The sequence below is a fragment of the Pantoea sp. genome (assembly GCF_039594315.1).
Lineage (GTDB): Bacteria > Pseudomonadota > Gammaproteobacteria > Enterobacterales > Enterobacteriaceae > Pantoea.
In genome coordinates this window covers 1-57671 of sequence record NZ_JBCNNP010000008.1, presented here as the reverse complement: position 1 = coordinate 57671, position 57671 = coordinate 1, and the positions used below count along the sequence as shown (strand labels likewise).

Below are 57671 nucleotides of genomic sequence, written 5' to 3'. Positions count from 1 at the left end.
ATCACGCAAGGCGCGGTGAGCCGTAAAATTGCCACGCTGGAAAGCTGGCTGGGATTCGCGCTGTTTGTCCGCCATGCGCGCGGTCTGCATCTCACGGAACAAGGCGCCGCGCTGTTGCCGGAGTTACAACAAGGTTTTAATTTGCTGGTCAACGCCACCGAGAAAGCCAGTCGCAGTAACGCTTCGATTCGTTTGAAAGCGCCAACCTGCGCGATGCGCTGGCTAGTGCCACGTTTGGTCGCATTGGAACAACAGCGGCCAGAGATTCACGTGGCGCTGACCACCACGCTGGATCATGGCTCGCAGCTGGAGAATTTCGATGCGGCGATTGTTTTTGGTGCGTCACCTGCGGGTTCGATCTGCTTGTTCGAGGAGCGCTTAACGCCAGTGATGGCCAGCAGCGTCGCGCCGCCAACCGATATACAAGAACTGGCAAAATTCACCTTCCTGCATCCGACACCAGACACACGTGATTGGCAGTTATGGTTAGCGCAGCAAGCCGCTACGCTGCCGATGGCGCGCAATCAACATTTTGCCACCATGGATTTGGCTATTAGCGCGGCAATTCAGGGATTTGGCGTGACGGTGGCGGATGTCACCCTGGTGCAAAATGATTTGGCAAACGGTCGTTTGATTGCGCCGTTTAGCGCGGATGTGGCAACCGGCGCAACGTACAGCCTGTTACGCCGCGATGAGAAGGATGCGCCACCGTTCCTGCCGGAACTGGTGGCGTGGTTATCACAAGCTTAGAAAGAAACCCAATCGTCAGCGCTGGCGGCTTTCGGCTGACTCCCGGCGGCAACACTCGACAGTTGCGGACGGCGCAACACCGCAGTTGGCGCAGCGACTTTGCTCACTGGCGCACTATCCGATAAGCGGAATTTAGCCACCGACGCTTGCAGCTCTTGCGTTTGACGCTCCAGCGCGCTGGCTGCCGCAGACACTTCCTCAACCAGCGAGGCGTTTTGCTGCGTTACGCTGTCCATTTCAGTGACCGCAGTGCCAACCTGCGAAATGCCTTTGCTCTGTTCTTCCGAAGCGGCTGCGATGTGCTTCATAATTTCATTCACATCCTGCACCGACTTCAGAATATCGTGCATAGTGCTGCCAGCGCTGCTGACCAGTTCCGAGCCTTTTTCCACACGCTGCACCGAATCTTCGATCAAGCCCGCGATCTCTTTCGCCGCACCGGCGCTGCGCTGTGCCAGATTGCGTACTTCGCTGGCGACGACAGCAAATCCGCGACCCTGTTCACCGGCGCGCGCGGCTTCTACCGCGGCATTCAGCGCCAAAATATTGGTCTGGAAGGCGATGCTGTTGATCACGCTGGTGATCTCGGCGATCTTTTTCGAGCTGCCGGAGATCCCTTGCATGGTGGTTACCACTTCACCGACTAAACGTCCGCCTTGCTGCGCGGTACCGGTCGCCGTTTCGGCTAGCGTACTAGCCTGACGCGCGTTATCCGCATTGAACTTCACCGTGGCAGTTAGCTGCTCCATGCTGGCGGCAGTTTGCTCTAGCGCGGCGGCCTGCTCTTCGGTGCGCGATGAGAGATCGTTATTGCCAGAGGAAATTTCCGCTGCGCCGCGATAGATGTTTTCGGTGCCACTGCGAATCGCGCTGACCGCTTCACGCAGGCTGTCCTGCATGGCGCGTAACAGTGGCACCAATTTACCGACGCAGTTGCGACCAAACTCTTCCACCGGCTGGCTGAGATCACCCTGCGCAATAATTGAAAAATGGTTGCGAATGCGTTCCAGCGGCTTCACCAACATCGCCACCAGATAACGATCGGTAAACAGCAGAATGAACAAACCTGCTATCACCGCCGCGATAATGATGATCTTGGTGATGCGGGTGAGCTTATCGACGGTGACGCGGGTTTCATCAAGCTTGTCACCGGCGGCTTTATTAAAGGCTTCCGCACTGGCACCAAAGGCACGACTGAGTGCTGGCGTCACGTTATTGGCTTGCGCGCGAAACGCCTCAACCGTGCCTTGCTGCGCCAACGCCACTTGCGGCGCGATGCCTTCATCCAGCAGTTTTTGCCAGTTGCTAATCACGCTGTTGGCGGTGACCTCGTCCATTGGACCTGGCGCCATCGCTTTGAACTGTTCTAGCTGCTGTTTCATGCTGTCCAGTGCTTGCTGCGCCGGAGTAAAAGCATCGGCGCTCACCGCAGCACCGGCCGCACGCCCTTCCATTGCCCGTGACAGACGCGTTACCACACGAAAATATTGATCGTTCCCTTTGCTTAATACGGTCATCTGATTGACCAATTGACGGTCAATCTCGTTGCCCTCGCCGAGGGCGTTCAGTGAATGGACGCTAAACAAGCCAACGGCACACCACAGCAGGCAAAACAGCCCAAGAATGGTGAGCATAACGGCGCGGATGGTGAAATTTTTTAAGATACCCATACATAATCCCTTGGTGGAAACGCTAAGGAGGCCCGATAAAATCGGGCATATTGCGTTTATCGGCATCGCAAAGGGAAAATGTAACGCTTTAGTAAGCTAAAAAATTGCTCGCTGCGAGTAATGTCACAAAAATGCTATGAAAGGAAATCAGTAAGATAGGCGCAAATTTGGCTTAAAAAATCATTTGCGCAGTTACACCATTAGCAGGCTCATTAAAGTTTGACGTGGCTGCGCATCATTAGCCGGAACAAGCGTAACCGACCACGCATGAAACGCGCCTTGACGACCGCATGCGGCTTGCCTTGATCGCCCAGCGCCAAAGTCACATCCTCGCCGGGCCGCCAGACTGGCCAATCAACCTCGCCAGGTAAATGGGCGCTGAATTCGCTGGCTTCCCGCGCGAACGTCACCCAATACGCGCTGACTTGCGCGGCAAACGCCTGATCTTTATCGCTGTAGATGCGACCGGAAGGCATCAATACATCGAGGGTATTGAACACGTAAGGAATTTCGTTGCCGTGCCAGGTGCCGTGCGGATAGAGATCGCGCGCATTTTCCGAGACGTAATCAAACCAGTAGCGCCAGGTCGACATGCCGATATTGTGCTGCGCTTGCGCAATCATTAGCGGTAACACGGTAAAGGCCATATCGCGAGCCACCGCGCGCCCCAACAAGGCGTCATCGTGCAGATCGTAAAGCCATTTCATTAAGCGATAACTGAAGCGATTTTTGCTGCGCATCTGCTTTAATACCGCGGTGGCATCCACGCCAAAGAAATCCAGCACGCTGGCTTCGTCGCTGTTACTACCGATCAACAAGGGAACGCGATGCTGTTTACCGCTGAGAAAGGTATTTAACATCGGTTTGGGCAACACGGCATCGCCGCTGATTGGCACCGGCCCGAGAAACAACGAACGTTCCAATGACCAAAACTGATCGGCAGGCAGTTCACGCAGTTGCTCGGCGCTGGCCTCTGGCGGCAGATCAAAATGCGCCGCAACCTGCAAACCAATTTGCTGCGCCTTTTTCTGTGGCACATCCGGCAAGCTATAGGCACTTTGCACGATGCCTTTGTGGAACAGCCCTTCAGCCAGCGGGGAACAGCATAGCGATAACACGCTACGCGCGCCGGAAGATTCGCCAAACAAGGTGACGTTATGACGATCGCCGCCAAACGCTGGAATGTTGCGTTGTATCCACTGCAACGCGGCAATTTGATCGAGCAGCGCAAAGTTATTGATCACGCCGCCAGCAGGATATTGCGCATCCAGTGTGGGATGAGCGAAGAAACCGAAATGCCCCAAACGATAATTGATGCTGACCACCACCACACCTTGTGCCGCCAGCGCTTTGCCGCGATAAGGATCGAGATGGCTGGCGCCGATGGTAAAACCGCCGCCATGAATCCACACCATTACTGGTAGAGGGCGCGAAGGTTCAACATCGGGGGTCCAGATATTGAGATAGAGACAATCTTCGCTGAAATTGCCAGGATCGCCACCGCCCGCAGCCACGCAATACTCGCGGTTCTGCCAGCTCGCGGCGCCCCATTCGGTGGCGTCGCGCACCGTTTGCCACGGTTCTACCGGTTGCGGCGGTCGCCAGCGCAGCGCGCCAACGGGCGCGGCGGCGAAAGGTATTCCCTTGAAGACAAAAAGATCTTCATCCATCAGGCCTCTGAGTTCACCCTCTGCGGTCATGATCCTCAGACGTCGTTCGTTTTTCATCTCGGGTTCCCTGATAATGCATCGTTCCATTATTTGCAGGCCTTGCGTGAATGTCCATGTTCCGAAAGCATTTGCAGATTAAGCCGAAAGGTGACGCGTTTCTTTGAACAACTCAATCAAATATTTTGGTTAACCCTATTAATGCCATTTGTTTTAAGGTTACAAGTTAACCTGGCGCGACGGAGAAACGCGATGTTTGGTGGAATAAACCAGATGTTCAACCGCATGTGTGATCATCCTGACTTCGGCAAACTGCTGTTACGTCTCACTTTTGGCGGATTACTGCTGTTTCACGGTGAGTTCAAAGTCATTCATGGCGTCGGCTGGATTGCACAAATGCTGACCGTCAAAGGCATGCCAGGTTTCATCGCTTACGGTGCTTACATCGGGGAAATAGTGGCACCCATAATGGTGATTATCGGATTAATGACCCGCCCTGCGGCGTTTATTATTGCGGTTAACATGGTTGTCGCGACATTGCTGGTAAAAATGGGCGCTGTTTGGCATCGCACTGATGTCGGTGCCTGGTCACTGGAAACAGAGGCACTTTACCTGCTTGGCGCGCTCGTCATTATGTTTTTAGGTGCCGGAAAGTACACGCTGGTGCGTGATTCGCGCTTGCAATAATAACAAGTAAAACGGGCGGCCAACCGGCCGCCCTTACGCTTGCACTCCACAACGCTGCAAACTGCGCTGCTGCATCTGCTGATACAACGCCATTTCATCCTGCACTTTTGCCCCTAACGCCTGCTCAAAATCACTGCGGCTGGCATTACCGGCACTGCGCGCTTGCGCCACATCGCCTAAATTCGACTGGAAAATCCCCGCCGCGCTGACCGGCAAGAAATCCTCATAGACAATCGGTTCAGCGGCTAAACGCCCTTCTGCCAGCAACTGCGCCACGGTTTCACCGGCGCGTGGCGGCGAATGAATGCCCTGCTCGGTTAAACGATAGCGGAACCACGCCAGCTGCTGCTCGCGCAATGTATCTTCATCATCGGGGAAGTCACGGAACATCGCGCTGAGATGCTGCTGATGATGTTGGTTATCGCTGCCGGTGCCGGCTTCCGCCAACAGACGATCGTAGAGTTGTCGGCCTTTCGGCGTCAGTGCCGCGCCGCGCTGTTCGATCTCACCAAAGCGCGCAGTATGCGTTCCAGGCGTGTCATCGTTGAAATGCACCGCTTCTTCTAGCGCTTTGAAACTGGTTTGACGTAACAGAATCGGCACCTGACGCTGCGGCGGACCTTCAATCAAGGTTTTGGGATCGATACCACGCGATGGCATTAGCGCCTGCACGCGATCAATATCCAGCGTGCGCGGCGTTAAATGGTTGATGTGACAGCCACGGAAACACACCACATCAGCAATCAGTCGATGTTGCTGACTCAACACGCGATAAGTGGCGCTGTCGACCGTGGTATGCGCATGCCAGCGGAACGTTTCCAGCGCTTCCTGGACAAAACGCGCGGCATCTGCGGCGTTCAATCCGCCTTGCTGCTGATGTTGAGCAATCAACGTGCGGCAGCCCGGCGTGAAGATATCGCGCGCCGCAAGGATAGCAGCGGCCTTAGCGCGCAATGCTTCATCCTCGATCAATTCGAGGCGCAGTAAGGAAGTGAACACGCGGAAAGGATTGTGGCGCAGCGCGCGGTCGCTGATTGGGCGAAACGCGGTGGAATGCACCGGCACGCCAGCCTGTGACAAATCGTAATAGCCTACTGCTTCCATGCCCATCACCGCGAACATCTGGCGCAAGGTGCTGAGTTCTTCTGCGGTTCCCACGCGAATGGCGCCGTGACGCTCAACGCTAAGGCGACTCAGTTCATCGGCGGCGGAAAGACGATTTTTTAACGCCGGATTGGCTTCCAACGTGCGATCATTAACGGCGGTGACCAACTGCGTCAGCGTGCCGTATTGCGGCACTTCTTGCTGATACATTGCTGACATGGCTTGAGAAAACAGCGTGCGAATGGCATCGCTGCTGAGGAAGTTTGGCATCATCATCACCTTGAGCTAAAGGGTTGTTGCTAATGTAGATCAACCCTTTAACCTTAGGTGAGAATTTCATGGAACTGTGATCGTCTTGTCACTCAGCGCGGTTTGTCTGGTCACCAAAGCGGCATTTTAGTACCAGCATCAGGGTGGTGAGCACGGCCGGAATCGCTAACAACAAGAAAATTTGGCTGAAGGACCAACCGAGCGTTAATAGCTCAGCGCCAACAAATGCGCTGAGAATCGCCCCGACGCGACCCACACCGTGCATCCAGCTCGATCCTGTCGCTCGCGCATGGGTGGGATAGTAGCTGGCGGAAAGTGCATTCATGCCGGTATTGGCACCGTTAAAGCAAAAACCGCTGAAGAAGGCGATGGCACTCATTAAACCGACCTGCGCCGGTGAAAAGCCCAACGCCACAATGGCAATACCGCCACAAAAATAGATCACCGCCAGCGCCAAATTGGCATTGATGCGGTCCATCAACCATCCGGCAAACAGTGAACCGATGGTGCCGCCCGCCTGATACATGGCGGTGACAATCGCCGCTTCCGTCACTGACATGCCCAAAGTGCTGATCAACGATGGCATCCAGCTGCCAATCAAATAGACCAGGAACAGCCCCATAAAGTAGCCGCCCCACAACATCAAACTGCCGAACAAGTAGCGACGCGACACCACCGTGGCCACCGAGCCTTTGCGTGCCGTGGGCAACTCAGTGCTTTGATAGTGGCTGTCGGGCTGAACTGCGCCAGGCAGCATACGTTCGAGGATGGCGTGGATACGGGCGGCTGGCGCCCGACGGCTAATCAGAAATCGGACCGATTCCGGTAAACCACGCACCAGAAATGGCAGCACGATCAGTGGCAATACGCCGCCCATCAGCATCACTGAATGCCAGTCATAGCGCGGCAGCAGCCAGGATGCGGCAAATCCGCCGGATGCGGCACCAAAGGTGAATCCGCAAAACACCACGGTGATAATGAATGAGCGGCGACGCTCGGGTGCATATTCCGCCACCAACGTACCGACATTGGGCATCGCTGCGCCGAGCCCCAAACCGGTGAGGAAACGGAACAGCATCATCTGCTCAATGTTTTGCGCCATCGCCGTCGCTAAGGTCCAAAGGCCAAAGAACAGCACGCTGGTGAGGATCATCACGCGGCGGCCGTAACGATCGGCCAGCGGTCCGGCAACCATCGCGCCTAACGCTAAGCCAATCAACGCCGCGCTGATCACCATGCCAAGTTGATGATTGGTGACGCCCCAACTGGCTTTGAGCGTTGGCGCGATAAAGCCCATTAGCGCGATGTCCATGCCGTCCAGCGCGACCACCACGAAGCACAGCGCAATTAAGCGCTTTTGCCAGCCACTTAGCGCGCTCTTATTGATGAGCTGGCGAACATCTACTGCTTCAACGCTGGTCACGTAAAGACTCCTGCACTTTTATCCGTTTAGGGCATCAGTTTTAGTAAAAAAAACGGCGCTTATCATAGCCCATCGTTAACAATAACTGGCAGAATTTTTGAGTGTAATTGAGAATTATTCAACTTTTTCGCCGTTAAGCGTTTGATTATGCGACGCATGGCGGGAGCGAAGAATGTGACATATTTTTTAAGATCAGAAAATACAACAGGTTAATCTTGCCCCGCGCATTGCAGCGATTTTGTTAATATAATTTTGCAGGCAAGTTAACATAATTTCAGTTTCCCCATTGCCGCCCTGTGACAGAACTCTTTATGTTGAGCGTATGGACAAAAATATCCTTTTCAATCAGCGCATTCGCTTGCGCCATTTACACACCTTTGTTGCGGTTGCGCAGCAAGGCACGCTGGGCCGCGCGGCAGAAACCCTGAATCTGAGCCAACCCGCCCTGTCAAAAACGCTCAACGAACTGGAAGAATTAGCCGGCGCACGACTGTTTGAACGCGGCCGCTTGGGTGCGCAACTCACGACGCTGGGTGAGCAGTTTCTGATTCATGCAGTAAAAGTGCTGGATGCACTCAATCATGCAGGACAGAGTTTCAATTCACCGCAGCCGGGACGTCCGGTGGTGATTCGCCTCGGTGCACTCACCACCGCCGCGATGGGCATGTTGCCACAAATTCTTGATCGTTTTCATGAGCAGCAACCGAATACCACGGTTCAGGTCGCCACCTTACACAACAACGTGTTGTTAGCAGGCTTGCGCGCCGGCGAGTTTGATGTCGGGATTGGTCGCATGGCTGACAGTGAAATGATGGCCGGATTGACCTATGAATTGCTGTTCCTCGAATCATTAAAATTGGTGGTGCGCCCCGATCATCCATTATTAAGTGACAACGTCATGCTTTCACGCGCAATGCAGTGGCCGGTGGTGATTTCACCGGAAGGCACTGCCCCGCGCCGTATTGCTCAACATATGCTGAATGAGCAAGGTTGTACTTTGCCAGCCAACTGCGTGGAAACATCGTCGACTTCGCTGGCGCGTCAGTTAGCGCTGCGTTATGACTACGTTTGGTTTGTCCCTTCTGGCGCAATTAAGGAAGATTTAAATCACGATGCGTTATGCGCCTTGCCGATCGCCTCGCCAGGACCGGGCGAACCCGTTGGCATTATCACCCGCAGCGGCAGTCCACTGAGCCTTAGCGCCGAAGTATTGATCGCCACCATCCGTAAATTTCACAGTTAACGACTGCGTTTAGCGTGACGCTCGCGATTATCCAGGCGGGCTTTATCCGTTTTGCGTAATCCCACATACAATGCGCCCGCTCCACCATGTTGCGGCTGTGCGCTGCAATAGGTTTGTACGTCGTCAAATTCCTTTAACCAACGCGCGACGTAACTGCGCACGATGTTGGCATGCGACTCATCATCGCGGCCTTTACCGTGAATAATCAGTAAATTTCGCAGACCTTGCTTACGCGCTTGCAGCATAAAACTGAACAAAGATTGGCGGCAGGTTTCCACCGGTTGGCGTAGCAAATTGAGGCTGGCATCCAGCGGATATTTGCCGTGGCGCAGCTTATCCAGCACGCCCTGCTGAATCCCTTCCACTTTATATTCCAGCGGCGTATTCAGTGGAATGATGTCGAGATAACCACGCGTGAGGAAATTTTCCTGCTCCTCGCTTTCTTGCTCTATGCGTGGCGCTTTAGGTGAAGGAGCGCGCAACCATTGGGTGTTGGCGCAATTTTTTAACGGTGTCACATCACCCATGGCGTCGCGGAAAAGGTCTTCATCATCAAGGTTCATGGTGTTTCCTCTCGCCTGGTGTTTTGCAATGCGCCCATTTCGACGCTAAAGCAAAAGAGTAGCAAAGGATTTTGTGCAAAACATCTGTCACTTTTTGCGCTGCAACAAGCTCACTTTAGCTGTAAAGCTGGCAACAAAACGTTCCAGATCAATAATTGCCGTTCCTGGAGTTCAAGACAAAGCCCGAAATACCTGACATTAGTGGGGATTAAGGACTTTTACTGCTCGGATGAGTTCCCTTCGCCGGGAAAAATGTTAAAATTGACCGCAGTCAATCATCATCGAGCGAAACTATATGATCCCGGAAAAACGCAGCATACGACGTATTCAGTCTGGCGGTTGTGCCATCCATTGCCAGGATTGCAGCATCAGCCAATTGTGTATTCCTTTCACGCTGAACGAGCACGAACTGGATCAGCTGGATAATATTATCGAACGCAAAAAGCCAATCCAGAAAGGTCAAACGCTGTTCAAAGCCGGTGATGAACTGAAATCCCTCTACGCTATCCGCTCCGGCACCATCAAAAGCTACACCATCACTGAACAAGGCGACGAGCAAATTACTGGCTTCCATTTGGCCGGTGATTTGGTAGGTTTTGACGCCATTGTTGGCGCTAAGCATCCGAGTTTTGCGCAAGCGTTAGAAACCGCCATGGTATGCGAAATTCCTTTCGAAACTCTCGACGATCTTTCCGGCAAAATGCCTGCGCTGCGTCAGCAGATGATGCGTTTGATGAGCGGAGAGATTAAAGGCGATCAGGATATGATCCTGTTGCTGTCGAAGAAGAATGCTGAAGAGCGTCTGGCGGCGTTTGTCTGGAACCTGTCGCGCCGTTTCGGCCAGCGTGGTTTCTCACAGCGCGAATTCCGTCTGACCATGACGCGTGGCGACATTGGTAACTATCTGGGACTAACCGTAGAAACTATCAGTCGCCTGCTTGGTCGCTTCCAGAAAAGTGGCATGCTGGCGGTGAAAGGCAAATATATCACCATTGAGAACCACGCGCTGCTGGCAGAATTAGCCGGTCAGACTGAACAAGCCGCGTGATTCCGGGCCGGGTCAGTAAAAGTTATTTTATTGATCCGGCAACAACTTTTCCGCTTCTGCCCCACGCAAACTTAGGCTATCTTTAATCCAACTTGCTTTGGTTTTAGGAGATCGGCTTATGTCCCGCTACCAAAATATTCTGGTCGCTATTGATGCTCAACAAGATGACCAGCCCGCGTTACGTCGTGCGGTTTATCTCAACCAACGTATCGGCGGAAAAATCAAAGCTTTCCTGCCTATCTACGATTTCTCTTACGAAATGACCACTTTGCTGTCGCCAGATGAGCGTTCCAACATGCGTAAAGGCGTGATTAGCCAGCGTACTGAATGGATTCGCCAACAGGCCCATGCATATCTGGAGGCTGGCGTTGAAATTGAGATCAAGGTGGTTTGGCATAATCGCCCTTACGAAGCCATCATCCAGGAAATTCAAACGCATCAGCATGATTTAGTGCTAAAAATGGCGCACCAACACGATCGTTTGGAAGCGGTTATTTTTACCCCAACCGATTGGCATCTGCTGCGTAAATGCCCTTGCCCGGTATGGATGGTGAAAGATCAAGCATGGCCGGAAGGTGGCAAAGCGGTGGTTGCAGTGAATCTAGCAAGTGAAGAGCCGCACCATGATGAACTGAATCAGAAACTGATTCGTGAAACCACGCTGCTTGCCGAAATGGTTAATCATACCGAAGTGCATTTAGTCGGCGCGTATCCGATCACACCCATCAATATCGCCATCGAATTACCGGACTTTGATCCCAGTGTCTATAACGACGCCATTCGTGGCCAGCATTTGGTGGCGATGAAAGCGCTGCGTCAGAAATTCTCAATCAGTGAAGAGTTCACCCATGTGGCGAAAGGATTGCCAGAAGAAGTGATTCCCGACATTGCCTCACATCTGGATGCTGGGATTGTGGTGCTGGGCACCATCGGACGCACCGGATTGTCCGCCGCTTTCCTCGGTAATACCGCTGAGCAGGTTATTGATCATCTACGTTGCGATTTACTGGCGATTAAGCCGGATGATTTCAAATCGCCGATTGATTATGACGACGAAGAAGATGAAGACGATTAATTAAAAAAGGCGGCCCATCATGGCCGCCTTGGTTTTTTAAGGGCAGTGAATAACTTCACCGCCCTGCTTCTTTTATTACAGCGCGCGCAGAATACCTTCCACACTCGCCTTCGCATCACCAAACAGCATTTGTGTGTTGTCTTTAAAGAACAGCGGATTTTGCACGCCAGCATAGCCGGTGCTCATCGAGCGTTTAAACACAATCACGTTCTGCGCTTTCCACACTTCCAATACTGGCATGCCAGCGATTGGACTGCGTGGATCTTCCAGCGCCGCTGGGTTAACGGTGTCGTTGGCGCCGATAACCAAAACGGTATCGGTATCGCTGAAGTCATCGTTGATTTCGTCCATCTCCAGCACCACGTCGTACGGCACTTTGGCTTCCGCCAGCAGTACGTTCATGTGGCCCGGCAAACGACCCGCAACCGGGTGAATACCAAAGCGAACTTTGATACCGCGCGCACGTAATTTCTCGGTGATTTCCGCCACCGGATACTGCGCTTGTGCCACCGCCATGCCGTATCCCGGCGTGATCACCACCGACGAAGACGCTTTCAGCATTTCTGCGGTCTCTTCTGCGGTGATTTCACGGTGTTCGCCGACTTCTTCGCTTTCGCCACCGACACTCACGTCGGTACCGAAACCACCGGCAATCACGCTGATGAAGGAGCGGTTCATCGCTTTACACATGATGTACGAAAGAATTGCACCGGAAGAACCCACCAACGCACCGGTCACGATCAGCAAGTCGTTGCTCAGCATGAAACCCGCCGCCGCTGCCGCCCAACCGGAATAGGAGTTCAGCATCGAGACCACTACCGGCATATCCGCACCACCGATCGATGCCACCAGATGCCAGCCAAACACCAAGGCGATGATGGTCATTAACAGCAGTGCGAACACCTGCGCGCCGGTGCTGTCGGTCTGCACAAACCACAACATCAGCAGGAATGAAACCACTAACGCTGCCAGGTTCATCTTATGACGATGTGGCAACATCAGCGCAGAGGAAGAGATTTTCCCACGCAGTTTGCCAAACGCCACCAATGAACCGGTGAAGGTGACCGCACCGATAAAGATGCCGAGGAACACTTCGGTCAGATGGATGTTTTCCATTACCGGAGCGAGGCCCGGCGCGTGATCGATGTAGCTGTTAAAGCCCACCAGCACCGCAGCCAAACCAACAAAGCTATGCAAAATGGCCACCAGCTCCGGCATTTCAGTCATTTCGACTTTCTTCGCCAGACGCAGGCCAATCGCGCCACCAATCACCATCGCGACCAGAATCCAGGCAACGTTGCCGGTATGCGGGCCAAAAATGGTGGCGAGCAGCGCGATTGCCATGCCGCTCATACCAAAAATATTACCTTGCTTAGAAGTCTCGTGTTTCGAGAGACCGGCAAGGCTGCAAATAAACAGAATCGCGGCAACAATATATGCTGCAGTAACTAATCCGCCAGACATGTTGCTACCCCTTAATTCTTACGAAACATTTTCAGCATGCGCTGGGTGACGGTGAAACCACCGAAAATATTGATGCTGGCGATCAGTACGGCAATAAATGACAGGATGGTTACCCAACCGCCGTGACCCATCTGCAACACCGCACCCACCACGATAATGCCGGAAATGGCGTTGGTGACCGCCATCAGTGGCGTATGCAACGCGTGACTGACGTTCCACACCACGTAATAGCCGACCACGCAAGAGAGCGCGAAGACGGTGAAGTGGGAAAGGAAATCAGGCGGCGCGACGTTCGCCAGGCAAGCAAACAGCACCACCGCCAGCGCCAACAGCAGATACTTGCGCCATGGAGAAACCGGTTTGGCTTCAGCTTTCGGCAGCGGTTGTGCCGCCGGTTGGGCTTTCGGTGCAGCGGAAACCTGAATTGGCGGCGCTGGCCAGGTGACTTCGCCGTCACGAATTACGGTCACGCCACGAACTACTACGTCTTCGAAATCAACGGTGATTTCGCCGTTTTTCTCTTTGCATAGCAGTTTCAGCAGATTAACCAGGTTGGTGCCGTAAAGCTGCGACGATTGGGTAGGCAAGCGGCTTGGCAGATCGGTGTAACCAATGATCTTCACGCCATTGCCGGTTAATGTAACCTGATCGGCAACGGTTAATTCGCAGTTACCGCCGGTTTGCGCGGCCAAATCGACAATCACGCTGCCCGGTTTCATGCTGGCAACCATTTCCGCGGTGATCAATTTCGGCGCAGGACGGCCCGGAATCAGTGCGGTGGTAACAATTATGTCGACTTCTTTGGCTTGCGCGGCGAACAGTTCCATCTCCGCCTTAATAAAGGCTTCAGACATCACTTTGGCGTAGCCATCGCCGCTGCCTGCTTCTTCTTCGAAGTCCAGCTCAAGGAACTCGGCGCCCATGCTTTGCACTTGTTCTTTCACTTCTGGACGCGTATCGAATGCACGCACGATGGCACCGAGGCTACCTGCGGCACCAATCGCCGCCAGACCAGCCACGCCCGCACCAATAATCATCACCTTGGCCGGTGGAACCTTTCCCGCCGCCGTGATTTGGCCGGTGAAGAAGCGGCCAAATTCATGGGCTGCTTCAACGATGGCGCGATAACCGGCGATATTCGCCATCGAACTCAGCGCATCCAACGCCTGTGCGCGAGAAATACGCGGCACGGAATCCATCGCCATCACCGTCACGTTACGTGCAGCGAGTTTTTCCAATAGCGCCGGATTCTGCGCAGGCCAGATGAAGCTCACCAGCGTGCTACCGGCGCGCGTCAGTTCGATCTCTTGATCATCTGGCGCATTCACTTTTAATACGATGTCGGATTGCCACACATCGGCGGCATTGGTGATTGTTGCACCGGCGGCGATAAAGCTTTCATCGTCAAAACTGGCGCGCAGCCCTGCGCTCTGTTCAACGATTACGCTGAATCCCAGCTTGATCAGTTGCTCAACGGTCTTCGGCGTGGCGGCCACGCGCGACTCATTGGCTAACCGTTCTTTGGGTATCCCAATTAACATACTGTTTCCTTTCAACAATTAAAGGATGAGGTTCTGTGAATGGCAAAAGCTCAAAAGCCGAAACAGTGTTTCAGCTTTTTATGAGCAAAATGCGCAATGTAACAAAGTCTTTATAACCTACTGAAAATATGAATGGTGATCCACAGCGATAACGCGTACTTATGACATTCACACAAATATTCAGACGCAAAGATTGAATGCCGCCGTTTGCCACTGCATTTGGCACATATTGAAATATATTCTGCTGCGCAAAATCGTGTCATGTCGAATTAAGTGTTTTTAAAAACCTTTATTTAACAATGCATTAACTGTTATGGCACTAAGTGTTACCAGAATTAGTGGTTAGTTGTGCAAAAAAAAGCCATAGCAGAAGCGAATGACAGGCCGATGAATATCAGGACGAGATTGTCAATCTCATACGCTTAAATTGGCTGAGACAGGCCGATTATTACATGCAATAATCAGCGGCTAATCTGTTATACATCAAGAGTCCAGCACGTTTTCGTACTCATTTTGCGTAAGGCGAAGGATCATTTTTATGAAGCTGAAGAACACTATTCTGGCGTCCACCTTGTTATCACTGCTGGCAGCAAATGCGTTCGCTGCTAAAGAGTTAACGCCAGATCAAGCGGCCGCGTTGAAACCATTCGAACGTATTAATATCAGCGGTCGTTTCAATGCTATTGGCGATGCTACTGACGCCATCTCCAAAGAAGCCGATGCCAAAGGCGCTGACTCTTTCTATGTTCAGGGCATTAACGACACCAACGGTAATGGCGGCAACTGGCGCGTAACGGCCGATCTGTACAAAGCTGACGCCCCAAAAGCCGATGACTCCACCAAATATCGCACCTTCTCAGGCGTGAAAGAGCTGCCAAAAGCGGAAGCCTATCGCCTGGAGCCATTTGATACCGTTTCTGTCAGCGGTTTCTTCTCCAGCCAACCTGATGTCAATGACGCGATTGCTAAAGCCGCCAAAGGCAAAGGCGCGGCGTCCTTCTTTATTGTGCGTCAGGTTGATGCAAACAATGGCGGCAACCAGTACGTTACCGCTTACGTTTACAAGGCTGATGCGCCAGAACGTAAAGTACAGAACACCTCTGACTCGATCCCAGCCGATTCAGAAGCCGGTAAAGCCGCGCTGGCTGCGGGTGGCGCAGCCGCGGCGAAAGTGGCAATTCCTGGCGTGGCCTCTTCCGACACGCCAAGCCGTAGCGTGGGCCGTTTCTTTGAAACGCAGAGCTCAACCGGTCAGCGTTATACTGTGACGACTTCTGATGGTCGTAGCGTGCAGGAAGTGAATGCGATCACTGCCGCACAGATGCAGCCGTTCGACACCATCACCTTCTCCGATCACTTCGGCACACCTACTGAAGTGTCTGAAGCGGTAGGTAAACGTGCCGTTGAGAAAGGTGCGAAGTACTATCACATCACGCGTCAATGGCAGAACCAGAGCGGCGGCAACCTGACCGTTACTGCGGACCTGTTTAAGTAATCCGATCAAGGGCGGCATCCGTCGCCCTCTTATTTGCATAATTGCTATTCAGATTTGCATACTCTTGCATTGCCTTCCCTTATCGTACTCCGTAAAATCTGCCGCCTGTTTTTAGGGGATTCCGTTTCCTTGTGCGCGCTTTGTCGAGCAACGCGCCAGCGGAATCGCCACCAACCAGCATACTCTGCTGCTTAGGATGGGCGTTTTGGATAAAAAATTAGGTCTTAGTGCGCTCACCGCGTTAGTGCTTAGCTCAATGCTGGGCGCAGGCGTGTTTAGCTTGCCGCAAAACATGGCGGCGGTCGCAGGCCCAGCAGCCTTACTGATTGGCTGGCTGATCACCGGCGTGGGCATTATTTTCCTCTCATTGGCGATGTTATTACTCACGCGACTCAAACCCGAATTGGATGGCGGCATCTTCACCTATGCGCGCGCCGGATTTGGTGAATTGATGGGCTTCTGCTCTGCGTGGGGATATTGGTTGTGCGCGGTGATCGCCAACGTTTCTTATCTGGTGATTGTGTTCTCAGCACTCAGTTTCTTTACTGATACGCCCGAACGCGTGGTGTTTGGTGATGGCAATACCTGGCAAGCGATGCTTGGCGCTTCAGTGCTGTTGTGGCTGGTGCACTGTTTAGTGCTGCGTGGCGTGCAAACTGCCGCCAGCATCAATTTACTCGCCACCTTGGGCAAGCTGGTGCCGCTGCTGTTATTTGTGGTGTTGGCACTGTTGGCCTTCAATTACGATCGTTTCCGTTTTGATTTCAGTGGCATTGCCCTCGGCAAACCGCTGTGGGAACAAGTTAAACAGACCATGTTGATTACCTTATGGGTGTTTATTGGCGTGGAAGGCGCAGTAGTGGTTTCTGCCCGTGCGCGTAATAAGAAGGATGTGGGACGCGCTACTTTGATGGCGGTGCTGGCGGCATTGCTGGTGTATTTGCTAGTTACACTCTTATCGTTGGGTGTGATTCCGCGGGCGGAACTGGCGCAGATGCGCAATCCTTCAATGGCTGGTTTGATGAAGCATCTGCTGGGACATTGGGGCGATGCGGTGATCGCGGTGGGATTAGTGATTTCAGTGTGCGGCGCGTACCTCAGCTGGACAATTATGGCCGCCGAAGTGCCATTCCTGGCGGCGCAGCAAGGTGCGTTCCCGCGCAGTATTGCACGTCAAAACCGCCACAACTCACCGGCGGCTTCGCTGTGGTTGACCAACGGCAGCGTGCAGGTTTGTCTGATCTTGATTGCTGTTACCGGCGCGGATTACAACACGCTGCTAACCATTGCCTCAGAGATGATTTTGGTGCCCTATCTGCTGGTGGGTTTGTACCTGATTAAAGTGGTGCGCGGGCAAAACAATCCATTGGCAATGTTTATCGGCATCGGTGCCAGCGCTTACGGCATTTGGTTGCTGTACGCTTCAGGTCCGTTGCATTTACTGCTTTCAGTGGTGTTGTACGCGCCGGGATTGCTGCTATTTCTGTATGCGCGACGCGGCGGCCGTGGAGACAAGATATTGTCACAGCTGGAACGCATCGCGATTGTACTGTTGATTACCGCGTCGCTGCCCGCACTGTGGCAACTGACAAATTAATGCGGTTGGATAGGAATGGATACGCACAGCAGGTCGTCCTGCTGTGTCAGGTTCAGCGGCTTGCGGTATTCATGGTGAATAGCGTCAAGCTGCTCGACTGACAATGGATATGGCAGTTGAATATCAAAGCGGCTGATATGCTGCTGTTCAGCAAGCGTAATCAAACGCGCGATGTTAATTTCGTCGCTGACCTGAGTAGAAATGATTTGTAATGCTAAATCTTTGAGATGATCGTCGCTGGCTTGCAGGTTATGCGTAGATTTACGCGTTACCATGCCGAAAATAGGCATCACGCCGTAAATGGCATCGACAAAACTCCAGCGTTTTTTGCAGGAAGCGGAGAGAAAATCACTGTAATTGAAGCAGATGCGATCACTGTATCCGGCTGAAGCCAGCTCTTTATCAGACACCCTCGCACTCCTCCTGTTTTTCGTTATGGTTCCGAACCTTGCGCTACAACGCGCCGGTAATAATGGCACATTTCACCGTAAACATACTAGCAACGCAGGGATATTTCGTGCGGTAGCGTAGAGCTCAGGACCAGGAAAAGCTATGCTGCTGTGATTCTCAACCGTCACAGCGAATTATGAACAAAATCGTTTATGTGGAAGATGAGCCAGAAGTCGGTGAATTGATCGCCGCTTACCTGGGTCGCCACGATATTGAAGTCATTGTAGAAACGCGCGGTGACCGCGCCGAAGCCACCATTGCTGACCACGATCCCGATTTGGTGATGCTGGATATCATGTTGCCTGGCAAAGATGGCATGACATTGTGCCGCGATCTGCGGGCCAGTTGGCAAGGTCCGATTGTGCTGTTGACCTCGCTCGACAGCGACATGAACCATATCTTGTCGCTGGAAATGGGCGCTAGCGATTACATCCTCAAAACCACGCCACCGGCCGTATTGCTGGCGCGTCTGCGTCTGCATCTGCGCCAGGCGCATGTAGGTCAGCCGGAAGTGGCACCCGCGATCCAGAGTTCGCAGCGCGTGCTGCGTTTTGGTTCGTTGACCATCGACTCGCTCAATCGTCAGGTGACGCTGTTTGAGGAGAACATTGTGCTGTCGACCGCGGATTTCGATCTGCTGTGGGAGTTGGCAAACCATGCCGGACAGATCCTCAATCGCGATGCGCTGCTGAAAACGCTGCGCGGCGTGAGTTACGACGGCATGGATCGCAGCATCGATGTGGCCATTTCTCGCCTACGTAAGAAGTTGTACGACAGCGCCACCGAGCCGTTCCGCATCAAAACCATTCGTAACAAAGGCTATCTGTTCGCACCGCAGGCTTGGGATACCCGCTCCGCATGAGAAAGCTCTTTATTCAGTTCTATTTGCTGCTGTTCGTCTGTTTTCTGGTGATGACGCTGCTGGTTGGCCTGGTGTACAAATTCACCGCTGAACGCGCCGGTCGCCAATCGATGAACGATTTGATGGCCAGTTCGCTGTTTTTAATGCGCAGCGAACTGCGTGAGATCCCGCCGCGCGACTGGAGCAAAACCATTCGCAGCCTTGACCTCGATTTGTCCTTTGATCTGAATATCGAACCAATGAGCAAATTCCAGTTGGGCGATGCAGATATGAAACGCCTGCGCGCTGGCGAAATCGTGGCAATTGACGATCAATACACCTTTTTACAGCACATTCCGCGCAGCCACTATGTGCTCTCCGTTGGCCCGATTCCCTACCTTTTCTATCTGCATCAGATGCGCATTCTTGATATCGCGCTGTTAGCGTTTATTGGCATGTCGCTGGCGTTGCCGGTGTTTATCTGGCTGCGGCCGCACTGGCAAGAGATGCAACGGCTGGAAAAAGCCGCACAGCGCTTTGGCCGTGGAGAACTGGATGTGCGCACCCATTTTGAAAGCACCTCCAGCTTGCACAGCTTAGGCGTGGCGTTTAACCAAATGGCCGATAACATCAATACGCTGGTTGAGAGCAAGAAGCAGTTGATTGATGGCATCGCCCATGAACTGCGCACGCCGTTGGTACGGCTACGTTATCGATTAGAAATGAGCGATAACCTCACCGAAGCGGAATCGGCGGCGCTGAATCGCGACGTGGGACAATTAGAGAGTTTGATTGAGGAGTTGCTGACTTACGCGCGCCTCGATCGCCCGCGCGTCGATCTCAATCTGCAATCGTTCGATCTCGCCCAATGGCTGCGTGTGCATATTGAAGATGTACAAACCATGAACCCTCAAACGCACATCGCACTGGATATTCCGCAGTTGGAAAATGTCGGCAGCGCAGATACCCGTTTGATGGAGCGCGTGCTGGATAATTTGGTCAACAACGCGTTGCGCTATGCCGATCAGCGGTTGCGCGTCAGTTTGTGGTTTGACGGCCCACTCGGCTGCTTGCAGGTGGAAGACGACGGCCCAGGCATTCCGCTGGAAGAACGCGCGCGCGTCTTCGAACCTTTTGTCCGCCTTGATCCTAGCCGCGACCGAGCCACCGGCGGCTGTGGTTTGGGCCTGGCGATAGTGCACTCAATTGCGCTGGCGATGCAGGGAAATGTCTCGATTGAGAGCAGCCCGTTAGGCGGCGCCAGCGTTCGCTTTTGCTGGCCGGTTGATCTACCCTTGCGGGACACTGCGCCACGCTTACTGTCATAAGGAGCTTTTTACGTGACTTCAGCTTATCAAGAACTTAGCCGCACTTTTCAGCGTCTCTCCCGCTTTGGCCATTTAGGCGCAATTGCTGGTGTCGATATGCAAACCACCATGCCACCTGGCGGCAGCCAGGCACGCGGCGAAGCGATGGCCGAACTGAGCGTGTTCATGCACGAAGTGTTGACCGATAAACGTCTTGGCGGGCTGTTCGACGCGGCACAGCAAGAATCATTGAATGATGTTGAGCAGGTGAATCTCAGCGAGATGCAGCGCGCCTGGCAGCAAGCCACGCTGCTGCCCGCTTCTCTGGTAGAAGCGAAATCGCTGGCCGGTTCGCGCTGCGAACACGCCTGGCGTCAGCAGCGTCCAGCCAATGACTGGGCTGGCTTCTCAGCCAATCTGAAAGAAGTGGTCAAGCTGAGCCGGGAAGAAGCGCAACTGCGCGCCGATGCGTTGGGTGTTTCACGTTACGATGCGCTGCTGGATGTGTTCGAACCGGGTATGACCAGCACCCAATTGGATCAAACCTTTGGTGATTTGAAAAGCTGGTTGCCTGATCTGTTACAAAAAGCGGTTGAGAAGCAGCAGCAAGCGCCGATCGCCGCGCCGGTAGGTCCGTTTGCCATCGAATCCCAGCGTCAGTTGGGCCTCAGCGTAATGAAAACGCTCGGCTTCGATTTTAATCATGGCCGCTTGGATGTGAGTGCACATCCCTTCTGCGGTGGCGTGCCGGAAGATGTGCGCATCACCACGCGTTACAACGAAAATGACTTCCTTAGCGCCATGATGGGCGTGATTCATGAAACCGGTCATGCGCGTTACGAGCAAAATCTGCCAAAACAGTGGCGTGGACAACCGGTAGCGTTGGCCCGTTCCACCGCTATTCATGAATCGCAAAGCCTGTTTATGGAGATGCAGTTGGGCCGCAGCAATGCTTTCCTTCAGCATATCCATCCACAAGTGGTGGCGCTGATGGGCGATCAACCGGCGTTGGAATTGAATAATTTTATCCGTCAGACGCAGCGCGTGAAACCCGGCTTTATTCGGGTGGATGCTGATGAGTTGAGTTATCCGGCGCACGTAATTTTACGTTACGAGATTGAGCGCGCGTTGATTGAAGGCGAGATTGAAGTCGATGACATCCCGGCGTTATGGGATGAGAAGATGCAACAATCGCTGGGCATTGATACGCGCGGTAATTATCGCGACGGTTGTATGCAGGATATTCACTGGACCGACGGCGCATTTGGCTATTTCCCAACCTACACACTGGGCGCAATGTACGCGGCACAGCTGTTCCAGGCGGTGAAGCGCGCCATTCCGCAAGTGGATAGCCTGATTCAAAACGGTGAATTGCAGCCGGTGTTCGATTGGTTACAGCAGAACATTTGGCAGCATGGCAGCCGCTTCCCAACGCAGCAACTGTTGATCAATGCCACTGGCGAAGCGCTGAATCCAGGCTATTTCCGCCAACACCTTGAACAACGCTATCTGTCTGAGTAAACTGCGCGGCGGTCAAGTTGGCCGCCCTTTCACTTCCTTAACTCTCCTTTGTACAATCCGTTACACGCCGATACCAATGCCTCACGGAAACCCTCAATTGTTTTTCATATAGTGTTTTCACCGGCCCCGCAGTGGGCTACACATGAAAAAATAGTTCGAGGATTTTGCAATGAAAAAATTATTTGCACTGGTGATCGCCGCTGCTATGGGTATGTCTTCTGTTGCTTTCGCTGCTGAAACTACTGCTGCTCCAGCTGCTGCTGCAACCACAACTGCTGCGCCAGTTAAACACAAAATGGCTCATCATAAGAAACCTGCTGCTCAGAAAGCGCAGGCTGCTAAGAAACACAAAAAAGTAGAGAAGAAAGCGCCAGCTGCACAGAAAGCTCAGGCTGCTAAAAAGCACCACAAAAAAGCAACCAAGCCAGCTGCACAGAAAGCCCAGGCTGCTAAAAAGCACCACAAAAAAGCAACCAAGCCAGCTGCACAGAAAGCTCAGGCTGCTAAAAAGCACCACAAAAAAGTAACCAAACCAGCTGCGCAGAAAGCTCAGGCTGCTAAAAAGCACCACAAAAAAGCAACCAAACCAGCTGCACAGAAAGCTCAGGCTGCTAAGAAGCACCACAAAGTGAAAAAAGCAGCTAAATAAGTCTGACCTGCTGAGTCAACACCGCATTAATGATTGAAAACACCCGGTTATGCCGGGTGTTTATTTACTGGAGTAGCGAAAAATGGTGCGTCGCTATCGCTTCGAAATTATTCTGATTGTGATGATCATCTGTGGCATTGTTGCAGCCAGCTTCTTTATTTAATCGTTGTAGCGTGCTGATTACTCCAATATTTCTCCCTTTTTAACCGCTCTCCGACTATAGTTATCGCTCAAGCGTGATGACAACAACTTCTACTTATTCTCGCCATTGAGAGATCTATGCGCCTGGCTACCCTGTTACTTGTTGGTCTTTTCAGTTTTAACCACATAGCACATGCCGATGATGAAGATGGGCCAAGCCCGGAAGACATCAAAACGCTGTTTTTTGGCAAGGATCATCGTCAGGCGATTAGCGACGTTAGCGCTGCGCCCTGGGATGCGATTGGTCAGCTTGAGACCGAAAGCGGTAATCTTTGCACTGCCACCCTGATTTCAGCTCATCTGGCGCTCACCGCTGGTCACTGCCTGTTGGCTCCACCCGGCAAATTCGATAAGCCGGTGGCGCTGCGTTTTATGGCGGGCAAGAAAGGCTGGCGTTACGAAATTCATGATATCGATGCGCGTGTTGAGCCGTCGTTAGCCCGTCGTTTGCAGGCGGATGGCGAAGGATGGATCGTGCCACCGGGAGCGGCTCCGTACGATTATGGTTTGGTGATTTTGCACAACCCGCCGTCTGGCATTGTGCCGATCCCGTTGTTTGATGGATCACGTGGCGATTTGACCGCGGCGTTAAAAACCACCCAACGTAAAGTGACGCAAGCGGGTTATCCTGCCGATCATCTGGATACGTTGTATTCGCACAGCGATTGTTTAGTTACCGGTTGGGCGCAGCGTGCGGTGTTATCGCATCAATGCGATACCTTGCCGGGCGATAGCGGTTCGCCGCTGCTATTGAAGAATGGCGATGATTGGCAGTTGATTGCGGTGCAGAGTTCAGCGCCCGCGCCTGCCGATCGTTATCGCGCAGACAATCGCGCCATTGCGGTGCCGTCGTTTAAAGATAAGTTGGAAGAGTTGGCACAGTAATCTGCGGTCGTATTTACGTGCGTTTCAGTCGAAAAAGGCGGGCGTTACGTAAAGACGGCGTGAATACATCCCTGTAGCCTCGACCGCCGCATCCCTGCGGCGGACGCTTTACTCCACTGCCCGCCTTTCTCTCCTTAATGTAATCTCGTGCGGTTTGCAGTTAACCAATCTGCTCCATCGCCTGCAAAATACGTTTATCCGAGATCGGATAAGGCGTACCGAGTTGCTGTGCGAAATAACTGATGCGCAGCTCCTCAAGCATCCAGCGAATCGCTTGCACTTCGGCATCATCCTGACGCTGCGGCGGCAATTTATTGCGCCAGGCTTGCCAGGCTTGCTCAACCGCCTGCACTTTCAGCATCCGCGCACGATCGCTGTGCGGATCAACCGGCAACTTCTCCAAACGACGTTCAATGCCCTGCAAATAACGCAAGGTATCGCCCAAGCGTGACCAACCATTGCCGGTGACAAAGCCGCGATAAACCAGGCCGTTCATCTGCGCTTTGATATCACCCAATGCCAGCGCCAACGACATATCAACACGGCCTTTCAGGAACTTGTTGATATTGAACACGCAAGTCAGAATCTGCTCGACCTGCTTGGCGATGGTCACCACCGTTTCGTTAAGATCGGCACGTACTTTGTCGCGCAGCTGTTCGAAGTTCTCTTGCTGCCACGCCGGACCGCCCGCATCCGCCATGAGTTTATCCACGCCGCAGGCGATGCAGTCATCAATCAGTTCCAGCACTTTGCCGTACGGATTGAAGTACAAACCGAGTTTGGCCTTGTTCGGCAGCTTTTCGTGCAGATATTTGGTCGGTGACGGAATGTTCAGTAACAGCAAGCGACGCTGACCGCGCCACATCATTTTCTGCTGCTCGACTTCACTATCGAACAAACGGATTGCCACACTGTCTTTTTCATCGACCAATGCAGGCCAGGCTTTAACCTGATAGCTGCCGCGCTTCTGCTCGTAGCTTTGCGGTAAATCGCCAAAGCTCCAAATGTGCAAACCGCTCTGCTCTAAGCCATCGTCCGCGACTTTCGACAGCGTTTCCTGCACTTTGCCTTTCAGCGCTTGCTTGAGCTGATGCAGGTTTTTGCCTTCCTGCAATTTACGATTGTGCTCATCCACAATGCGGAAAGTCATTTTCAGATGATCGGGCACCTGATCCCACTGCCACGCTTCGCGGTCAATGGTGACGCCGGTCATGCGGCGGAACTCACGCTCCAGCGCATCCAGCAAAGGCTGTTCCATTGCCGTCACACGTCCGAGAAACGCTTCGGCATAGTTCGGTGCAGGCACAAAATTACGGCGCACCGGTTTCGGCAAAGATTTGATTAAGGCGATAACCAATTCGCGACGCACGCCAGGAATCTGCCATTCAAAACCGGCGTCATCGATTTGATTCAGCAGCGGCAACGGAATATGCACCGTTACGCCATCAGCATCCGCGCCCGGTTCAAACTGATAACTCAATTTGAGTTTGAGGTTGCCCTGATGCCAGAAATTCGGGTAATCCAGTTGGCTGACTTTGTCCGCGCCATCCTTAATCAGCATCTGCTTATCAAAACTCAGCAGATCTGAATTCTCTTTGCTGGCCTGTTTCCACCACGTATCGAAATGGCGCGCAGATACCACTTCGCTACCAATGCGGCGATCGTAAAAGGCAAACAGCGTTTCGTCATCAACCAAAATGTCGCGACGGCGCGATTTGTGTTCCAGGTCTTCGATTTCGTTACGCAATTTCAGGTTGTTGCGGAAAAATGCGTGACGCGTCTGCCAATCGCCTTCCACTAAAGCATGGCGGATAAACAACTCGCGGCTCAGTTGTGGATCGATGCGGCTGTAATTGACCTTGCGCGCCTGCACAATCGGCAAGCCATACAGCGTGACTTTTTCCATTGCCATCACCGCGCCCTGGCCTTTTTCCCAGTGCGGTTCGGTATAGCTGCGTTTGATCAGATGCTGCGCCAGCGGCTCAATCCATTCGGGATCGATACGCGCCGCCACACGGCCCCACAAACGGCTGGTTTCGACTAATTCTGCCACCATGGTCCACTTCGGCGGCTTTTTAAACAACCCCGATCCTGGGAAGATCGAGAAACGGGCGTTACGCGCGCCGGTGAACTCCTGCTTCTCGGTATCTTTTTGTCCGATGTGCGATAACAAACCGGTGAGCAAGGCGCAATGAACTTCGCGGTACGGCGCGGGTTCGCTGTTGACTGCCATGCCTTGTTCGCGCACCACCTGTCGCAATTGGGTGTAAATATCCTGCCATTCACGCACGCGCAAATAGTTGAGAAAATCGGTTTTACACTGGCGACGGAAGTGATTGCTGGATAACGCTTTTTGCTGCTCTTGCAGGTAATTCCACAGGTTTACAAAGGCATTGAAATCCGACTCTTTATCTTCAAAACGGCGATGCTTTTCATCGGACGCCTGCTTTTTATCGGATGGACGCTCGCGCGGATCCTGAATCGACAGCGCGGCGGTGATGATCATCGCTTCACGCACGCAGCCAAATTTTTGCGCTTCCAGCACCATGCGCGCCAGACGTGGATCGACCGGCAATTGCGCCAGCTGTCGCCCCGCTGGCGTCAGTTTGTATTTCTCGTCGTCACTTAGCGTGATCGCGCCCAACTCTTCCAGCAGGCGCACACCATCCTGAATGTTGCGTTTATCTGGCGCTTCAACGAACGGGAACGCCGCGATATCGCCCAATCCCAGCGCTGTCATTTGCAAAATAACCGAGGCCAGATTGGTACGCAGAATTTCGGGGTCGGTGAACTCTGGGCGGCTGAGGAAATCCTCTTCCGCGTACAATCGAATACAGATACCTTCCGATACACGGCCGCAACGGCCTTTACGCTGATTCGCCGACGCTTGCGAGATCGGCTCAATCGGTAAGCGCTGCACTTTGGTGCGGAAGCTGTAGCGGCTAATACGCGCGGTGCCGGGATCGATCACATATTTGATGCCGGGTACGGTTAACGAGGTTTCTGCCACGTTGGTTGCCAATACGATGCGGCGGCCGCTGTGCGACTGGAACACGCGGTTTTGCTCGGCATTCGACAGGCGCGCATACAGCGGCAAAATTTCGGTGTGCGGCAAATCGCGCTTGGTCAGCGCATCGGCGGTATCGCGAATCTCGCGCTCGCCACTCATGAAGATCAGAATGTCGCCGCGACTTTCCTGGCCCAGTTCATCCACCGCATCAAAAATCGCCTGTAACTGGTCGCGATCGGTATCATCGGCATCTTCCACCATTGGGCGATAACGCACTTCAACCGGATAGGTACGGCCAGAGACTTCAATCACCGGCGCATTGTGGAAATGGCGCGAGAAGCGCTGCGGATCGATGGTCGCCGAGGTGATGATCACTTTCAAATCGGGGCGACGCGGCAACAACTCGCGCAGATAACCTAGCAGGAAATCGATGTTTAAGCTGCGTTCGTGCGCTTCATCAATAATGATGGTGTCGTATTGCAGCAACTGACGATCTTGCTGGATTTCCGCCAGCAAAATCCCGTCGGTCATCAACTTAACTTGCGTAGTTTCACTGACCTGATCGTTAAAGCGCACCTTGTAACCAATGGTGCCGCCCAGCGAGGTTTCCAGCTCATCGGCAATGCGGTTCGCCACGGTACGCGCCGCCAGACGACGCGGCTGAGTATGACCAATCAGCCCTTTAACCCCACGGCCCAGCGCCAGGCAGATTTTCGGCAACTGGGTAGTTTTACCGGAGCCGGTTTCACCCGCCACAATCACCACCTGATGCTTACTGATCGCGTCGGCGATGTCCTGCTGCTTTTGGCTAACCGGCAAATTATCCGGGAAGGTGATGCGCGGTGTCGCCGCCGTACGCTGGGCAATGCGTTGCTCGGCAGCAACAAAATCCTTTTCCAATTCAGCCGCAATGCCCTGCTGCGCCGCAGGATTTTTCACCTTCGCCGCACCGTGCAAGCGACGTTGCAGGCGTTGACGATCGCGCAGCATCAGCGTATCGAGCCGCGTCCAAAGGGAGGCAAAAGGAGAAGAGTCGGATGATGACATAGCGATGAGTTACCTGTTGTAGCAGCGACCGATGATTTCCCGGCGGATTCAAGCAATTAATGGTCGGCATCATAGCACAATTTGGAACACCTGCCTGAGCGCGACGTGCGAGCTTATTCAATTATTTCGAACATAGATCTCGAAATATTGCGCTTTTACCTCGCGGGCTAACTCCGTACAGTGTAAAGCATTGAGCGGTAAGCCAACCGCGTAACGCACAGGAAAATACCATGAGCAAAGTTTTAGTTCTGAAATCAAGCATCCTCGCTGGTTACTCTCAGTCAAACCAACTGGCTGACTTTTACGCTGATGAAGCTCGCGCCAAAGGTAACAGCGTTACCGTGCGTGATTTAGCGGCACAGCCAATCCCAGTATTGGATGGTGAGTTGGTTGGCGCACTGCGTCCTTCTGACGCGCCACTGTCTCCGCGTCAGCAAGAAGCGCTGGCGCTGTCTGACGAATTGATTGCTGAACTGCAAGCACATGACACCGTTGTTATCGCTGCCCCGATGTACAACTTCAACATCCCAACGCAGCTGAAAAACTACTTCGACCTGATTGCGCGTGCTGGCGTGACCTTCCGTTACACCGAAGCAGGTCCAGAAGGTCTGGTAACCGGTAAACGCGCAGTGATCCTGTCAAGCCGCGGCGGCATCCATAAAGACACTGCCAGCGATCTGCTGACCCCATACGTGAAACTGTTCCTTGGCTTTATCGGTATCACTGACGTGAACTTCGTGTTCGCGGAAGGTATTGCTTATGGTCCAGAAGTTGCAACAAAAGCGGCTAACGATGCAAAAGACGCGATCAAACAGATCGTTGCTGCTTAAGTTTAAGAACGTGATAAATGCCCGATCATAAAGGGCATGATGCCATCATTGCCGAGCCTGAGTGCTCGGCTTTTTTGTGGCTATTTTTGCAACCATTGCCCGTTTATGCCGCGCACGTATTCTCCGCTTCCCGCGCGATTCACCAGTTTTTCGCCCGCGATACGCGCCACTTCGCTGGCACTGAGATTGTTTTGCTGCGCCACGCGCTGATATTGCTGCATGCGACCTTCGTTGATGCGCTTAACCAGCGCCAACGTTTCATCGTCCTGCTGGCGTGCCGCGACATAACCACTCAACGTTTCACCGACGCGGCCCTGTTGGCGCGCTTCATCCAACGTAAGCGCCCATGCTGAAGGCACCAGCAGTAGCGCCAAAATCAAGGCGATCCCTTTACGTTTCATCATGCTTCTCCTCAAAACAGACCGCTTTGGTTTTTCAGCAATGCTTCAACATCTTTGTCCACCTTGATGTGAATTTCGTGTTCGATTTTCACATTCATGTTGATGGTAATCGGCTCTTTCGGTGCCGCGACTTCAATGCGCGGCACGCAGCCAATCAATGGCAGTCCGGCTGCCAGCACCAGTAATGCCCTGAGGCTCATGGTTGAGGATCCTTTTTCGAAGGTAAGGTGGCATTTTGCTCCACCCAGGATTGCAAATTATCGCCAAAGCGCAAGCTGCGCCACAGCTGAAACAGGTTTTCTTGATGACGGTAATTGAGATTGACCGATTGGCGGCGGTTGCTAAATTGGCTGGTGCCTTTAACTTCCGATTGCATGGTCAGATTGCCAAAGTTATCCAGATCGATGGTGGCCCATGAACGCGAAATCTCCATATAGCGCAGCCAATCCATCGCAGCGCCAGCAGCAAAGTTGTTACTGACAATCGCATCCGCCATGTCTTTATCCATGCGGAAAGTCAGCGGCCCGCTGTTGGCAATCCAGCCCTTTTCAATCAGCCATTGTGGATTATTCACCCACAGCGGCAACTCGCCGTTCACTTTGCCCGACATGGCAAACTGCTTGGGTTTGATCGCGGTAACCAGTTTACTGAGATTGATCTCCTTCAACGAGACGCGCGCCGGTTCATGCTGCGGCATGCGCAATTCCGGCATGCTGACGTGGCCGCCAAGCAAATCGAGATTCACGTTGCTGAGCGTCAACGGTTGGCGCTCTTGCCACGGATAATGACCTTGCAAATCGGCGGTGATGTTTTGCAGCGAGAACTGATTTTTCACTTCGGCGATGCGCAGAGAAACCGGCCCGCGCCGTCCTAACTGCCATTGTTGATTTTTCAGGCGGAACGGCAATGAGAAGTCGATACCGTTGATTTCGCTATCAGGCATCCACACGCTGCCATTTTTTACCGTCCAGTGCCCGCCAGCTTCAAATCCTTGATCGCTGGCCGCTGAGAACGCCACCTGCGCACGCAATTCGCCCGACTGAATGCGCATTTTCAAATCGCTGCTGAGTAGCGGCTGGAACACCGTTAAAGACTGCGCAGGCCACCAGGCTTCGCCGCGCAGGCGTTCGCCGTCCCAGCGTCCATGCACGCGCACCGGGCCAATATCTTCCGCGGTTAATTGCCCGCGCCAGATGAAGCGGCTGGGATCGCTACCTTTGGCTTCAAAATTCAGTTCAGACGGCGGCAACCAACCGCCATAACTGAATTGGCTTTGTCCCGATTTGAGCGTGAAACCACCATTAAAGGCCGGATGCAGCGGATCGCGCTGCCAACGCACCGGCGCGGTGAGCGTCAACCTCGGTTTATCGACTTGCACCATGCCGTACGCCAGCTGATCGAAGCCGGTATTCAGTGTATCGAGGCTTATCAGCGTGTCTTGCCAACTGCCATTGCCCTTCACGTCCCATTTCGCGGTCAGTGGCGCTATCGCGCCGTCGCCCCAATAACGCCAGTTCCAGCGTCCGCTATCAGGCCAGAAATCCGTCGCACGTCCATCCAGATGCAGCGTGAAGCGACCAAAGCTGGGATCGTGCGCTTTCAGTATCGCCTGTAAGCGTCCGTTAATGCCGCGTGATGCCAGCGTCACGCCCGCCAGCGGCCAACGCGCTTCATCCACTTCTAGCGTTGAGAGTAAACGACCACGCAAACGCAGCAGCGCGCCTTGTTTGAGGGTTAATTGGGGATCGGTCAACACGCCATGCAGCAAACCCGGCATGCTGCCGTAAAGTTGCAGATCGGCGAATTTGCTTTCGCCGGTCAACTGGATCGGCAACGCGCTGTCAACCATGCTGAGTTTGCCGGGGCCGACACTTAACACCAGATTGCCTTTGCCGCCGCGCCCTTGCGTCAGCAAATTAAATCGTCCGCTGACTTCGGTGTTTTCCAATCCTTGCTGCCAGTTTTTGAGCGTTAATGCTAAACCACCAGAAAGCGGCTGATCGGCTTGTGGCCAGCGCCATTGGCCTTGCGTGATGCGAATTTGCTGCTCGTCTACTTGCCATGGCAGTTGCAGCAGCGGCTGTTCATCACCCTGCTGATTGATCACTAAAGTGCCTTGCTGTTGCTGCCAATTGAGTGTCAGCGCCAGCGGCTGCGGCCATTGCAGCACATTAACATCCGCATTGAGTTCACCCGCCACCGGTAAACCATTGGCAAAGGTTGGCAAGGTGACATCGCCATGCAGATTGAGCGGTTTTGGCAATAAAGGATGATTGAGTTGCAGTTGCGCGATATGCAGTTGTTGCCCCTGCAAACGGGCATCAACATTGAGGTTATCGCCTTGATAATGCAGCTGCTGGACGTCTTTATCTAAGCTGAGATCAAAACGTCCTGCATATTGCTGCCACGGCAGAATAGTGATTTTTTGTAGATGGATATCGGCGCCTGGCAGCATCTGTTGCCACTCCGCCAGACTGCGGGGCGCATCGTTAGATGTGGATTGCGGCAGTGATTGCAGGCAGCCGCTATTGAGTTGCACTTCATTAGCACTCAGTTGCCAGCGTTTTTGCTGCCATCCCAATGACGCATCGCTAACCTTCGCCAACTCACACTCAGCGGCTAGATAACGCACTTCAGGAAAATGCAGCGCGCCCTGCTGCCAGCGCGGCGCGCCGTTCAGTTCAACGCGGGTATTTTCCGGCAGCCAAATGCCAGCCAGACGCGGCAACCATTGCGTTAGCGTCAGCAGCAATCCCAGCAACAGTAATATCAGCGCCAAAAGCGCAGCAAGTGTTCGACGAAGTCCACGCGTCATGGCAATTAACGTTCCTGTTCTTTACACAATCCTGACGAGGCCGCAAATGATGGCATGTTACGCCCAGTAAATGAAGGTGTTAGCTTCTTAGTCTGGCTGAAGAACAGCAAATTGCTGCGGAAAACGTTATCCTGTGATGATACCGACGTTGCATTTTTCAGGAGCGAAACAATGAAAGTTGCGGTTTATAGCACCAAGCATTACGACCAGAAATACCTCGAACACGTCAATAGCAGCTACGGATTTGAGCTGCAATTCTTTGACTTCCTGTTAAGCCCCGCCACGGCAAAAAATGCCGCGGGATGTGATGCAGTGTGCATCTTCGTCAATGATGATGGCAGCAAAGAGGTGCTGGAAGAGTTGGCCGCATTGGGTGTGAAACACATCGCTTTGCGCTGTGCAGGCTTCAATAACGTCGACCTCAAAGCCGCAGCGGATTTAGGTTTAGATGTGGTGCGCGTACCGGCGTACTCACCTGAAGCGGTGGCAGAACATGCGGTTGGCTTGATGATGACTCTTAACCGTCGCATTCATCGTGCTTATCAACGCACGCGTGACGCCAATTTCTCGCTGGATGGTTTAACTGGCTTCAACATGCATAACAAAACGGCGGGCGTGGTCGGCACCGGCAAAATCGGCGTGGCGGCGATGCGTATCCTGAAAGGTTTTGGCATGCGCTTGTTGGCCTTCGATCCTTACCCAAGTGCTGCGGCGCTGGAATTAGGCGCGGAGTACGTCGATCTCAAAACGCTGTTCGCCGAATCGGATGTGATTACGCTGCACTGCCCGCTGACGCCGGAAAATCATCACCTATTGAATGCACAGGCATTTAGCCAAATGAAAGATGGCGTGATGATCATCAACACCAGCCGCGGTGGATTGATTGACTCGCAGGCGGCGATTGATGCGCTCAAGCAGCAGAAAATCGGTTCGCTGGGTATGGATGTGTATGAGAACGAACGCGATTTGTTCTTCGAAGATAAATCAAACGATGTGATTCAGGATGATGTGTTCCGCCGTTTGTCGGCCTGCCACAACGTACTATTTACCGGTCATCAGGCGTTTTTGACGGCCGAAGCGCTAACCGCAATTTCCGAAACCACGTTGAGCAATTTGCAACTGTTGGAGCGCGGTGAGAGCTGCCCGAATCAGGTTACTGCCTAAGTGCCTTGCGCCTGCATTAGCGGGCGCAATTGCCACCCATCAACGCCTGCTCATCACAACGACGGCCATTCGCCAATTGGCACATGCCAATGCGTGAGCCGTCTAACTGACGCGAAAACGCCAGCGATCCCCCGGCATTACTACAATTAACTTCAGCCATTGATGACATCACCACGCGCGGTTGCACGTGTGCAGCAGTCGCTTGTTGTGGCGGTTCATTATCACTATTGCTGCTACAGGCAGAAAGTAACAGTGTGGCGCCGGCTAGCAGGAAAAATGCAGCTTTCATCGGTTAGGCTCCGGGGAGTGAGCGAAAAAGTCGTACCAGAATATGTCAGGTGCGGCGAGGGATCGATAGGCGACACAGCTTTTTACAAAATTTAATTTCATTGTTTGCAAGCAGATTTATCCTGATTGAGACATTTCCGCCCTTCTCTGCAAGCGGCGAGTCGATTTATCAATGACTAAGGAGGGAAACATGTTGACGGATATGCTAATTCGTATCGCGCTGGCGGGCATTCTTGGCGGACTGATTGGCCTTGAGCGGCAAATGCGCGCCAAAGAGGCGGGATTGCGCACGCACATTTTGGTCGGTATCGGCAGCGCAATGTTTATGTTGGTGTCGAAGTATGGTTTTGCCGACATGTTGGTGAGCGATCATGTGGCGCTCGATCCCAGTCGTATCGCCGCGCAAGTGGTTAGCGGCATGGGCTTCCTCGGCGCGGGTACCATCATTATCCAGAAACAAGTGGTGAAAGGTCTCACCACCGCCGCCGGTTTATGGGTGACGGCGGCGATTGGTTTGGTGATTGGTAGCGGCATGTATGAAATTGGCATTTACGGCACCATTCTGGCGTTAGTGGTGCTGGAAACCTTCCGCCGCATCAGCCATTGGTTGATTGGCCGCCATCACACGCTATTGGTGCATCTCAAACCGAAAAGCGTGCCGCTGGTGTTATTGGTGCTGCAACAAGAGAATCTGCGCTATGGCCATATCTCGGTGGTTAACCGTGATGAAGAGAATGGTATGTGCGAACTCAGTGTTGAAGTGACATTGTCACGACGCCAACCGATGCATACCATCTACGATAAAGTGATGGAAATCAAAGGTGTTCAATCGTTAGAGATGATGTAAAAAGCGGCAATGTTAGATGTCTGTGCGCTGGCTCCCGGCGAGCACACAGATGAAAAAGTCGTTGGCGGGCGCTTTGCTAGACTGAATTGATTACCCCCGTAAATTTACGGGTTTCTCAGCGTAGCAAAGGACGACTTATGATTACCGTCGACGGTAACGGTGCTGTGGCTTCAGTCGCGTTTCGCACCAGTGAAGTGATTGCCATTTATCCCATCACGCCCAGCTCCACCATGGCCGAGCTAGCCGATAGCTGGTCGGGCGAAGGCCGCCGCAACATCTGGGGAGATGTGCCGCGCGTGGTGGAAATGCAATCCGAGGGCGGCGCGATCGCCACCGTACATGGTGCACTGCAAACCGGATCGCTCTCCACCACCTTTACCTCTTCGCAGGGATTGCTGTTAATGATCCCAACGTTGTACAAACTGGCCGGTCAACTGACGCCATTTGTGCTGCATGTGGCCGCGCGTACCGTGGCCACCCATGCGCTGTCGATTTTTGGCGATCATTCCGATGTCATGGCAGTACGGCAAACCGGCTGCGCCCAATTGTGTGCCTCCAGCGTGCAAGAAGCGCAAGATTTCGCCCTGATTTCGCAAATCGCCTCGCTCAACAGCCGCGTACCGTTTATTCATTTCTTCGATGGTTTCCGCACTTCTCATGAGATTAATAAAATTGTGCCGATCAGCGATGAAACCTTGCAGGCGCTAATGCCCGCCGATGCGATTGCTGCGCACCGTTCCCGCGCCTTAACGCCAGATCGCCCCACTATTCGCGGCACCTCCGCCAATCCCGATACCTATTTCCAGTCACGCGAAGCCACCAACCGCTGGTACGACGCCTGTACCCAGCACGTTGAAGATGCGATGGCGGCATTTGCGGAAAACACCGGTCGCCAATATCAGCCGTTCGATTATTACGGCCATCCGCAAGCTGATCGCGTGATCATCATGATGGGTTCGGGCTGCGGCACCGCCGAAGAATCGATTGATGAGATGCTACAACGCGGAGAGAAAGTTGGCCTGGTAAAAGTGCGCTTGTATCGTCCGTTCTCGGCGGCGCATTTGCTGAAGATGATTCCGGCAAGCGTGCAGCGCGTCGCGGTGCTGGATCGCACCAAAGAACCGGGCGCGCTGGGCGAACCGCTGTTCCTGGATGTGATGACCGCGCTGGCGGAAGCGTACAGCCGTGGAGAACGTGCCACGCTGCCAAGAGTGATCGGTGGCCGTTACGGTTTATCATCGAAAGAGTTTGCGCCAGATGCGGTGCTGGCGGTATTTCGTGCCTTGCAACGCCAACAGCCACCGGCGCGTTTTACCGTGGGGATTTACGACGATGTCACCCATCTTTCGCTGCCGATGGAAGCCAACATCGTGCCGAACCGTGCACGACTGGAAGCGCTGTTTTACGGTTTAGGCAGCGATGGCAGCGTAAGCGCCACTAAAAACAATATCAAAATAATCGGCAACGCCACGCCGTGGCAGGTGCAAGGCTATTTTGTTTACGACTCGAAAAAGGCCGGCGGTTTAACCGTTTCCCATCTGCGCGTCAGCGAACATCCGATCCAATCGGCTTATTTGATTCAACAGGCCGATTTTATTGGCTGCCATCAACTGCAATTCATTGATAAATATTCGATGCTTGACCAGCTGAAACCGGGCGGAATTTTTCTCCTCAATACCCCTTACAATGCTGATGAAGTTTGGCCGCGTTTGCCGCAGGAAGTGCAGAGCCAACTCAATGACAAACAAGCACAATTTTATGTGATCAACGCGGCGCGCATTGCACGTGAATGCCAGTTGGGCGCGCGCATCAATACCGTAATGCAGATGGCGTTTTTCCAACTCACGCAGATTTTGCCGGACGACAGCGCATTGAGCGAACTGCAAAACGCCATTGCGCGCAGCTATAGCAGCAAAGGCGAAGAGTTGGTGCAGCGCAACTGGCAAGCGCTGGCGATGGCGCAACAAGCCCTACAAGCGGTGCCGCTGCAAGCCGTAAACAGCAATAGTCCGCATCGTCCGCCGGTGGTATCCGACAGCGCGCCGGATTTTGTCAAAACTGTTACCGCCGCAATGTTGGCAGGATTGGGCGATAAACTGCCGGTTTCAGCTTTGCCGCCTGACGGCACTTGGCCGGTCGGCACCACGCAGTGGGAAAAACGCAACATCGCGGAAGCGGTGCCAATCTGGCAACCCGATTTGTGTACCCAGTGCAACCATTGCGTCGCTGCCTGCCCGCATTCGGCGATTCGCGCCAAAGTTGTGGCACCTGAAGCACTTAATGATGCGCCAGCCACATTGGCGTCGCTGGATGTGAAATCACGCGATATGCGCGGACAAAAATACGTGTTGCAGGTCGCGCCGGAAGATTGCACTGGCTGTAACTTGTGCGTTGAAGTGTGCCCAGCCAGCGATCGTCAGCATCCGGAAATCAAAGCGATTAACATGAAATCGCGGCTGGAACATGTCGAAACCGAAAAGGCCAATTACGATGCCTTCCTTGCGCTGCCAGAAATCAGCGCCGAGCAACTGGAGCGCATTGATATCCGCACCTCGCAGCTCATCACGCCACTGTTTGAATACTCTGGCGCTTGTTCAGGTTGTGGTGAAACGCCTTACATCAAGCTGCTGACGCAGTTGTACGGCGATCGCTTGTTAATCGCCAACGCCACTGGTTGTTCGTCGATTTATGGCGGCAACTTACCTTCAACGCCGTACACCACCAACGCCGACGGGCGCGGTCCAGCGTGGGCCAATTCTTTGTTTGAGGATAATGCCGAATTCGGTTTAGGCTTCCGCTTGAGCGTGGATCAGCAGAAACAGCAAGCGCTGCGCCTGCTGGAGCAGTGTTCGCCACAGCTGCCAATCGAGTTAGTGGAGGCTCTCAAAGGTGACAATGTCACCATATCGCAACGCCGTGAACAAATCGAACAGCTACGCGCCCTGCTTGCTGGCTCATCGCAGCCTGAAGCGGCTGCGTTAAACAGCGCGGCGGATGCGCTGGTGGAGAAATCTGTTTGGTTAATTGGCGGCGATGGCTGGGCCTACGATATTGGCTACGGCGGCCTCGACCATGTGATGAGTTTGAGCGAAAACGTCAACGTGCTGGTACTCGATACACAATGTTATTCGAATACCGGCGGTCAGGCATCGAAAGCTACGCCGCTCGGTGCGGTGACCAAGTTTGGAGAGCAAGGTAAACGTAAAGCGCGTAAAGATCTCGGCATGTCGACCATGCTGTACGGGCATGTCTACGTGGCGCAGATATCGCTGGGCGCGCAACACAATCAAACCGTCAAAGCCATTCAGGAAGCCGAAGCCTGGCCAGGCCCGTCGCTGATCATCGCTTACAGCCCGTGCGAAGAACACGGTTACGACTTGGCGTACAGTCACGAGCAGATGCGTTTGCTGACCACCAGCGGATTCTGGCCATTGTATCGCTTCGATCCGCAGCGCGCAGAGCAAGGCAAAGCCGCGCTGGCGCTGGATTCGCGCCCACCGACTTCCGAATTGGAACAAGCACTAATGAATGAGCAACGTTTCCGCCAATTGCAAACACAGCGGCCGGAAGAAGCATCACAATTGTGGCGCGATGCCACAGAAGCCGCCAATCAACGCTATCAGCGATTGGCGGAAATGGCAGGTAAAGCCGAGAAAAGTGAGTAGATGAAAAAGCCCGGCGAAAATGACCGGGCTTTTTCGTGATTTAGCAGGGTTTGAGTTGCACAATCGCCATTTCAACTGCGCGATTTGGCGCGCCGGTTAACTCTCGATAGCGCAGCTGCAAATTTCGCAGCTCGCTGGCCACCACTTCTTTTTCTGTTGCCGCGCCACGTTGCGCCAGCTCCAGATAACATTGCCCAACTAGCCGGCACGCCTCTTCAAAAACCATGTCGTATGTTTGCATTTGCCACTCCTCACCTTAAGAAAGTAAAAAAGCACTTCCGCCATCCTGTCAGGGCCGTGTGAGGAAAATATTTGCCCAGATCAATAAATGTTCGAATTGTTCTGGCAAAGCGTGCGCTTTTGTATCAGGCACATTGAAATATCATCAGAAAAGAGAGCACTTCAGGCTAGCATTCGTGCCCGCAATCCGTACCATACGCAGTCATGTTAAAAAGGTTTATTGCCGCTGAACCTTGCTTCAGCCGCTAACGACCTTTGTCTTCACTCTCAAGTGTGAAAATAATGTCAGAAAATCAAGAAGTAACCAAAAAAGAGCAGTACAACCTCAACAAACTTCAAAAGCGTTTGCGCCGCAACGTGGGCGAAGCGATTGCTGACTTCAACATGATTGAAGAAGGCGATCGCATCATGGTGTGTTTGTCGGGTGGTAAAGACAGCTACACCATGCTGGAAATCTTACGTAATTTGCAGCAGAGCGCGCCGGTGAATTTCTCGCTGGTGGCGGTGAATCTCGACCAGAAACAGCCCGGCTTCCCTGAACACATCTTGCCCGCTTATCTGGACGAATTAGGCGTCGAATACAAAATCGTTAACGAAGACACCTATTCCATCGTTAAAGACAAAATCCCTGAAGGCAAAACCACTTGCTCGCTGTGCTCACGTTTGCGTCGTGGCATTCTGTATCGCACAGCGACCGAATTGGGCTGCACCAAAATCGCGTTAGGCCACCATCGTGACGACATTTTGCAGACGATGTTCCTGAACATGTTCTACGGCGGCAAGATGAAAGGCATGCCACCAAAGCTGATGAGTGACGATGGAAAACATATCGTGATTCGTCCGCTGGCCTATTGCCGCGAAAAAGACATCATTCGTTTCTCGGAAGCGCGCCAATTCCCGATCATCCCATGTAACCTGTGCGGTTCGCAGCCAAACTTGCAACGTCAGGTCGTAGCCGACATGCTGCGCGAATGGGATAAGCGTTATCCGGGCCGGATCGAAACCATGTTTACTGCAATGCAAAACGTGGTGCCATCACATATGGCCGACATTAACTTGTTTGATTTCAAAGGCATTAAACACGGCGATGACGTGGTTGATGGCGGTGATTTGGCATTTGATCGTGAAAGCTTGCCGGTAAAACCTGCGGGTTGGCAGCCAGAAGACGAAGATGCGCCGGATCTCAGCGTGCGTCTGGATGTGCTCGAAATTAAATAAGCCGATTCAACATTAAAAAGGCGCGTCGCTTCAGCTACGCGCCTTTTTTATTAACGGTGTGGTGGCGGATCGATAATCGGCGGAAATTCGGGATCATACGGCGGATCAGGATCGGGAATTGGTTGAGGATGTGGAATCGGTTCGGGAATTGGCGGTGGATCGGTAGGAATCGGTTCGCTGGCAATGGTGTCTCGCATGCCCTTTCTCCTTTCGCTGAATGTCCTTTAAGCATAGGAAAGGTTAAGCGACCAAGCCAAGCGGGCAAAAAAAAGCCGGCGGATAGGCCGGCGTCGTACGAATCAAATGTGCTATGCAGTAATTCTAAAAAAGGAAGTAAGACAATATGGAGCGCAACGCCCATCGCTTGACGTTGCATTCACCTGCGGGAAAGAGTTTGCCCCTATTGCCCAATGCGGTTATTGATATCGATCAGGTTTACTCCGCTTTTCTGCCTTACAACCATTTCCGACGTTTTAGCCACACTGCTACGCCGCCGACCATCAGTACCAACAGCACGCAAAATGCAGTGAAGCCCAACGGCCAACTGCCGCCGGGAATGCCGCCGAGGTTAACGCCGAACAAGCCGGTTAGAAATGTCGCGGGTAGAAAAATCATCGCCATCAATGACATGGTATAAGTGCGGCGGTTCATTGATTCAGCAAGAATGGACGCCACTTCATCCGCCAGAATCGAGGTACGCGCCACACCAGCGTTGAGATCATCCAGCCCGCGCCCCAACCGATCGGCCACTTCCTGCATGCGACGACGATCGTCATCATCCATCCACGCCATTTTCTCGATTGCCAGGCGTGCATACACATCACGCTGCGGCGCCATGTAGCGTCGCATTACAATCAGTTGTTTGCGTAGCAGCGCCAAATCACCGCGCGCTGGCACTTCCTGGTTCATCAACGCATCTTCCAGCTCGATAATTTTATCGTGCATCTCTTCGATAAATTCACTGGCGTGATCGGTCAACGCATCGCACACATCCACCAGCCAACTGCCGCCATCCACCGGCCCATTGCCGTTTTGCAAATCGGTGAGCACTTCATCAACCGCGTACACTTTGCGACGGCGCGTGGTGACAATCAGCTTATCGTTGATGAACACGCGCATCGCCACCAATTGATCCGGTCGCGAATCGGCATTGTGGTTCACGCTGCGCAGCACAATCATGAAGCCGTCGCCGAGTTTGGTGACGCGCGGACGCATGCTGTCGCCCGCTAAGGCATCACGCACTGAATCGGGGATCAGCGGCGTATTTTGCAACCAATCGGCACTTTGTCGTTGGGTGTAATTGAGATGCAGCCAGCAAGGACGCTCGCAATTGATCACATCTTTATCTTCAATGGGGATCATGCCACCTGCGCCATCTAGCTGACAGGAAACAATGGCATCGGATACTTGTAGCGCTTTTCCTTCAATGACGTTCACGTACTCGCCTCGCTATTAAAATCAATACGATACAGTTTAGCGTGGCGTGAACCAGTTGCAATCTTCAGGCTGTGAGCAAAAGTGACAGGCGATCATGATGATCGCCTGTTTTTAATGGCAGGAATTAGTGTTTTTCAATCCACATTTCGCGGCTGTACGCTACGTCTTCAGGATTGGTGATCGGATAGCCTTTCACCCACGGCTTAATCAAACGTCCGTTGGTATATTGGTAGATTGGCGCGATTGGCGCCTGATCGGCAATGATCTGCTCGGCCTTGTTGTAATCGGCATTGCGTGCCGCCGCGTCAGTTTCCGTGCTGGCTTTCACTAACGCCGCATCATAATCGGCATTTTTGAAGCGCGCGATGTTGGCGGAGTGACTGGATGTCAGCAAGCTGAGGAAGGTGGAAGGTTCGTTATAATCGCCCACCCATGAAGCGCGGATCACATCGAAATTGCCGCTGTTACGGCTATCAATATACGTTTTCCACTCTTGGTTTTGCAGCGTCACATCCACGCCCAAATTCTTTTTCCACATCGATGACACCGCAATGGCGATCTTCTGGTGACTTTCGGAAGTGTTGTACAGCAGCGTCAAATGCAACGGTTTTTCCGGGCCGTAACCCGCTGCAGCCAACAATGCTTTCGCCTGCGCATTCAGCTCTTGTTGGCTATGCTGCTGCAAATAACTTTGATGCGGCGTAAAACCGGCGGTGACATCTGGCGTAAAGTGCCAGGCTGGCTTCTCGCCGGTGCCTAATACTTTCTCCGCAATAATGCGGCGGTCAATGCTCCACGACAGCGCTTTGCGCACCCGCGCATCTGCGGTTGGCCCTCTGACAGTATTAAACGCGTAATAATAAGTGCCCAGCTGATCCGGCGTGTACACCTGGCCCGGCAACTCTTTCTTCAGCAACGCGTACATGTTTTTCGGGAAAGATTCGGTGATATCAATATCATTGGCGCGATAACGTTTGGTGGCGCTCGACTCTTCGTTGATCGGGATAAAGGTCACTTTGTTCAGCACCGAATCTTTGTCGTCCCAATAATGCTTATTACGCACCAGCACGATTTTCTCGTTAACCACGCGATCTTGCAGTTGATAAGCGCCGTTCCCCACTAGCTTGCCCGGCGATGTCCAGCTATCGCCTTCTTTTTCAATCACTTTTTGTGAAACCGGATACATCGCGGCGTTCGCGACCATACTCGGGAACCACGGCACCGGACGTGACAATGTCACCTTAAGTTGGGTGTCATTTACTGCGGTAACACCTAACTTATCGGCGCTCATTTGCCCTTTGGTGATCGCGTCGGCATTTTCGATACCGCTCAGTGCCGCAAACCAGGCAAACGGCGAGCTGTTTTTCGGTTCAACCAAACGCTGCCAACTGTAGACAAAATCCTGCGCCGTTACCGGCTCGCCATTCGACCAGCGCGCGTCTTTGCGCAGGTTAAAAATCCACGTCTTATTGTCGTTACTGCTCCAGTTTTGCGCCACGCCCGGCACGATTTTACCGTGGGCATCCTGATTGGTCAGGCCTTCAAATAGATCGCGCATCACCTGAATTTCCGGCAGGCCAACCGCCTTCATCGGATCAAGCGAGGCCGGCTCATCTTTAATATGGCGAACGATTTCCTGGGTGCTGGCCAACTGCGCGCCTGCGGGCACATTGGCGGCGAATGCGGGTGAGACAGCGCTGGTGACAATTAAGGCGGCCAGCGTCATTCGGAACGTTATTTTCATCACCACTCCTTTACGCGAAAAAATGGCGACAACCAAAGGTTTGTGTCGCCAGCAACTTTTGGCACTTTATCGCAAATTGCTGATTGGTATATAGCTATTTCCCCGTACGCTGTTTACCGTTATGTTGAGGCTGGATTCCCGGTCACATTTTTAAATTTGCGCGCCAGCGGTTTTGGCGCTGTTGGAAGCATGTCAATGAGGAACGTTATGTCGTCATACCATCCGCGTCCGCTGCGCGGCAAGCTGGACGCTGTCTGGCAACAGTACGGACAATCGGTGTTGGGCGCACCGCTGCTGTGGTTTCCTGCGCCAGCCGCAGATGCCGAAAGTGGATTGATTATTGCCGGTACGCACGGCGACGAAAATGCCGCGATTGCCACGTTATCTGGCGCAATGCGCACCTTGCCGGAAGCGTTGCGTCGTCATCATGTGATTCTGGCGGTGAATCCGGATGGCTGTCAGTTGGGATTGCGCGCCAATGCTAACGGCGTTGACCTCAACCGTAACTTCCCGGCTGCCAACTGGCAAAGTGGTGACACGGTTTATCGCTGGAACAGTGAAGCCGATGAACGTGATGTGGTGCTTTCCACCGGCACTGCGCCGTCTTCTGAGCCAGAAACGTCTGCGCTTTGCCACTTGATTCATCAGATAAAACCGCGCTGGGTGGTTTCGTGGCACGAGCCGCTGGCTTGTATTGACGATCCCCACCATAGCGATTTAGCCCAATGGCTGGCACAGCAAACCGCGCTGCCGGTGGTGAGCAGCGTCGGTTATGCCACGCCAGGTTCATTTGGTAGCTGGTGCGACGATCTCGGCCTGTTATGCATTACTGCCGAGATGCCGCCAATTTCGGTGGACGAAGCCACCGAAGTCTATCTGGAGGCGATGATTAACCTGCTGCGTTGGCAGCCAGCGGCTTAAGTACGCCGTGAGAAAAATGCAGCGACGGTTCAACATCGGCAGCCAGCCAGGTTGGACCGTCGAGATCGGCGAATGTCGCCTGCGGTGTAAGCGGCAAGGCAGCGCGAATCGCCCTTGAAGTGCACAGCATGCAGCCGAGCATAATCGCGAAACCTTGCTCACGCGCCGCCTGCGCTAGCGCCAGCGCTTCAGTTAGTCCACCGGTTTTATCCAGCTTGATGTTCACCATTTCATAGCGCCCTTTAAGCTGCGCCAGATTGTCACGCGTGTGGCAGCTTTCATCCGCGCAGATTGGCAGCGGATGGATGAAATTGCCGAGCGCTTCATCCTGCGCGGCCGGTAACGGCTGCTCAAGCATCGCGACGTTGAGGTCGGCGAGCAATTGGCAGCGCGCCGCCAAACCTTCGGCATGCCAGGATTCGTTGGCATCAACAATCAAAGTGGCATCCGGCACGGCGCTGCGAATCGCCACCAAACGTTCGCTGATCAGATGATCGTCCATTTTGATTTTCAACAACCGCGCACCATGTTGCCACAAGGCTTGTGCACTGCTGGCCATCGCTTCGGGCGTATCGATGCTTACGGTATGCGCGGTGATGATTTCGTCAGCCAGCAATACGTCACACAGTTGCGCCAGGCTGTGGTTTTGCTGCTGGCGTTCCAGATCCCACAATGCGCAATCGAGCGCATTGCGTGCCGCGCCAGCGGGCAGCGCGCGTTGCAGCTCTTCACGCGACATACCGGCTTGCAGCGCACTAAGCTGCGAGCCAATTTGCTTCAACACCGAGGCTTCACTTTCGCCGTAGCGCGCGTAAGGCGTCGCTTCGCCAACCCCTTTAAGGCCGTCTTGCTCAATTTCGACCACCACAACGTGCGCTTCAGTACGGCTACCGCGTGAAATAACAAAAGGCGAATGCAGCGGCCAGGCTTCCGGATAACTCTTCACTGTTCTCATTATTGCTCCTTAAATCCGCAGCTTAATTGCGAGCCGGCTCGATTAACGCCAGGAATTGCGCTCGTAAACCCTTAAAAATTATGTCATAAACAAACGCTATATCTTTCATAGTCAGATATTCATCGTTAAAAAAGGAAATCGCATGTCTCAGAATGTTCACTTTCAAGGCAATCCGGTGCCAGTTGCAGGCCAGTTCCCACAAGTTGGCGCGCAGGCAAAGCCATTCAACTTGGTTGCTAAAGACCTCAGTGACGTATCCCTTTCCAAGTATGCAGGCAAACGCAAAGTTCTGAACATTTTCCCAAGTATTGATACCGGCGTGTGTGCCGCTTCCGTTCGCAAATTTAACGAGCGTTCAGGCGAAGCAGACAACACCGTGGTGCTGTGCATCTCTTCCGACCTGCCGTTTGCTCAGTCACGTTTCTGCGGCGCAGAAAATGTTAGCAACGTTATCACGCTGTCTACCGTGCGTGGTGCTGAATTCAAAGAAGATTACGGTGTGGCGATTGCCGATGGCCCACTGAAAGGCCTGACCGCGCGTGCCGTGGTGGTGCTGGATGAAAACGATAAAGTGATTTACAGCGAATTGGTGAACGAAATCACCGAAGAGCCAAACTACGATGCGGCGCTGGCTGCACTGAAGTAAGTTCGCCGCAATAAAACGCCGCCTGAATGGGCGGCGTTTTTTTTCGGATAACGGCTAACAGCAGGTTATTCGCTCTCTCCGCGCTTCTGCCCCAAGCCATATTCACGTAACTTATTGGCAATAGCGGTATGCGATACACCAAGACGTTTCGCCAGCTTGCGCGTGCTGGGATAAGAAAGGTACAAACGCGTCAACACTGAACGTTCAAAGCGGCTGGTGATGTCATCCAGCGAACCTTCCATTGCCTCTTCGCCCAATGACACGTCCAACGCCTGTTCTGGCAATACGATATCCTGCGGCCCCAGTTCATAACCTTCCAACTGTGTTAGCGCGCGATACAAAGCATTCTTCAGCTGACGCACATTGCCCGGCCAATTGTAGCGCGTCAGGAACGGCGTTAACTGTGGCGACAAACGTGGGCGCGGCAAACCTTGTTCATCAGCGAAACGTGCCACAAACATTTCAGTCAGCGGCAGGATATCCAGCGGACGTTCGCGCAGCGGCGGCAGATTCAACGTCAAAACGTTCAGGCGATAAAACAGGTCTTCACGGAATTCGCCGCGCTGCACCAGCTCAATCAGGTTCTTCTGCGTGGCACAAATCACTCGCACATCAACGTGCACTTCATGCTCTTCGCCAACGCGGCGGAAAGTGCCGTCATTGAGGAAGCGCAGCAGCTTGGTTTGCATGCGTGGCGACATCTCGCCAATTTCGTCCAGCAGTACCGAACCGCCGTTGGCCTGCTCGAAGAAGCCTTTTTTTCCTTCTAGCGCGTTGGGATAAGCGCCCGCAGCATGACCAAACAGTTCGCTTTCGGCCACATCGTCCGGCAACGAGGCGCAGTTTAAGGCGAGGAACGGTTTCTTGCCGCGCGCGCTACGCAGATGGCAGGCACGTGCCAGCATATCTTTGCCGGTGCCGGTATCGCCGACAATTAACAGCGGCGCATCATGCATCGCCAATTTGCGTGCCTGATCAATCACCTGGCGCATTTTGGGTGTCACCGCAACGATGTGATCAAATTCTGATTCATCGGTAACGGTCAAATTCTGCAGCTGACGGCCCATGCGCGCAGTGGATTTCAAGGTGATCATCGCGCCAACCGGCAGATCGCTCTGGCCTTCTTCCGCCAGATAAATCGGGCGCGCTTCCATCAGGAAATCACGTCCCTGAATCACCACGTGCTGCGCCTGCGCATCAACGCGTTCGTTCTCCAGCCAACGCTGGAAATTGAAGCCAGTGATCAAGGTGCCCACGTTTTGATTGCGCAGCTTTTGTTCATCGAGCGTAAACAGGTTTTGTGCTGCCGGATTCGACAACTCCACTTTGCCTTTCAGATCGATGGACAATACCGGCTCCGGCATCGCCACCAGCAACGCGCTCAATGCACGATGTTCGCGTTCAGAAGGCATAAAGGAAACGGTGCGTACATCTGTCACGCCTGGTGTACGGCGGATTTCAGCCATCAGATTGCTGAATGGCTCAAATTCCAGCGCAGTAAAATTGAGGTAAATGCGGCCGAGCGGCGCAATTTCGATGCCGCGCAAGTCGATGCTGCGGGCAACCAGCAGGTCGAGCAACTCGCGCGCCAGACCGATTCGGTCCTGGCAGAAAACTTCCAAACGCATTGCGATGAGCCTTAGTCAGGTTTTGATTTTAGTGATAATACGCTAACTTGCAGCGCCTCAGAAGAGGCGTGTCATGAAAAGTTGACAGCCTGAGGCAGGTGACGTGAAGAAGTGTAACGGAGAGAAGGATAAAAATCTCGTCGAAAATCAGAAGCAAAAAAGATAATTTCACCTTTCACGCCATAAGCAGCGTGAAAGGCAATCAAACATTGATTATTTAGCAGCCTGAGCTGCTTTATCCCCATTTTTTGTCAGGGATTCTTTAAGCTGGCCAATTAACTCGCGGCGGAAGTCACCCAAACGCGGTTTATCGTCTTCCAGCCATGGCAGCGGGCGGCAAAGTTCCATCGCTTTGATGCCGAGACGCGCGGTGAGTAAACCGGCACCAATCCCTTGCGCCGCACGGGTTGAGAGACGCGCAGCAAGATCCTGCGACATCCAATCCATTCCCACTTCGCGCACCAATTCCGACGCGCCGGCAAACGCCATATTCAACAGCACCAAGCGGAACAAACGGATGCGGCTGAAATAGCCCAATTCAATGCCATATATCGCAGCAATGCGATTCACTAAACGTAGGTTGCGCCAGGCGATAAACGCCATGTCCACCAATGCCAACGGGCTAACGGCAATCATCAAGGTGGATTCAGCCGCGTGACGGCTAATTTCACGGCGAGCCTGACGATCCAGCACCGGCTGCACCAATTGCGCATACAGCGTGACGATCTCGCGATCGTTGTGGGTTTCGTGCAGCGCGGCGTGCCAGCGTTGCAGCGCCGGATGCGCTTGATCCAATTGCGCCTGCTGCGCCAGTTTTTCGCAAAACGCCCGGCCTTTACTCACGCCGTGGCTGTGCAGCAATTCGCGGCCAATATCGCGCTCCTCGGCGCGCTGACGCAGACGATACAAACGACGCCATTCGCCGATTAACGCGCCCGCACCGGCTGCAACAATCAAAGTGCCCGCCGCGCCGGTGCCAAGCGTAAACCAGTCGCGCACCAGCCACGCGTCATGCAGCGTTTGTACGCCCTGCGCCACCACGCTGATGCCGAAAATACCCAGACCGACGCCGACCATTTTGCGCCACAGGCTGCGCTTAGGACGCAGCGCGGCTTCAACCACTTTCTCGCCTTCACCTTCTTCTAGCGGCTCCACTTCTGCGGTTGCCAGAAAAGCCTCTTCCGCTTCGGCACTAAAGGTTTGTGAGGCACGCAGCGGTTTTTCTATGTCCACCGTCAGCGGACGGGCGAAATCAATGCGCCCTTTTAAAGGTGTTTCGTCGCTCATCGCAATTTATCTCCCAAAAGAAATTCCAGCGCGGCATCCATGCGAATGTGCGGCAGCGGACGATCTACATCCAACTGCTGCGGCCGGAACTGTTCAAACTGAAATCCCTGCTGCTGCCAGAAAGTGTGTCCGGGTAAACGCGGCGGTACTTCGCCGGGATAAAATGTCAGCGGTTCGTCATCGGCCAAACGATGCCCACGCAACGCAGGCAACTTCTCGCCACGATGATCGACCAGACCACTTTCGGTCGCCTGAACTGACGCCAAACCCAGACAATCCATATTAATGCCTTCGAACGCCGCGTTTTGCCACGCGTCCTGCACTAATTGCTGCAACAGAGACACCATGTTGGCGTGCTGATCGGATGTCACGTGATCGGCTTTGGTGGCGGCAAACAGCAGCTTATCGATAACCGGCGAAAACAGGCGGCGAAACAGCGTCCGTTGGCCGTAATGGAAACTCTGCATTAACTGCGTCAACGCCAGACGCATATCGTTGAAGGCTTGCGGCCCGCTGTTGAGCGGTTGCAGACAATCGACCAGCACAATTTGCCGATCAAAGCGCAGGAAGTGATTTTTATAGAAACCTTTCACCACATGCTGACAGTAATAGTTGAAGCGTTGTTGCAACATGGCGAAATTGCTGCCCGCCGGCGCTTGCGCCAGTTTGTTAACCTGCATTTCATCGACTTGCGGCCACGGGAAAAATTGCAGTGCGGGCGCACCTGCCATGTCGCCGGGCAATACAAAGCGGCCCGGCTGGATGAAGTGCAGGCCTTCGGCTTTACATTGATGGAGATATTCGGTCCAGGCCGCAGCAATCGCAGCTAACCGGTTTTCATCAGCAGGGGCAAAAGGATCGAGTTCGGCGCACAGGCTGCGCCATTTTTCTGACCAGGCGGCGCGATCGCCTTGCAGCAAACCGACCATTTGCCGCGACCAGCTCAGGTAATCCTGCGCCAGCATCGGTAAATCCAGTAACCATTCGCCGGGATAATCGACGATTTCGAGGTACAGCGTGGCGGTATCTTTGAAGTGACGTAGCAAGGATTCATCGGGACGATATCGCAGCGCGAGGCGCATTTCGCTCACGCCACGGGTTGGCGTCGGCCACATCGGGGGCGTGCCGTATAACTGCGCTAAACCTTCATCATAGGTAAAGCGCGGCGTACCGAGTTCGCGCTGCGGCACACGTTTGACGCCCAGCAGGCGTTCTTCACGCACCACGGAAAACAGCGGCAAACGTGCGCCGCTGTGAACATTCAAAAGCTGGTTAACCAGCGAGGTGATAAATGCGGTTTTTCCGCTGCGGCTTAAGCCGGTCACCGCCAGGCGCAGATGGCGGTCAACACCGCGGTTCATCAGCGCCATCAATTCATTTTGCAGTCTTTTCATCGTTCTCCCTGATGAAGCGTGCCGATAAGCGTTTGAACGCTTTGCTCAACAACGATTCCAGGGCGGCCGCCAGCAACAGACGCAACGGACGGCGCGCCACTGATTTCACGGCCCAGCCAGCAATACCGCCGGGACCGTAAGTTACTGCACTAATGATGATAAATTTCCCTGCCGACATCAACGCAGGTGTCGCGCGACGGCGCAGAGCAGTAAAACGTTGAGTTTGCATGGAACCTCTCTTCATTAAATTTGGCGAAAACGACTTCGCACGCTAAACGTTTCTGAGGTGACGTAACGTTCAACCTCACGCACCTTACGTTCATCGCTGTGCAGCGTGCTTTCCAGTTCATCCAGCAGTTCACGGGCGCTCGGCGTGCGTTCAGTTGACGCATCGGCAGGTTTCTCATCCAACACAAAACCTAAAATGAAATAGGCCACGATGGTGAACATGAACAAGCCCATGAACAGCGATAACACCACAATCACGCGCAGTAAACGTACCGGAATGTCGAGATATTCCGCCAATCCGGCGCAAACACCGCGCACTTTGCCCTGCTCGGGAATGCGCCACAATTTACGTCCATTCATCATGGCTGCCTCCAGTTTGGATGTTCCGCATCCAAAATCGCTTCTAACGCTTCAACGCGTTCACGCATACGGCGTGCATCTTGGGTGATTTGCTGCAAACGCTGCAAATCGCTGGATGATAAATCGGTGCCATTGCGTTTGTTACTGTAATGCAGCCATAACCAGATCGGCGCGACGAATAGCACGAAGATCGTCAGCGGAATGGCCAGAAATAGTGCGCTCATTGACTCTCCTTAATCATTTACACCAATTTCAGTTTTATTGATCACTCAGGGCGATTCATTTTGGCTTTCAGCGCGGCCAACTGCTGGCTGATTTCATCATCGGCTTTCAGTTCAGCGAACTCCTGATCCAGACCTTTTGGCTTACCAAAACGCTGACTTTCCGCTTCTGCTTCCATGTGATCAATGCGACGTTCGAATGATTCGAAACGCGCCATGGCGTCTTCGATTTTGCCGCTGTCGAGCTGACGACGTACATCACGTGATGAAGAAGCGGCCTGATGACGCAGCGTTAACGCCTGCTGACGCGCACGGGTTTCAGTGAGTTTTTTCTCCAGCTCACCAATTTCGCCTTTCATGCGTTCCAGCGTTTCTTCAACTTGTGCGGATTCCTGTTGCAGTGCCGCGATTAAATCGGTCAGCTTCTGCTTTTCGATCAATGCCGCACGGGCTAAATCTTCTTTGCCTTTATTAATGGCGAGTTCGGCTTTTTCCTGCCATTCAGCCTGCTGAATTTCAGCCTGTTCGGTACGACGCAGCAACTGTTTCTTTTCCGCCAGCGCACGGGCAGAAGTCGAACGCACTTCGACTAAGGTGTCTTCCATTTCCTGAATCATCAGGCGTACCAGTTTCTGCGGATCTTCGGCGCGCTCCAGCAGAGAGTTGATGTTAGCGTTCACGATATCGGCGAAACGAGAAAAAATACCCATAATGATGTTCCTCATAATTGTCATGTTGATGCGCCAAGCGCCTTTCACTAATACAATTCGCGTGCCAACTTTTATTATATTGATTTTAATAGATTTGTTTATTTTACATCCGCCGAGACATCACATAAGGTAGTGAAATTGATTAATCAGTGGCGAATTTCATCATGGCAAATGGTAATGACAACCTGTTAGGCGAATCGAACAACTTCCTCGAGGTGCTGGAGCAAGTTTCCCGTTTAGCACCGCTGGAAAAACCAGTATTGGTGATTGGTGAACGCGGCACCGGTAAAGAGCTGATCGCCAGCCGCCTGCATTATCTATCCAACCGTTGGGAAGGCCCGTTCGTTTCGCTTAACTGCGCAGCGTTAAATGAGAATCTGCTGGATTCCGAGTTGTTCGGTCACGAAGCCGGCGCCTTTACCGGCGCGCAAAAACGTCATTTAGGACGTTTTGAACGTGCTGATGCGGGCACGCTGTTTCTCGATGAACTCGCCACCGCGCCGATGCTGGTGCAGGAAAAGCTATTACGCGTGATTGAATATGGTCAGTTGGAGCGCGTTGGCGGCAATCAATCGTTGCAAGTCAATGTGCGTCTGGTGTGCGCCACCAATGAGGATTTGCCCGCGCTGGCCGCCGCCGGAAAATTCCGCGCCGACTTGCTGGATCGCCTGGCTTTCGATGTGGTGCAACTGCCGCCGCTGCGTGAACGTCGCAGTGATATTTTGGTGATGGCCAACCACTTTGCCATTCAGATGTGCCGCGAACTCGGTTTGCCGCTGTTTACCGGCTTCAGCGAACGGGCGCAGTTGACGTTGCTGAATCACAGCTGGCCCGGCAATGTGCGTGAATTAAAAAATGTGGTTGAGCGTTCGGTGTATCGCCATCACAGCGTTGAAGATGAGTTAGATAACATCATCATCAACCCGTTTGCCCCGCGCACGCCGCCTGCCGCTACGCTCATCGAATCGCATGACAGTTTGTTGCCTTCCCTGCCGCTGGATCTCCGCCAATGGCAAAACCAGCAGGAACGCGAGTTAGTGGAAGCGAGTTTGCAGCAAGCCAAATACAACCAGCGCCGCGCCGCCGAACTGCTGCGCGTGACCTATCATCAGTTGCGCGCCATGATGAAGAAGCACGGCATCCTGGCACGCGACGAAGTTTAACCAGGTCACCTTAAATGGCGACCTTACGATTCCAAACGCAGCAGCAGTGCAAACCAGGACGAAAAAAAGCCCGCAATATAATTGCGGGCAACTAATACTGGAAGCAATGTGAGCAATGTCGTGCTCTTCTTCGGTAGAGCCACCGTCGAAGCGCAGAGGAATAATAATCATTCTTATTATCATCTGTAAAGCCCTAATTGAGAATTTTTCTCATTTCCATACAAACGTTGTGATTACCCCATCGCCAGTTTGATGAAAAACCCAGCAGAACTGTCGCGAATTTGGGGAGTCGGTGACGTTTGCGATACACTCTCGCTATTGCCTCAGAATCGTTGAGTTCTATGCCAAAATTATTCCCTTCTATACTGCTGGGTCTCAGCATGATGAATGCGTCAGCGTGGGCCGCGCCAACGGATAACATCCGTAACAGCGGCTTCGTCTATTGTGTCAACGGCACCGTGAATACCTTCAACCCGCAAATGGTCAGCAGCGGCCTGGTGGTCGATACGCTGGCGGCGCAGCTTTATGATCGCTTGCTGGATGTTGATCCTTACACCTATCGCCTAATTCCCGACCTCGCCCAGAGTTGGGAAGTGCGTGATAACGGCGCAACCTATCGTTTTCACCTGCGCAAAGACGTCTCGTTCCAGCACACCAACTGGTTTAAGCCGACGCGCAAGATGAATGCCGATGATGTGGTGTTCAGCTTTGAACGCATGTTTGATCGCAAGCACCCGTGGCACAACGTTAACGGCGGCAGCTACCCTTATTTCGACAGCCTGCAATTTGCCGATTCGGTGCAGAGCGTGAAAAAGCTCGATAACGATACGGTCGAAATCCGCCTGAATAGCCCGGATGCCTCTTTCCTCTGGCACATTGCCACCCATTACGCGCCGATTTTGTCGCAGGAATATGCCAACAATCTCAGCGCGACCGGCCAACAGGAGCAATTGGATCGCGATCCGGTTGGCACCGGCCCGTTTCAGCTCAGCGAATACCGTACCGGACAATATTTGCGGCTGGCGCGTAATCCACAATATTGGAAAGGCGTGCCGCGTTTGCAGCAAGTGGTAATCGATCTTGGCGTCGGCGGCACCGGACGTTTATCCAAATTACTCACTGGTGAATGCGACGTGCTGGCGTATCCCGCCGCCAGCCAGCTCAGCATCTTGCGCGACGATCCGCGCCTGCGCATGACGTTGCGTCCCGGCATGAACATCGCCTATCTGGCGTTCAATACGCGCAAGCCGCCGCTCGATCGTCCCGAAGTGCGTCACGCGCTGGCTTTAGCTATTAATAATGAACGTTTGATGGAATCGATCTATTACGGCACCGCAGAAACCGCCGCGTCGATTCTGCCGCGCGCTTCCTGGGCTTATGACAACGACGCGCGCGTCACCGAATACAATCCGGCCAAAGCACGTGAAGAGTTAAAGGCGCTGGGATTGGAAAACCTGCATCTGCGTTTGGTGGTGCCTTCTTCATCGCAGTCATGGAATCCTAGCCCACTCAAAACCGCGGAATTGCTGCAAGCCGATTTAGCTCAGATTGGCGTGCGTGTGACCATTGCACCGGTTGAAGGCCGCTTTCAGGAAGCCCAATTGATGGAGATGAATCACGATCTCACATTGACCGGTTGGGCGACAGACAGTAACGATCCCGACAGCTTTTTCCGTCCGCTGCTGAGTTGCGCAGCAATTCGTTCGCAGACCAACTATGCGCACTGGTGTTCACCGGCGTTTGATGAAGCATTGCAGCACGCGCTGTTGTCGCAGCAGCTGTCGGCGCGCATTGATAGCTACGATCAAGCGCAGCAGATTTTATCGCAGGAGTTGCCGGTGCTACCGCTGGCGTCGTCGCTGCGCTTGCAAGCCTATCGCCATGACATCAAAGGCTTAGTACTCAGTCCATTTGGTAACGCCTCGTTTGCTGGCGTTTACCGTGATGAGAGCAGCGAGGAGTAAGCATGATTATCTATATTTTGCGTCGTCTGGTGCTGCTGCTAATCACCCTGTTTTTTCTCTCGCTGGTGAGTTTCAGCCTGAGCTACTTCACACCGAACGCGCCGCTGGAAGGTGCGTCGCTGTTCGATGCTTGGTGGTTCTGGTTTAAAGGATTACTGCAATTTGATTTTGGCGTTTCCAGCACCAATGGTCAGTCGATCAATCTCCAACTGCGTGAAGTGTTCCCCGCCACGCTGGAACTGTGTGTAATGGCGTTTATTCTGGCGCTGCTGGTTGGCATTCCGCTGGGCATTTGTGCCGGCGTGATGCGCAAAAAATGGCAGGATAAAGCCATCAGCGCCTTGGCGTTACTGGGTTTCTCCATGCCGGTATTCTGGCTGGCGCTGCTGTTCACCCTGTTCTTTTCGTTAACGTTAGGTTGGCTGCCGGTTTCCGGGCGCTTCGACCTGCTTTATCCGGTGCAGAATGTCACGGGCTTTGCGTTGATCGATGCCTGGCTCAGCCATTCGCCGTGGCGCCATGAAATGATGATCAGCGCGTTGACGCACATGATTTTGCCGGTTGTGGTACTGGCGGTGGCGCCAACCACGGAAATGATCCGCTTGCTGCGTAGCAGCACCAGCGAAGTAATGGACAAAAACTACGTCAAAGCCGCCGCCACGCGCGGATTGTCGCGTTTCACCGTGATTCGTCGCCATGTACTGCACAACGCGCTGCCGCCGGTGATTCCACGTCTGGGACTGCAATTCTCCACCATGTTGACCTTAGCGATGATCACCGAAGTGGTGTTTAACTGGCCGGGCCTGGGGCGCTGGCTGATTAACGCCATTCGTCAACAGGATTACGCGGCGATTTCTGCCGGTGTGATGGTGGTTGGCGGCTTGGTGATTTTGGTGAGCGTATTATCCGACATTCTGGGTGCCGCACTTAATCCATTGAAACATAAGGAATGGTATGCCTTACGATAATGTCTATGACGAGAAGCGGCTGCCGAGCACGCTACGTCGTAGCTGGCAGCGCTTATATCGCGACACCAGCGGCATGGTCGGCTTGTATGGCTTTGGCATCCTGCTGTTCCTGTGCCTATTTGGCGGTTTATTGTCGCCGTACGGCATCGATCAGCAATTCCTCGGTTATCAACTGCTGCCGCCTTCGTGGTCGCGCTACGGCGATGTTTCCTTCTTCCTTGGCACCGACGATCTCGGCCGCGATGTCCTGAGCCGCTTGCTGAGCGGCGTGGCGCCAACGGTCGGTTCGGCGATTCTGGTGACGGTGCTGGCATCTATTTGCGCGCTGGTGCTCGGCATCTTTGCGGGCATTACGCACGGCGTACGTTCGGCGGTGATGAATCACATACTGGACACGCTGTTATCGATTCCATCGCTGTTGCTGGCGATTATTGTAGTGGCGTTTCTGGGCCCGCGCCTCGAACACGCCATGCTGGCGGTGTTTCTTGCCTTGATTCCGCGCCTGGTGCGCGAGATCTATACTGCTGTGCATGATGAGATGGAAAAAGAGTATGTGGTGGCGTTACGTCTCGATGGCGCGCGTAACCTGAATATTCTGTGGAACGCGGTGCTGCCGAATGTGCTGCCGCTGCTGGTGAGCGAATTTACCCGTTCGCTGTCGATGGCGATTCTGGATATCGCCGCGCTGGGTTTTCTCGATCTTGGCGCGCAGCTGCCCTCGCCTGAATGGGGTGCGATGCTTGGCGATGCGCTGGAGCTGATTTATGTCGCACCGTGGACGGTAATGCTGCCCGGCGTGGCGCTGATGGTCAGCGTATTGATCGTTAACCTGCTGGGCGACGGCATCCGTCGCGCGGTAGAAGCGGGAGTTGAATAATGCCGCTCTTAGATATCCGTAATCTGACCATCGAATTTATGACTTCTGAAGGTCCGGTCAAAGCGGTTGATCGTATCAACCTGACGCTCACCGAAGGCGAAGTGCGCGGCTTGGTTGGTGAATCTGGCTCCGGCAAAAGTTTGATTGCCAAAGCGATTTGCGGCGTGACCAAAGATAACTGGCGCGTCACCGCCGATCGCATGGTGTTTGATGATATCGATCTGCTGCGTTTATCACCGCGCGAGCGGCGGCGCATCGTCGGCCACAACGTGTCGATGATTTTCCAGGAACCGCAATCCTGTCTTGATCCGTCTGAAAGTATTGGTCGCCAATTGATGCAGGCGATTCCGCGCTGGACCAACAAAGGTCGCTGGTACCAGCGTTTATGGTTCTGGCGTAAACAACGGGCGATTGAGTTGCTGCACCGTGTCGGTATCAAAGATCACAAAGACATCATGCGCAGTTTCCCGTATGAACTGACCGACGGTGAATGCCAGAAAGTGATGATCGCCATCGCGCTGGCGAATCAACCGCGTTTGCTGATTGCCGATGAGCCGACCAACGCCATGGAGCCGACCACCCAAGCGCAGATATTCCGCTTGCTGAGCCGCCTGAATCAGAACAACAACACCACCATTTTGCTAATCAGCCACGATCTGCGCACCATGAGCCAGTGGGCCGATCGCATTAACGTGATGTATTGCGGACAAACAGTAGAAAGCGCGCAGAGCGAAGATTTGATGGACACGCCACATCATCCTTATACCCAAGCGCTGATCCGCGCGATGCCTGATTTCGGTAGCGCGTTGCCGCACAAAAGCCGTCTGAATACGTTGTCTGGCGCGATTCCTTCGCTGGAACATCTGCCGATTGGCTGCCGCCTTGGCCCACGTTGTCCGTATGCGCAGCGTAAATGTATTGAAACGCCGCGTTTGACTGGCAACAAAGCACATCTGTTTGCCTGCCACTTCCCGCTGAACATGGAGAGCCAATAACCATGGAAACGCTGTTGGAAGTGCGCAACCTGAGCAAAACCTATCGCTATCGCACCGGCCTGTTCCGTCGTCAGCACGTCGAAGCGGTAAAAGGTGTCAGCTTCACGCTGCGTGAGAAGCAAACGCTGGCGGTGATTGGCGAAAACGGGTCGGGCAAATCGACGCTGGCAAAAATGCTCAGCGGCATGATTGCACCCAGCGCAGGTGAAATGTTGATTGACGATCATCCGCTGGAATATGGCGATTACGGTTATCGCAGCCAGCGCATTCGCATGATTTTTCAGGATCCGTCGACCTCACTCAATCCGCGTCAGCGCATTAGCCAGATTCTCGATTTCCCGCTGCGCCTGAATACTGAACTCGACGATGAAGCACGCGAAAAGCGCATTATCGCCACGCTGCGCCAAGTAGGATTGCTGCGCGATCACGCCGGTTACTATCCGCACATGCTGGCTCCGGGTCAGAAGCAGCGTTTGGCATTAGCACGTGCGTTGATTCTGCAACCGAAAGTGATTGTCGCCGATGAAGCCCTCGCCTCGCTGGATATGACCATGCGTTCGCAGTTGGTGAACCTGATGCTGGAACTGCAAGAGAAGCACGGCATCGCCTATATTTATGTAACCCAGCATCTCGGCATGATGAAGCACATCAGCGATCAGGTGCTGGTGATGCATCAAGGCGAAGTGGTTGAGCGTGGTGGCACCGCCGATGTGCTGGCATCGCCGCTGCACGACCTGACCAAACGCCTGATTAGCAGCCACTTTGGCGAAGCCTTGACCGCCGAAGCCTGGCGACGTGAGCGTTAAAGGCGCACAGATTTACCGCATTTATAGAGACGTGCTAGACTTCGCACGTTAAATAACGTCGGTCGCCTACTTTTTAATCTTCGCGGCCGCCAACAACAATGACCAAAAGGATTACAGCTATGGGTTTTCTTTCCGGTAAGCGCATTCTGATTACTGGCGTTGCCAGTAAACTCTCAATCGCCTACGGTATTGCGCAGGCGATGCACAAACAGGGCGCAGAACTGGCTTTCACCTACCAGAACGACAAACTGAAAAGTCGTGTGGAAGAGTTTGCTAAAGATCTGGGTTCAGACATTGTTCTGCCATGCGATGTGGCTGAAGACGAGAGCATCACTGCGCTGTTCACCGAACTGGCAAAAACCTGGCCGAAATTTGACGGTTTCGTTCACTC

Annotated in this window: 51 protein-coding genes (1 of these 51 running past the window's edge); 26 read left to right on the top strand and 25 right to left on the bottom strand. The window is 53.5% G+C overall.

Annotation, left to right across the window (positions count from 1 at the left end; translation table 11 throughout):
* Positions 1–750, top strand: partial view of a LysR substrate-binding domain-containing protein gene (locus tag ABDW13_RS07905; RefSeq protein ID WP_343551954.1) — the 3' portion only. 93 nt of this gene lie to the left of the window's left edge; only the last 750 of its 843 coding nucleotides appear in the window; its start codon lies off the left edge, out of view; it ends in the stop codon at positions 748–750.
* On the opposite strand, the gene ABDW13_RS07900 is transcribed toward ABDW13_RS07905, so the two are convergent.
* Together ABDW13_RS07900 and ABDW13_RS07895 are read right to left on the bottom strand one after the other, a co-directional pair.
* The gene (locus ABDW13_RS07900; RefSeq protein ID WP_343551953.1) at positions 747–2420 is read right to left on the bottom strand and encodes a methyl-accepting chemotaxis protein; all 1674 of its coding nucleotides are present in this window, start codon (positions 2418–2420) and stop codon (positions 747–749) included. The two genes, ABDW13_RS07905 and ABDW13_RS07900, sit on opposite strands and share 4 nt — an antisense overlap.
* A gap of 212 nt (positions 2421–2632) precedes the next feature.
* Complete coding sequence (locus tag ABDW13_RS07895; RefSeq protein WP_343551952.1) at positions 2633–4147, bottom strand: carboxylesterase/lipase family protein; 1515 nt, start codon at positions 4145–4147, stop codon at positions 2633–2635.
* Positions 4148–4339: 192 nt separating this feature from the next.
* On the opposite strand from ABDW13_RS07895, the gene ABDW13_RS07890 reads away from it, so the two are divergent.
* Positions 4340–4774, top strand: a complete 435-nt coding sequence (locus tag ABDW13_RS07890; protein ID WP_343551951.1) for a DoxX family protein — start codon at positions 4340–4342, stop codon at positions 4772–4774.
* A 33-nt stretch (positions 4775–4807) separates the two neighbouring features.
* Here ABDW13_RS07890 and ABDW13_RS07885 read toward each other — a convergent pair whose 3' ends face one another.
* The gene (locus tag ABDW13_RS07885; protein ID WP_343551950.1) at positions 4808–6148 is read right to left on the bottom strand and encodes a VOC family protein; all 1341 of its coding nucleotides are present in this window, start codon (positions 6146–6148) and stop codon (positions 4808–4810) included.
* 88 nt (positions 6149–6236) lie between these two features.
* Complete coding sequence (locus ABDW13_RS07880; RefSeq protein WP_343551949.1) at positions 6237–7571, bottom strand: aromatic acid/H+ symport family MFS transporter; 1335 nt, start codon at positions 7569–7571, stop codon at positions 6237–6239.
* 322 nt (positions 7572–7893) lie between these two features.
* On the opposite strand from ABDW13_RS07880, the gene ABDW13_RS07875 reads away from it, so the two are divergent.
* The gene (locus ABDW13_RS07875; protein ID WP_343551948.1) at positions 7894–8814 is read left to right on the top strand and encodes a LysR substrate-binding domain-containing protein; all 921 of its coding nucleotides are present in this window, start codon (positions 7894–7896) and stop codon (positions 8812–8814) included.
* Here ABDW13_RS07875 and smrA read toward each other — a convergent pair.
* The gene (gene smrA, locus ABDW13_RS07870; RefSeq protein WP_343551947.1) at positions 8811–9377 is read right to left on the bottom strand and encodes a DNA endonuclease SmrA; all 567 of its coding nucleotides are present in this window, start codon (positions 9375–9377) and stop codon (positions 8811–8813) included. The genes ABDW13_RS07875 and smrA overlap by 4 nt on opposite strands.
* A gap of 295 nt (positions 9378–9672) precedes the next feature.
* Between smrA and ABDW13_RS07865 the strand changes: the two genes are divergently transcribed.
* Both ABDW13_RS07865 and uspE read left to right on the top strand, forming a co-directional pair.
* Positions 9673–10425: an FNR family transcription factor gene (locus ABDW13_RS07865; RefSeq protein ID WP_097097399.1), complete on the top strand. Its 753-nt coding sequence runs from the start codon at positions 9673–9675 to the stop codon at positions 10423–10425.
* Positions 10426–10543: 118 nt separating this feature from the next.
* The gene (gene uspE, locus ABDW13_RS07860; RefSeq protein ID WP_343551945.1) at positions 10544–11500 is read left to right on the top strand and encodes a universal stress protein UspE; all 957 of its coding nucleotides are present in this window, start codon (positions 10544–10546) and stop codon (positions 11498–11500) included.
* A 75-nt stretch (positions 11501–11575) separates the two neighbouring features.
* Here uspE and pntB read toward each other — a convergent pair whose 3' ends face one another.
* Both pntB and pntA read right to left on the bottom strand, forming a co-directional pair.
* Entirely contained in the window at positions 11576–12964 is a 1389-nt protein-coding gene (pntB, locus tag ABDW13_RS07855) for a Re/Si-specific NAD(P)(+) transhydrogenase subunit beta (RefSeq protein ID WP_343551943.1), read from the bottom strand.
* Positions 12965–12975: 11 nt separating this feature from the next.
* Positions 12976–14505: a Re/Si-specific NAD(P)(+) transhydrogenase subunit alpha gene (pntA, locus tag ABDW13_RS07850; RefSeq protein WP_343551942.1), complete on the bottom strand. Its 1530-nt coding sequence runs from the start codon at positions 14503–14505 to the stop codon at positions 12976–12978.
* 538 nt (positions 14506–15043) lie between these two features.
* Between pntA and ydgH the strand changes: the two genes are divergently transcribed.
* Together ydgH and ABDW13_RS07840 are read left to right on the top strand one after the other, a co-directional pair.
* Positions 15044–16000, top strand: coding sequence for a DUF1471 family protein YdgH (gene ydgH / locus ABDW13_RS07845; RefSeq protein WP_343551941.1), 957 nt, complete (start codon positions 15044–15046; stop codon positions 15998–16000).
* Between the two features lie 205 nt (positions 16001–16205).
* On the top strand, positions 16206–17597 hold the full coding sequence (locus ABDW13_RS07840; protein ID WP_343551940.1) for an amino acid permease: 1392 nt from the start codon (positions 16206–16208) through the stop codon (positions 17595–17597).
* Here ABDW13_RS07840 and ABDW13_RS07835 read toward each other — a convergent pair.
* Positions 17594–18007, bottom strand: coding sequence for a hypothetical protein (locus ABDW13_RS07835; protein ID WP_343551939.1), 414 nt, complete (start codon positions 18005–18007; stop codon positions 17594–17596). The two genes, ABDW13_RS07840 and ABDW13_RS07835, sit on opposite strands and share 4 nt — an antisense overlap.
* Positions 18008–18183: 176 nt before the next feature.
* On the opposite strand from ABDW13_RS07835, the gene rstA reads away from it, so the two are divergent.
* The 5 genes from rstA to ABDW13_RS07810 all read left to right on the top strand — a co-directional run bounded on the left by rstA (position 18184) and on the right by ABDW13_RS07810 (position 23451).
* Positions 18184–18909: a two-component system response regulator RstA gene (gene rstA / locus ABDW13_RS07830; protein WP_343551938.1), complete on the top strand. Its 726-nt coding sequence runs from the start codon at positions 18184–18186 to the stop codon at positions 18907–18909.
* Positions 18906–20216 (top strand): two-component system sensor histidine kinase RstB, encoded by a 1311-nt coding sequence (gene rstB, locus ABDW13_RS07825; protein WP_343551937.1) that lies wholly within the window; start codon positions 18906–18908, stop codon positions 20214–20216. The genes rstA and rstB overlap by 4 nt, the downstream gene beginning before the upstream one ends.
* Before the next feature lie 12 nt (positions 20217–20228).
* Positions 20229–21716, top strand: a complete 1488-nt coding sequence (locus ABDW13_RS07820; RefSeq protein ID WP_343551936.1) for a carboxypeptidase M32 — start codon at positions 20229–20231, stop codon at positions 21714–21716.
* Positions 21717–21885: 169 nt separating this feature from the next.
* A complete protein-coding gene (gene asr, locus ABDW13_RS07815; protein ID WP_343551935.1) occupies positions 21886–22365 on the top strand; it encodes an acid resistance repetitive basic protein Asr in 480 nt (159 codons plus the stop codon).
* A gap of 279 nt (positions 22366–22644) precedes the next feature.
* Positions 22645–23451, top strand: a complete 807-nt coding sequence (locus ABDW13_RS07810; RefSeq protein ID WP_343551934.1) for a serine protease — start codon at positions 22645–22647, stop codon at positions 23449–23451.
* A gap of 160 nt (positions 23452–23611) precedes the next feature.
* Here the strand turns inward: ABDW13_RS07810 and hrpA are convergent, their stop codons facing one another.
* Positions 23612–27508: an ATP-dependent RNA helicase HrpA gene (hrpA, locus tag ABDW13_RS07805; protein ID WP_343551933.1), complete on the bottom strand. Its 3897-nt coding sequence runs from the start codon at positions 27506–27508 to the stop codon at positions 23612–23614.
* A gap of 230 nt (positions 27509–27738) precedes the next feature.
* On the opposite strand from hrpA, the gene azoR reads away from it, so the two are divergent.
* Positions 27739–28338 carry an FMN-dependent NADH-azoreductase gene (gene azoR / locus ABDW13_RS07800; RefSeq protein ID WP_343551932.1) on the top strand — a complete coding sequence of 200 codons (600 nt, stop codon included), beginning with the start codon at positions 27739–27741 and terminating at the stop codon, positions 28336–28338.
* A gap of 80 nt (positions 28339–28418) precedes the next feature.
* Here the strand turns inward: azoR and ABDW13_RS07795 are convergent, their stop codons facing one another.
* From ABDW13_RS07795 to ABDW13_RS07785, 3 genes are read right to left on the bottom strand one after another with little or no spacing between them, the layout of a single operon-like run.
* On the bottom strand, positions 28419–28739 hold the full coding sequence (locus tag ABDW13_RS07795; protein ID WP_343552049.1) for a YdbL family protein: 321 nt from the start codon (positions 28737–28739) through the stop codon (positions 28419–28421).
* 11 nt (positions 28740–28750) lie between these two features.
* Positions 28751–28939: a YnbE family lipoprotein gene (locus tag ABDW13_RS07790; protein ID WP_013509194.1), complete on the bottom strand. Its 189-nt coding sequence runs from the start codon at positions 28937–28939 to the stop codon at positions 28751–28753.
* The gene (locus ABDW13_RS07785) at positions 28936–31554 is read right to left on the bottom strand and encodes a YdbH family protein (protein WP_343551930.1); all 2619 of its coding nucleotides are present in this window, start codon (positions 31552–31554) and stop codon (positions 28936–28938) included. The genes ABDW13_RS07790 and ABDW13_RS07785 overlap by 4 nt, the downstream gene beginning before the upstream one ends.
* 171 nt (positions 31555–31725) lie before the next feature.
* Here ABDW13_RS07785 and ABDW13_RS07780 point away from each other — a divergent pair, with 171 nt between their 5' ends.
* The gene (locus ABDW13_RS07780) at positions 31726–32718 is read left to right on the top strand and encodes a 2-hydroxyacid dehydrogenase (protein ID WP_343551929.1); all 993 of its coding nucleotides are present in this window, start codon (positions 31726–31728) and stop codon (positions 32716–32718) included.
* A 16-nt stretch (positions 32719–32734) separates the two neighbouring features.
* Here the strand turns inward: ABDW13_RS07780 and ABDW13_RS07775 are convergent, their stop codons facing one another.
* Entirely contained in the window at positions 32735–33007 is a 273-nt protein-coding gene (locus tag ABDW13_RS07775; RefSeq protein ID WP_343551928.1) for a DUF333 domain-containing protein, read from the bottom strand.
* A gap of 189 nt (positions 33008–33196) precedes the next feature.
* Between ABDW13_RS07775 and ABDW13_RS07770 the strand changes: the two genes are divergently transcribed.
* Together ABDW13_RS07770 and nifJ are read left to right on the top strand one after the other, a co-directional pair.
* Complete coding sequence (locus ABDW13_RS07770; protein WP_343551927.1) at positions 33197–33853, top strand: MgtC/SapB family protein; 657 nt, start codon at positions 33197–33199, stop codon at positions 33851–33853.
* Between the two features lie 137 nt (positions 33854–33990).
* Positions 33991–37518 carry a pyruvate:ferredoxin (flavodoxin) oxidoreductase gene (gene nifJ / locus ABDW13_RS07765; RefSeq protein WP_343551926.1) on the top strand — a complete coding sequence of 1176 codons (3528 nt, stop codon included), beginning with the start codon at positions 33991–33993 and terminating at the stop codon, positions 37516–37518.
* Between the two features lie 40 nt (positions 37519–37558).
* Here nifJ and ABDW13_RS07760 read toward each other — a convergent pair whose 3' ends face one another.
* Complete coding sequence (locus ABDW13_RS07760; RefSeq protein WP_343551925.1) at positions 37559–37759, bottom strand: DUF2767 domain-containing protein; 201 nt, start codon at positions 37757–37759, stop codon at positions 37559–37561.
* A gap of 281 nt (positions 37760–38040) precedes the next feature.
* Between ABDW13_RS07760 and ttcA the strand changes: the two genes are divergently transcribed.
* Positions 38041–38976 (top strand): tRNA 2-thiocytidine(32) synthetase TtcA, encoded by a 936-nt coding sequence (gene ttcA, locus ABDW13_RS07755; RefSeq protein WP_343551924.1) that lies wholly within the window; start codon positions 38041–38043, stop codon positions 38974–38976.
* A 50-nt stretch (positions 38977–39026) separates the two neighbouring features.
* Here the strand turns inward: ttcA and ABDW13_RS07750 are convergent, their stop codons facing one another.
* The 3 genes from ABDW13_RS07750 to ABDW13_RS07740 form a co-directional block, all read right to left on the bottom strand.
* Entirely contained in the window at positions 39027–39173 is a 147-nt protein-coding gene (locus ABDW13_RS07750; RefSeq protein ID WP_343551923.1) for a hypothetical protein, read from the bottom strand.
* A gap of 256 nt (positions 39174–39429) precedes the next feature.
* The gene (gene zntB, locus ABDW13_RS07745) at positions 39430–40413 is read right to left on the bottom strand and encodes a zinc transporter ZntB (RefSeq protein WP_343551922.1); all 984 of its coding nucleotides are present in this window, start codon (positions 40411–40413) and stop codon (positions 39430–39432) included.
* Positions 40414–40537: 124 nt separating this feature from the next.
* Entirely contained in the window at positions 40538–42157 is a 1620-nt protein-coding gene (locus tag ABDW13_RS07740) for a peptide ABC transporter substrate-binding protein (protein ID WP_343551921.1), read from the bottom strand.
* Between the two features lie 207 nt (positions 42158–42364).
* Between ABDW13_RS07740 and mpaA the strand changes: the two genes are divergently transcribed.
* The gene (gene mpaA, locus ABDW13_RS07735; RefSeq protein WP_343551920.1) at positions 42365–43078 is read left to right on the top strand and encodes a murein tripeptide amidase MpaA; all 714 of its coding nucleotides are present in this window, start codon (positions 42365–42367) and stop codon (positions 43076–43078) included.
* Here the strand turns inward: mpaA and ycjG are convergent.
* Positions 43047–44033: an L-Ala-D/L-Glu epimerase gene (ycjG, locus tag ABDW13_RS07730; RefSeq protein ID WP_343551919.1), complete on the bottom strand. Its 987-nt coding sequence runs from the start codon at positions 44031–44033 to the stop codon at positions 43047–43049. The two genes, mpaA and ycjG, sit on opposite strands and share 32 nt — an antisense overlap.
* A gap of 142 nt (positions 44034–44175) precedes the next feature.
* Between ycjG and tpx the strand changes: the two genes are divergently transcribed.
* A complete protein-coding gene (tpx, locus tag ABDW13_RS07725) occupies positions 44176–44679 on the top strand; it encodes a thiol peroxidase (RefSeq protein ID WP_343551918.1) in 504 nt (167 codons plus the stop codon).
* A 65-nt stretch (positions 44680–44744) separates the two neighbouring features.
* Here the strand turns inward: tpx and tyrR are convergent, their stop codons facing one another.
* From tyrR to pspA, 7 genes are all read right to left on the bottom strand, one after another.
* On the bottom strand, positions 44745–46307 hold the full coding sequence (gene tyrR, locus ABDW13_RS07720; protein ID WP_343551917.1) for a transcriptional regulator TyrR: 1563 nt from the start codon (positions 46305–46307) through the stop codon (positions 44745–44747).
* A gap of 213 nt (positions 46308–46520) precedes the next feature.
* Positions 46521–47594, bottom strand: coding sequence for a YcjF family protein (locus tag ABDW13_RS07715; protein ID WP_343551916.1), 1074 nt, complete (start codon positions 47592–47594; stop codon positions 46521–46523).
* Positions 47591–48988 carry a YcjX family protein gene (locus tag ABDW13_RS07710; RefSeq protein ID WP_343551915.1) on the bottom strand — a complete coding sequence of 466 codons (1398 nt, stop codon included), beginning with the start codon at positions 48986–48988 and terminating at the stop codon, positions 47591–47593. The genes ABDW13_RS07715 and ABDW13_RS07710 overlap by 4 nt, the downstream gene beginning before the upstream one ends.
* Positions 48969–49217, bottom strand: a complete 249-nt coding sequence (pspD, locus tag ABDW13_RS07705) for a phage shock protein PspD (protein ID WP_343551914.1) — start codon at positions 49215–49217, stop codon at positions 48969–48971. Before pspD ends, ABDW13_RS07710 begins: the two co-directional genes overlap by 20 nt.
* Positions 49218–49231: 14 nt before the next feature.
* The gene (gene pspC, locus ABDW13_RS07700; protein ID WP_343551913.1) at positions 49232–49579 is read right to left on the bottom strand and encodes an envelope stress response membrane protein PspC; all 348 of its coding nucleotides are present in this window, start codon (positions 49577–49579) and stop codon (positions 49232–49234) included.
* Positions 49576–49800, bottom strand: a complete 225-nt coding sequence (pspB, locus tag ABDW13_RS07695; RefSeq protein ID WP_343551912.1) for an envelope stress response membrane protein PspB — start codon at positions 49798–49800, stop codon at positions 49576–49578. Before pspB ends, pspC begins: the two co-directional genes overlap by 4 nt.
* Positions 49801–49841: 41 nt before the next feature.
* The gene (pspA, locus tag ABDW13_RS07690; protein ID WP_343551911.1) at positions 49842–50507 is read right to left on the bottom strand and encodes a phage shock protein PspA; all 666 of its coding nucleotides are present in this window, start codon (positions 50505–50507) and stop codon (positions 49842–49844) included.
* A 164-nt stretch (positions 50508–50671) separates the two neighbouring features.
* Between pspA and pspF the strand changes: the two genes are divergently transcribed.
* The 7 genes from pspF to ABDW13_RS07655 form a co-directional block, all read left to right on the top strand.
* On the top strand, positions 50672–51670 hold the full coding sequence (gene pspF / locus ABDW13_RS07685; protein ID WP_343551910.1) for a phage shock protein operon transcriptional activator: 999 nt from the start codon (positions 50672–50674) through the stop codon (positions 51668–51670).
* 341 nt (positions 51671–52011) lie between these two features.
* A complete protein-coding gene (gene sapA, locus ABDW13_RS07680) occupies positions 52012–53634 on the top strand; it encodes an ABC transporter substrate-binding protein SapA (RefSeq protein WP_343551909.1) in 1623 nt (540 codons plus the stop codon).
* Between the two features lie 2 nt (positions 53635–53636).
* Complete coding sequence (sapB, locus tag ABDW13_RS07675; protein WP_343551908.1) at positions 53637–54602, top strand: putrescine export ABC transporter permease SapB; 966 nt, start codon at positions 53637–53639, stop codon at positions 54600–54602.
* Positions 54589–55479, top strand: a complete 891-nt coding sequence (sapC, locus tag ABDW13_RS07670) for a putrescine export ABC transporter permease SapC (RefSeq protein WP_343551907.1) — start codon at positions 54589–54591, stop codon at positions 55477–55479. The genes sapB and sapC overlap by 14 nt, the downstream gene beginning before the upstream one ends.
* A complete protein-coding gene (gene sapD / locus ABDW13_RS07665) occupies positions 55479–56474 on the top strand; it encodes a putrescine export ABC transporter ATP-binding protein SapD (protein WP_343551906.1) in 996 nt (331 codons plus the stop codon). Before sapC ends, sapD begins: the two co-directional genes overlap by 1 nt.
* Positions 56475–56476: 2 nt before the next feature.
* On the top strand, positions 56477–57280 hold the full coding sequence (sapF, locus tag ABDW13_RS07660; protein WP_343551905.1) for a putrescine export ABC transporter ATP-binding protein SapF: 804 nt from the start codon (positions 56477–56479) through the stop codon (positions 57278–57280).
* Positions 57281–57399: 119 nt separating this feature from the next.
* Positions 57400–57671, top strand: a 272-nt coding sequence (locus ABDW13_RS07655; protein WP_343551904.1) for an SDR family oxidoreductase, incomplete at its 3' end; no start/stop codon positions are given.

What these genes read in the sequence shown, in the direction of transcription:
- pspA (WP_343551911.1), bottom strand. Translation starts at nt 50,507, where the DNA reads ATGGGTATTTTTTCTCGTTTCGCCGATATCGTGAACGCTAACATCAAC.
- ABDW13_RS07885 (WP_343551950.1), bottom strand. Translation starts at nt 6,148, where the DNA reads ATGCCAAACTTCCTCAGCAGCGATGCCATTCGCACGCTGTTTTCTCAA.
- ydgH (WP_343551941.1), top strand. Translation starts at nt 15,044, where the DNA reads ATGAAGCTGAAGAACACTATTCTGGCGTCCACCTTGTTATCACTGCTG.
- uspE (WP_343551945.1), top strand. Translation starts at nt 10,544, where the DNA reads ATGTCCCGCTACCAAAATATTCTGGTCGCTATTGATGCTCAACAAGAT.
- sapC (WP_343551907.1), top strand. Translation starts at nt 54,589, where the DNA reads ATGCCTTACGATAATGTCTATGACGAGAAGCGGCTGCCGAGCACGCTA.
- azoR (WP_343551932.1), top strand. Translation starts at nt 27,739, where the DNA reads ATGAGCAAAGTTTTAGTTCTGAAATCAAGCATCCTCGCTGGTTACTCT.
- ABDW13_RS07740 (WP_343551921.1), bottom strand. Translation starts at nt 42,157, where the DNA reads ATGAAAATAACGTTCCGAATGACGCTGGCCGCCTTAATTGTCACCAGC.
- ABDW13_RS07750 (WP_343551923.1), bottom strand. Translation starts at nt 39,173, where the DNA reads ATGCGAGACACCATTGCCAGCGAACCGATTCCTACCGATCCACCGCCA.
- nifJ (WP_343551926.1), top strand. Translation starts at nt 33,991, where the DNA reads ATGATTACCGTCGACGGTAACGGTGCTGTGGCTTCAGTCGCGTTTCGC.
- pntB (WP_343551943.1), bottom strand. Translation starts at nt 12,964, where the DNA reads ATGTCTGGCGGATTAGTTACTGCAGCATATATTGTTGCCGCGATTCTG.
- pspD (WP_343551914.1), bottom strand. Translation starts at nt 49,217, where the DNA reads ATGCAAACTCAACGTTTTACTGCTCTGCGCCGTCGCGCGACACCTGCG.
- tpx (WP_343551918.1), top strand. Translation starts at nt 44,176, where the DNA reads ATGTCTCAGAATGTTCACTTTCAAGGCAATCCGGTGCCAGTTGCAGGC.
- mpaA (WP_343551920.1), top strand. Translation starts at nt 42,365, where the DNA reads ATGTCGTCATACCATCCGCGTCCGCTGCGCGGCAAGCTGGACGCTGTC.
- rstB (WP_343551937.1), top strand. Translation starts at nt 18,906, where the DNA reads ATGAGAAAGCTCTTTATTCAGTTCTATTTGCTGCTGTTCGTCTGTTTT.
- pntA (WP_343551942.1), bottom strand. Translation starts at nt 14,505, where the DNA reads ATGTTAATTGGGATACCCAAAGAACGGTTAGCCAATGAGTCGCGCGTG.
- rstA (WP_343551938.1), top strand. Translation starts at nt 18,184, where the DNA reads ATGAACAAAATCGTTTATGTGGAAGATGAGCCAGAAGTCGGTGAATTG.
- hrpA (WP_343551933.1), bottom strand. Translation starts at nt 27,508, where the DNA reads ATGTCATCATCCGACTCTTCTCCTTTTGCCTCCCTTTGGACGCGGCTC.
- pspB (WP_343551912.1), bottom strand. Translation starts at nt 49,800, where the DNA reads ATGAGCGCACTATTTCTGGCCATTCCGCTGACGATCTTCGTGCTATTC.
- ABDW13_RS07775 (WP_343551928.1), bottom strand. Translation starts at nt 33,007, where the DNA reads ATGAAAGCTGCATTTTTCCTGCTAGCCGGCGCCACACTGTTACTTTCT.
- pspC (WP_343551913.1), bottom strand. Translation starts at nt 49,579, where the DNA reads ATGATGAATGGACGTAAATTGTGGCGCATTCCCGAGCAGGGCAAAGTG.
- ABDW13_RS07875 (WP_343551948.1), top strand. Translation starts at nt 7,894, where the DNA reads ATGGACAAAAATATCCTTTTCAATCAGCGCATTCGCTTGCGCCATTTA.
- ABDW13_RS07780 (WP_343551929.1), top strand. Translation starts at nt 31,726, where the DNA reads ATGAAAGTTGCGGTTTATAGCACCAAGCATTACGACCAGAAATACCTC.
- ABDW13_RS07890 (WP_343551951.1), top strand. Translation starts at nt 4,340, where the DNA reads ATGTTTGGTGGAATAAACCAGATGTTCAACCGCATGTGTGATCATCCT.
- ABDW13_RS07710 (WP_343551915.1), bottom strand. Translation starts at nt 48,988, where the DNA reads ATGAAAAGACTGCAAAATGAATTGATGGCGCTGATGAACCGCGGTGTT.
- ABDW13_RS07795 (WP_343552049.1), bottom strand. Translation starts at nt 28,739, where the DNA reads ATGAAACGTAAAGGGATCGCCTTGATTTTGGCGCTACTGCTGGTGCCT.
- sapF (WP_343551905.1), top strand. Translation starts at nt 56,477, where the DNA reads ATGGAAACGCTGTTGGAAGTGCGCAACCTGAGCAAAACCTATCGCTAT.
- ABDW13_RS07900 (WP_343551953.1), bottom strand. Translation starts at nt 2,420, where the DNA reads ATGGGTATCTTAAAAAATTTCACCATCCGCGCCGTTATGCTCACCATT.
- ABDW13_RS07770 (WP_343551927.1), top strand. Translation starts at nt 33,197, where the DNA reads ATGTTGACGGATATGCTAATTCGTATCGCGCTGGCGGGCATTCTTGGC.
- ABDW13_RS07785 (WP_343551930.1), bottom strand. Translation starts at nt 31,554, where the DNA reads ATGACGCGTGGACTTCGTCGAACACTTGCTGCGCTTTTGGCGCTGATA.
- ABDW13_RS07790 (WP_013509194.1), bottom strand. Translation starts at nt 28,939, where the DNA reads ATGAGCCTCAGGGCATTACTGGTGCTGGCAGCCGGACTGCCATTGATT.
- sapB (WP_343551908.1), top strand. Translation starts at nt 53,637, where the DNA reads ATGATTATCTATATTTTGCGTCGTCTGGTGCTGCTGCTAATCACCCTG.
- smrA (WP_343551947.1), bottom strand. Translation starts at nt 9,377, where the DNA reads ATGAACCTTGATGATGAAGACCTTTTCCGCGACGCCATGGGTGATGTG.
- sapD (WP_343551906.1), top strand. Translation starts at nt 55,479, where the DNA reads ATGCCGCTCTTAGATATCCGTAATCTGACCATCGAATTTATGACTTCT.
- ABDW13_RS07865 (WP_097097399.1), top strand. Translation starts at nt 9,673, where the DNA reads ATGATCCCGGAAAAACGCAGCATACGACGTATTCAGTCTGGCGGTTGT.
- tyrR (WP_343551917.1), bottom strand. Translation starts at nt 46,307, where the DNA reads ATGCGTTTGGAAGTTTTCTGCCAGGACCGAATCGGTCTGGCGCGCGAG.
- ycjG (WP_343551919.1), bottom strand. Translation starts at nt 44,033, where the DNA reads ATGAGAACAGTGAAGAGTTATCCGGAAGCCTGGCCGCTGCATTCGCCT.
- ABDW13_RS07810 (WP_343551934.1), top strand. Translation starts at nt 22,645, where the DNA reads ATGCGCCTGGCTACCCTGTTACTTGTTGGTCTTTTCAGTTTTAACCAC.
- ABDW13_RS07715 (WP_343551916.1), bottom strand. Translation starts at nt 47,594, where the DNA reads ATGAGCGACGAAACACCTTTAAAAGGGCGCATTGATTTCGCCCGTCCG.
- ttcA (WP_343551924.1), top strand. Translation starts at nt 38,041, where the DNA reads ATGTCAGAAAATCAAGAAGTAACCAAAAAAGAGCAGTACAACCTCAAC.
- pspF (WP_343551910.1), top strand. Translation starts at nt 50,672, where the DNA reads ATGGCAAATGGTAATGACAACCTGTTAGGCGAATCGAACAACTTCCTC.
- ABDW13_RS07760 (WP_343551925.1), bottom strand. Translation starts at nt 37,759, where the DNA reads ATGCAAACATACGACATGGTTTTTGAAGAGGCGTGCCGGCTAGTTGGG.
- asr (WP_343551935.1), top strand. Translation starts at nt 21,886, where the DNA reads ATGAAAAAATTATTTGCACTGGTGATCGCCGCTGCTATGGGTATGTCT.
- ABDW13_RS07895 (WP_343551952.1), bottom strand. Translation starts at nt 4,147, where the DNA reads ATGAAAAACGAACGACGTCTGAGGATCATGACCGCAGAGGGTGAACTC.
- sapA (WP_343551909.1), top strand. Translation starts at nt 52,012, where the DNA reads ATGCCAAAATTATTCCCTTCTATACTGCTGGGTCTCAGCATGATGAAT.